This is a genomic window from Nitrososphaerales archaeon (genome assembly GCA_025058425.1).
Taxonomy (GTDB): domain Archaea; phylum Thermoproteota; class Nitrososphaeria; order Nitrososphaerales; family JANXEG01; genus JANXEG01.
Genome location: JANXEG010000001.1, coordinates 1 through 49,058, shown reverse-complemented (window position 1 = coordinate 49,058; position 49,058 = coordinate 1). Strand labels below are relative to the sequence as shown.

The 49,058-nt window shown below is 42.2% G+C and carries 49 protein-coding genes and 1 tRNA gene; 28 read left to right on the top strand and 22 right to left on the bottom strand.

Annotation, left to right across the window (positions count from 1 at the left end; genetic code table 11):
• Positions 1 to 1,069 (top strand): Glu/Leu/Phe/Val dehydrogenase (locus tag NZ896_00250; protein MCS7115887.1); only part of this gene is annotated, 1,069 nt, incomplete at its 5' end.
• Positions 1,070 to 1,169: 100 nt separating this feature from the next.
• Here NZ896_00250 and NZ896_00245 read toward each other — a convergent pair.
• Positions 1,170 to 1,589, bottom strand: coding sequence for a ferritin-like domain-containing protein (locus NZ896_00245; protein ID MCS7115886.1), 420 nt, complete (start codon positions 1,587 to 1,589; stop codon positions 1,170 to 1,172).
• Positions 1,590 to 1,919: 330 nt separating this feature from the next.
• Positions 1,920 to 2,888 carry an acetoin utilization protein AcuC gene (locus NZ896_00240; protein MCS7115885.1) on the bottom strand — a complete coding sequence of 323 codons (969 nt, stop codon included), beginning with the start codon at positions 2,886 to 2,888 and terminating at the stop codon, positions 1,920 to 1,922.
• Between the two features lie 157 nt (positions 2,889 to 3,045).
• Between NZ896_00240 and NZ896_00235 the strand changes: the two genes are divergently transcribed.
• The 3 genes from NZ896_00235 (at position 3,046) to NZ896_00225 (ending at position 5,652) form a co-directional block, all read left to right on the top strand.
• Positions 3,046 to 3,354, top strand: a complete 309-nt coding sequence (locus tag NZ896_00235) for a translation initiation factor (protein MCS7115884.1) — start codon at positions 3,046 to 3,048, stop codon at positions 3,352 to 3,354.
• Positions 3,355 to 3,583: 229 nt separating this feature from the next.
• Positions 3,584 to 4,585, top strand: coding sequence for a CPBP family intramembrane metalloprotease (locus NZ896_00230; GenBank protein ID MCS7115883.1), 1,002 nt, complete (start codon positions 3,584 to 3,586; stop codon positions 4,583 to 4,585).
• A 128-nt stretch (positions 4,586 to 4,713) separates the two neighbouring features.
• Positions 4,714 to 5,652, top strand: coding sequence for a transcription initiation factor IIB (locus NZ896_00225; GenBank protein MCS7115882.1), 939 nt, complete (start codon positions 4,714 to 4,716; stop codon positions 5,650 to 5,652).
• Between the two features lie 131 nt (positions 5,653 to 5,783).
• On the opposite strand, the gene NZ896_00220 is transcribed toward NZ896_00225, so the two are convergent.
• Both NZ896_00220 and NZ896_00215 read right to left on the bottom strand, forming a co-directional pair.
• A complete protein-coding gene (locus tag NZ896_00220; GenBank protein ID MCS7115881.1) occupies positions 5,784 to 6,320 on the bottom strand; it encodes a hypothetical protein in 537 nt (178 codons plus the stop codon).
• Between the two features lie 115 nt (positions 6,321 to 6,435).
• A complete protein-coding gene (locus tag NZ896_00215; GenBank protein MCS7115880.1) occupies positions 6,436 to 6,666 on the bottom strand; it encodes an Lrp/AsnC ligand binding domain-containing protein in 231 nt (76 codons plus the stop codon).
• 207 nt (positions 6,667 to 6,873) lie between these two features.
• On the opposite strand from NZ896_00215, the gene NZ896_00210 reads away from it, so the two are divergent.
• The 7 genes from NZ896_00210 to NZ896_00180 all read left to right on the top strand — a co-directional run bounded on the left by NZ896_00210 (position 6,874) and on the right by NZ896_00180 (position 13,385).
• Positions 6,874 to 7,902, top strand: coding sequence for a hypothetical protein (locus NZ896_00210; protein MCS7115879.1), 1,029 nt, complete (start codon positions 6,874 to 6,876; stop codon positions 7,900 to 7,902).
• 26 nt (positions 7,903 to 7,928) lie between these two features.
• Positions 7,929 to 8,438 carry an adenosine-specific kinase gene (locus NZ896_00205; GenBank protein MCS7115878.1) on the top strand — a complete coding sequence of 170 codons (510 nt, stop codon included), beginning with the start codon at positions 7,929 to 7,931 and terminating at the stop codon, positions 8,436 to 8,438.
• Positions 8,439 to 8,776: 338 nt separating this feature from the next.
• Positions 8,777 to 9,007 (top strand): hypothetical protein, encoded by a 231-nt coding sequence (locus tag NZ896_00200; protein MCS7115877.1) that lies wholly within the window; start codon positions 8,777 to 8,779, stop codon positions 9,005 to 9,007.
• A gap of 116 nt (positions 9,008 to 9,123) precedes the next feature.
• On the top strand, positions 9,124 to 10,377 hold the full coding sequence (locus tag NZ896_00195) for a molybdopterin molybdotransferase MoeA (GenBank protein ID MCS7115876.1): 1,254 nt from the start codon (positions 9,124 to 9,126) through the stop codon (positions 10,375 to 10,377).
• A gap of 6 nt (positions 10,378 to 10,383) precedes the next feature.
• On the top strand, positions 10,384 to 12,372 hold the full coding sequence (locus tag NZ896_00190) for a molybdopterin biosynthesis protein (GenBank protein ID MCS7115875.1): 1,989 nt from the start codon (positions 10,384 to 10,386) through the stop codon (positions 12,370 to 12,372).
• 100 nt (positions 12,373 to 12,472) lie between these two features.
• A complete protein-coding gene (locus NZ896_00185) occupies positions 12,473 to 13,096 on the top strand; it encodes a hypothetical protein (protein ID MCS7115874.1) in 624 nt (207 codons plus the stop codon).
• Position 13,097: 1 nt separating this feature from the next.
• Complete coding sequence (locus NZ896_00180) at positions 13,098 to 13,385, top strand: hypothetical protein (protein MCS7115873.1); 288 nt, start codon at positions 13,098 to 13,100, stop codon at positions 13,383 to 13,385.
• A 15-nt stretch (positions 13,386 to 13,400) separates the two neighbouring features.
• Here NZ896_00180 and NZ896_00175 read toward each other — a convergent pair whose 3' ends face one another.
• Genes NZ896_00175 through NZ896_00125 form a run of 11 tightly spaced genes read right to left on the bottom strand, consistent with a single transcriptional unit; the run spans position 13,401 to position 24,566 of the window.
• Positions 13,401 to 14,264: a prephenate dehydrogenase/arogenate dehydrogenase family protein gene (locus NZ896_00175; protein ID MCS7115872.1), complete on the bottom strand. Its 864-nt coding sequence runs from the start codon at positions 14,262 to 14,264 to the stop codon at positions 13,401 to 13,403.
• Positions 14,261 to 15,592 carry an aminotransferase class I/II-fold pyridoxal phosphate-dependent enzyme gene (locus NZ896_00170; protein MCS7115871.1) on the bottom strand — a complete coding sequence of 444 codons (1,332 nt, stop codon included), beginning with the start codon at positions 15,590 to 15,592 and terminating at the stop codon, positions 14,261 to 14,263. The genes NZ896_00175 and NZ896_00170 overlap by 4 nt, the downstream gene beginning before the upstream one ends.
• A gap of 43 nt (positions 15,593 to 15,635) precedes the next feature.
• The gene (aroC, locus tag NZ896_00165; GenBank protein MCS7115870.1) at positions 15,636 to 16,742 is read right to left on the bottom strand and encodes a chorismate synthase; all 1,107 of its coding nucleotides are present in this window, start codon (positions 16,740 to 16,742) and stop codon (positions 15,636 to 15,638) included.
• Entirely contained in the window at positions 16,739 to 18,022 is a 1,284-nt protein-coding gene (gene aroA / locus NZ896_00160) for a 3-phosphoshikimate 1-carboxyvinyltransferase (GenBank protein ID MCS7115869.1), read from the bottom strand. The genes aroC and aroA overlap by 4 nt, the downstream gene beginning before the upstream one ends.
• A gap of 5 nt (positions 18,023 to 18,027) precedes the next feature.
• On the bottom strand, positions 18,028 to 18,912 hold the full coding sequence (locus NZ896_00155; GenBank protein MCS7115868.1) for a shikimate kinase: 885 nt from the start codon (positions 18,910 to 18,912) through the stop codon (positions 18,028 to 18,030).
• Positions 18,881 to 19,771: a shikimate dehydrogenase gene (locus NZ896_00150; GenBank protein MCS7115867.1), complete on the bottom strand. Its 891-nt coding sequence runs from the start codon at positions 19,769 to 19,771 to the stop codon at positions 18,881 to 18,883. The genes NZ896_00155 and NZ896_00150 overlap by 32 nt, the downstream gene beginning before the upstream one ends.
• Complete coding sequence (gene aroD / locus NZ896_00145) at positions 19,752 to 20,447, bottom strand: type I 3-dehydroquinate dehydratase (GenBank protein ID MCS7115866.1); 696 nt, start codon at positions 20,445 to 20,447, stop codon at positions 19,752 to 19,754. Before aroD ends, NZ896_00150 begins: the two co-directional genes overlap by 20 nt.
• Complete coding sequence (locus NZ896_00140; protein ID MCS7115865.1) at positions 20,444 to 21,517, bottom strand: 3-dehydroquinate synthase II; 1,074 nt, start codon at positions 21,515 to 21,517, stop codon at positions 20,444 to 20,446. Before NZ896_00140 ends, aroD begins: the two co-directional genes overlap by 4 nt.
• Positions 21,501 to 22,298 (bottom strand): 2-amino-3,7-dideoxy-D-threo-hept-6-ulosonate synthase, encoded by a 798-nt coding sequence (locus NZ896_00135; protein ID MCS7115864.1) that lies wholly within the window; start codon positions 22,296 to 22,298, stop codon positions 21,501 to 21,503. Before NZ896_00135 ends, NZ896_00140 begins: the two co-directional genes overlap by 17 nt.
• A gap of 4 nt (positions 22,299 to 22,302) precedes the next feature.
• Positions 22,303 to 23,358, bottom strand: a complete 1,056-nt coding sequence (gene asd / locus NZ896_00130) for an aspartate-semialdehyde dehydrogenase (GenBank protein MCS7115863.1) — start codon at positions 23,356 to 23,358, stop codon at positions 22,303 to 22,305.
• Complete coding sequence (locus tag NZ896_00125; protein ID MCS7115862.1) at positions 23,355 to 24,566, bottom strand: aspartate kinase; 1,212 nt, start codon at positions 24,564 to 24,566, stop codon at positions 23,355 to 23,357. The genes asd and NZ896_00125 overlap by 4 nt, the downstream gene beginning before the upstream one ends.
• Positions 24,567 to 24,840: 274 nt before the next feature.
• Between NZ896_00125 and trpE the strand changes: the two genes are divergently transcribed.
• From trpE to trpA, 7 genes are read left to right on the top strand one after another with little or no spacing between them, the layout of a single operon-like run.
• Complete coding sequence (gene trpE / locus NZ896_00120) at positions 24,841 to 26,271, top strand: anthranilate synthase component I (protein ID MCS7115861.1); 1,431 nt, start codon at positions 24,841 to 24,843, stop codon at positions 26,269 to 26,271.
• Complete coding sequence (locus tag NZ896_00115) at positions 26,249 to 26,833, top strand: aminodeoxychorismate/anthranilate synthase component II (protein MCS7115860.1); 585 nt, start codon at positions 26,249 to 26,251, stop codon at positions 26,831 to 26,833. The genes trpE and NZ896_00115 overlap by 23 nt, the downstream gene beginning before the upstream one ends.
• 1 nt (position 26,834) lies before the next feature.
• The gene (gene trpD / locus NZ896_00110) at positions 26,835 to 27,899 is read left to right on the top strand and encodes an anthranilate phosphoribosyltransferase (protein MCS7115859.1); all 1,065 of its coding nucleotides are present in this window, start codon (positions 26,835 to 26,837) and stop codon (positions 27,897 to 27,899) included.
• On the top strand, positions 27,892 to 28,683 hold the full coding sequence (locus NZ896_00105; GenBank protein ID MCS7115858.1) for an indole-3-glycerol-phosphate synthase: 792 nt from the start codon (positions 27,892 to 27,894) through the stop codon (positions 28,681 to 28,683). The genes trpD and NZ896_00105 overlap by 8 nt, the downstream gene beginning before the upstream one ends.
• Positions 28,680 to 29,366, top strand: coding sequence for a phosphoribosylanthranilate isomerase (locus NZ896_00100; protein ID MCS7115857.1), 687 nt, complete (start codon positions 28,680 to 28,682; stop codon positions 29,364 to 29,366). The genes NZ896_00105 and NZ896_00100 overlap by 4 nt, the downstream gene beginning before the upstream one ends.
• Positions 29,367 to 29,372: 6 nt before the next feature.
• Positions 29,373 to 30,548: a tryptophan synthase subunit beta gene (trpB, locus tag NZ896_00095; GenBank protein ID MCS7115856.1), complete on the top strand. Its 1,176-nt coding sequence runs from the start codon at positions 29,373 to 29,375 to the stop codon at positions 30,546 to 30,548.
• Positions 30,535 to 31,377, top strand: coding sequence for a tryptophan synthase subunit alpha (gene trpA, locus NZ896_00090; GenBank protein MCS7115855.1), 843 nt, complete (start codon positions 30,535 to 30,537; stop codon positions 31,375 to 31,377). The genes trpB and trpA overlap by 14 nt, the downstream gene beginning before the upstream one ends.
• Positions 31,378 to 31,514: 137 nt before the next feature.
• Here the strand turns inward: trpA and NZ896_00085 are convergent, their stop codons facing one another.
• From NZ896_00085 to gatD, 3 genes are all read right to left on the bottom strand, one after another.
• The gene (locus NZ896_00085; protein ID MCS7115854.1) at positions 31,515 to 31,994 is read right to left on the bottom strand and encodes a hypothetical protein; all 480 of its coding nucleotides are present in this window, start codon (positions 31,992 to 31,994) and stop codon (positions 31,515 to 31,517) included.
• Between the two features lie 95 nt (positions 31,995 to 32,089).
• Positions 32,090 to 33,988, bottom strand: a complete 1,899-nt coding sequence (gatE, locus tag NZ896_00080) for a Glu-tRNA(Gln) amidotransferase subunit GatE (protein MCS7115853.1) — start codon at positions 33,986 to 33,988, stop codon at positions 32,090 to 32,092.
• Positions 33,978 to 35,315: a Glu-tRNA(Gln) amidotransferase subunit GatD gene (gatD, locus tag NZ896_00075; protein MCS7115852.1), complete on the bottom strand. Its 1,338-nt coding sequence runs from the start codon at positions 35,313 to 35,315 to the stop codon at positions 33,978 to 33,980. The genes gatE and gatD overlap by 11 nt, the downstream gene beginning before the upstream one ends.
• 188 nt (positions 35,316 to 35,503) lie before the next feature.
• On the opposite strand from gatD, the gene NZ896_00070 reads away from it, so the two are divergent.
• Positions 35,504 to 35,610, top strand: a tRNA-Ile gene (locus NZ896_00070).
• Positions 35,611 to 35,671: 61 nt separating this feature from the next.
• Here the strand turns inward: NZ896_00070 and NZ896_00065 are convergent.
• A complete protein-coding gene (locus NZ896_00065; GenBank protein MCS7115851.1) occupies positions 35,672 to 36,601 on the bottom strand; it encodes an MBL fold metallo-hydrolase in 930 nt (309 codons plus the stop codon).
• Between the two features lie 182 nt (positions 36,602 to 36,783).
• On the opposite strand from NZ896_00065, the gene NZ896_00060 reads away from it, so the two are divergent.
• From NZ896_00060 to glnA, 3 genes are all read left to right on the top strand, one after another.
• Positions 36,784 to 37,392 (top strand): superoxide dismutase, encoded by a 609-nt coding sequence (locus NZ896_00060; protein ID MCS7115850.1) that lies wholly within the window; start codon positions 36,784 to 36,786, stop codon positions 37,390 to 37,392.
• 147 nt (positions 37,393 to 37,539) lie between these two features.
• Positions 37,540 to 38,031 carry an Lrp/AsnC family transcriptional regulator gene (locus NZ896_00055; protein MCS7115849.1) on the top strand — a complete coding sequence of 164 codons (492 nt, stop codon included), beginning with the start codon at positions 37,540 to 37,542 and terminating at the stop codon, positions 38,029 to 38,031.
• Positions 38,032 to 38,146: 115 nt separating this feature from the next.
• Positions 38,147 to 39,616: a type I glutamate--ammonia ligase gene (gene glnA / locus NZ896_00050; GenBank protein ID MCS7115848.1), complete on the top strand. Its 1,470-nt coding sequence runs from the start codon at positions 38,147 to 38,149 to the stop codon at positions 39,614 to 39,616.
• Between the two features lie 149 nt (positions 39,617 to 39,765).
• Here the strand turns inward: glnA and NZ896_00045 are convergent, their stop codons facing one another.
• Both NZ896_00045 and NZ896_00040 read right to left on the bottom strand, forming a co-directional pair.
• Complete coding sequence (locus tag NZ896_00045) at positions 39,766 to 41,337, bottom strand: DNA topoisomerase I (GenBank protein ID MCS7115847.1); 1,572 nt, start codon at positions 41,335 to 41,337, stop codon at positions 39,766 to 39,768.
• Positions 41,338 to 41,492: 155 nt separating this feature from the next.
• Complete coding sequence (locus tag NZ896_00040; GenBank protein MCS7115846.1) at positions 41,493 to 42,665, bottom strand: restriction endonuclease; 1,173 nt, start codon at positions 42,663 to 42,665, stop codon at positions 41,493 to 41,495.
• 162 nt (positions 42,666 to 42,827) lie between these two features.
• On the opposite strand from NZ896_00040, the gene twy1 reads away from it, so the two are divergent.
• Positions 42,828 to 43,826, top strand: a complete 999-nt coding sequence (twy1, locus tag NZ896_00035) for a 4-demethylwyosine synthase TYW1 (GenBank protein MCS7115845.1) — start codon at positions 42,828 to 42,830, stop codon at positions 43,824 to 43,826.
• A gap of 128 nt (positions 43,827 to 43,954) precedes the next feature.
• Here twy1 and NZ896_00030 read toward each other — a convergent pair whose 3' ends face one another.
• The gene (locus tag NZ896_00030) at positions 43,955 to 45,082 is read right to left on the bottom strand and encodes a DUF763 domain-containing protein (GenBank protein MCS7115844.1); all 1,128 of its coding nucleotides are present in this window, start codon (positions 45,080 to 45,082) and stop codon (positions 43,955 to 43,957) included.
• 185 nt (positions 45,083 to 45,267) lie between these two features.
• Here NZ896_00030 and NZ896_00025 point away from each other — a divergent pair, with 185 nt between their 5' ends.
• The 5 genes from NZ896_00025 to NZ896_00005 form a co-directional block, all read left to right on the top strand.
• A complete protein-coding gene (locus NZ896_00025; GenBank protein ID MCS7115843.1) occupies positions 45,268 to 45,543 on the top strand; it encodes a UPF0147 family protein in 276 nt (91 codons plus the stop codon).
• Between the two features lie 92 nt (positions 45,544 to 45,635).
• On the top strand, positions 45,636 to 46,541 hold the full coding sequence (locus tag NZ896_00020) for a hypothetical protein (GenBank protein MCS7115842.1): 906 nt from the start codon (positions 45,636 to 45,638) through the stop codon (positions 46,539 to 46,541).
• Complete coding sequence (locus NZ896_00015) at positions 46,538 to 47,320, top strand: phosphopantothenate/pantothenate synthetase (GenBank protein MCS7115841.1); 783 nt, start codon at positions 46,538 to 46,540, stop codon at positions 47,318 to 47,320. Before NZ896_00020 ends, NZ896_00015 begins: the two co-directional genes overlap by 4 nt.
• 6 nt (positions 47,321 to 47,326) lie before the next feature.
• On the top strand, positions 47,327 to 48,187 hold the full coding sequence (gene panB, locus NZ896_00010) for a 3-methyl-2-oxobutanoate hydroxymethyltransferase (protein ID MCS7115840.1): 861 nt from the start codon (positions 47,327 to 47,329) through the stop codon (positions 48,185 to 48,187).
• A partial coding sequence (locus NZ896_00005) for a 2-dehydropantoate 2-reductase (GenBank protein MCS7115839.1) occupies positions 48,187 to 49,058 on the top strand: 872 nt, incomplete at its 3' end. The genes panB and NZ896_00005, both read left to right, overlap by 1 nt.

Genomic DNA, 49,058 nt, shown 5'->3' with positions numbered 1-49,058 from the left:
AGTTCAACACAATAGTGCACGAGGACCATACAAGGGCGGGATAAGGTATCATCCAGATGTAACATTGGAGGAAGTTACAGCGTTAGCTATGTGGATGACTTGGAAGTGTGCCGTCGTCGATATCCCTTACGGAGGTGGTAAAGGAGGTGTCGTCTGCAACCCTAAAGAAATGTCCTTGAGTGAAAAGGAGAGGTTAACGAGAGGGTATACTGTTGCAATCTCACCTATTATAGGCCCCTATCAAGATATACCAGCACCCGATGTATATACAGATGCCCAGACGATGGCCTGGATCATGGATGAGTACAGTAAGTTAAAGGGGTATAGGGTGCCAGAGATCGTTACAGGCAAGCCTGTCAATTGTGGGGGCTCTTTGGGAAGGGAGCAGGCTACAGGTAGGGGTGTGGCTTTCTGTGTCCGTGAAGCTATAAAGGCTTTGGGCATCAGATTTAAGAATGCAACGGTCGCGATTCAAGGCTACGGGAATGTTGGGAGCTACGCTGCATTGATATTAAAAGAAATGGGTGCAAAGATCGTCGCGATCAGCGACTCTAAAGGTGGAATCTACTCAAAGAATGGCATCAACCCTCAAATCGCCCTATCACATAAACAGAAGACTGGAAGTGTAGTAGGGCTTGAGGGTTGTGAATCGATCAGTAATGAGGAGTTACTTACGCTAGAGTGTGACGTCTTAATACCTGCAGCGCTGGAAAATGTAATAACGAAGAGCAATGCATCGAATATTAAAGCGAAGATCATCGTTGAAGGTGCCAATGGACCTACGACTACTGAAGCTGATGAGATTCTTAACGCTAACAAAGTACTTGTAGTCCCAGATATCCTCGCTAACGCAGGGGGTGTAACGGTAAGTTACTTTGAGTGGGTCCAAAACCTCAGCAGAGAATCCTGGAGTGAAGAGGTTGTGAATAGCAAACTCGAAGAGAAGATCGTTAAGGCCTTCCACCATGTATATAAATGGTCACAAGAACGTAAAGAATCGATGAGAAAAGCAGCGCTCGCGGTCGCTGTAAGTAGAGTTGCAGAAGCTATGAAGACATTCGGCTTCTGATTCGATAGTTGAATAATCCCATTACTTTTTTTATGAGAAATGAGTAAAAAAAGGTGGGGTTTAATCGATATCTTAGGTTTAGTGATTTACGTACATCGATTTAAATCTCTTCTAGCAGACTCGTAAAAGTATCATGGTGTTCTTCTTCATCTTCCAGAATTTCTCTGAAGATTCTTGCAGTCGTTATATCCCCTTCTGCTAAAGCCTTCTCATGTATCTTCCTATATAGCCTTATAGCACCTTCCTCATCCTTTACATCCTGCTCTATCATTTCTCTTAAATTCTCTCCTACGAAGATCGGTGTCGGTTGTGTGGTCGGTTTACCTCCAAGATAGAAGAGCCTCTCAGCGATCTTTTCTGCATGCTTCATTTCAGTTATCGCGATCCTCTTGAGCTCATCTTTCACAGCGAATCCCTTCACACCTCTCCATTGAACATGTTGCCACATATATTGAATCGATACCTGTAATTCACGTGCTATAGCATCATTTAACATCTCTAATAACTCTTTTGATGCCATATTCACACCTTTTGATTGGGTATACTCTTTATAACTTTTTAAGGGTTTCGCTCACCTTCTAAATTGAAGATTATTACATCGATTTTAACCGTTTAAAGGAGCTTAAAGTTATTAGGTTATAAACCATACTATTTATTTACTCGATCTGTTGATCGAGTTAGTAAGTTAATCGATTGGATTAGCAATTGAACACCAACCTCTACCATTGACATTCAACATCCATATTCTATGGTTTACGATTTGATCTACACATTAAAGCCAAAGAGGTGTGAACCGTGTTACAAGATGATAAAAGGTTTTCGAGTAAAGGCTAATGTGTGATATATAACTTCATAATCGAGTCGATTCAGGTTTGAGATAAAGAGACTTAACCACTTCGATCCACGCTTCCGCAGTCTTTTCAGCACGGTACCCTCCACCACCAAAAGCGATAAGCCTACCATCACAGAGATTGTGAGATAAAAGATGAAGCTTTCTTGTAGCGTACCTATGGGCTTCGACCGTGTAGTTTAGATGGGTGAGTGGGTCTTCCTTCAATCCATCAGCACCACACTGAAATAGTATGATCTCCGGCTCAGCCTTCAAGATAAACTCATCGATAGAATCGAAAGCGGCTTTAAACTCTTCATCACCAGATCCTGGATTCAATGGTAGATTGAGTTTGGTACCGGTGGCATCTTTAGAGCCAGTCTCATGGGGAAAGCCCGTTCCAGGGTATAGATAGCGACCATCTTCATGAATATCCATGATGTAAACCGATGGATCGTCGTAAAATTCGTAGAATACACCATCACCATGGTGGGCATCTATATCTACATAGAGAATCCTCTTCAACCCATACACCTTTTTAGCCTTCACAATGGTTACAGCGACATCATTAAATACACAGAAGCCCGCCGCTCTATCTCTCCGTGCATGGTGCAAACCACCTATCGGGATGAAAGAATGATCCACTTCTTTATTCATAACGATTTCGAGGGCTTTGAGGGCAGAGCCTACTACAAAACAGGAAGCTTCGTAAATCCCCTTGAATGCTGGTGTATCACCGTAATCGAGATAGCCATGGCCAGATCGTGAAGCATCCTCTACAAATCTCACATACTCTTCTGTGTGAAAGGAGAGCAGATCATCCCTGCTAGCTTTGATCGGTTCACAGATCTTAATACCATCGATTCTTGTTAACCCTTGCTTCACCATCGACTCCCAAAACAATTCTACACGTCTACGGTTTAATGGATGGCCCTTTGGGAAAGAGTATTCGGCGAGCTTTTCGCCATAGAATACACCTACTTTACACATCCTCCTTTAACATCAACTTGTAGACTTAAAGCATTTACCGTAACGATATGAGAATAAAGATTGGGCAGTACCATTAACCATGAATAGCCATTCAATATGCTCTAGAGTAGGAGGGTTAGCAAACTATTAATATTACAATCTACTTAAGGTATGGTGGATGGCTGAAGTCTGCAAAAGGTGTGGACTACCACGTGATCTCTGTGTTTGTGAAGAGCTAGAAAAGGATGAAACGAGAATCGTCGTTAGGCTCGAGATGAGGCGTTTTGGAAAGCCTACTACCATGATCGAAGGGTTGAATCCGAAGCGGACCGATCTGTATAAGATAGCCCAAAGATTAAAGAGTAAGTTGGCATGTGGTGGTACGGCAAAGGATGGTTACATCCTACTTCAAGGCGATCATAGAGAGGCTATAAAGAATGAGTTAATACAACTCGGTTTCAACCCATCATCCATAGAGGTTCAATAAATATAACCATGAGTAAACGACGACATAGATTTAGAATGAGTTAATCCTAAAGTATTTTTTGATCGATTATATCACAAATTCATTCCCACAGCAATCCCTTTAATCTATATATAAATTCCTTTTTATTCAGCTACTTCGATAACACCAAAGTTATACTTTTATGGTGCGCATGATCTATAGATGATGGTATTTGAAGGCGAAGGGCTTCTTAGCTCTTAGGAGAAGGTAATTGTCAAAATCCTTTAACTATACAAAAGAGGAGTATGATAAGCTTCCTATACTATTGGGCACCATCTTCGTATTTAGCGCCTTATTCGTCGTAATCCTGATGCTCTTCTCATTTATCATCGGAATCTATTTAATCTTCTTTACAAGAGAAGGGAGTATATCGGGCAGAAGTTTGATCAATATATTTCATATATTTATAGCGGGTTTACCCATCCCTATATCGATCCCCATTAGAGTATATATGCTCTTTACTCTTTCTTGGATTATCTATCTTATATTCTTCATCATCGCCCTTAATAACCCTATTAACCTCATCAAAGTCGTTAAGGAGGTCTATAGAGAGGGGCCTAAAAGGATTTTAAATAACGCGATCCTCACCATCACATCGATATTCACCGTACTTGTGGTGACTACGATCATTCTCCAATACCTTCAAGAACGTTCGGGCATACCCACGGGTACCATACCTGAAAGAGACCCCATAATGATGTTCGTTTCGATTTCTACAGCCCCACTCGTTGAAGAGATAGGTTTCAGATTGAGTTTCATAGGTTTAATAGCTGCTTACTTAGCATTCATGGCCGATGGAAGGTTAAGAAGTATACTTTACGCTCTGTGGCATCCTAAAGGTTGTCTCGATAAGTTAATCGTTAAGAAGAACAAAACATCTAAAGAGGTAGGAATATTAAACGTAATGGTAATCTTAAGTGGTATAATCTTCGGATTGGCCCATATAACTTATGGTGCAGGCTGGGAGGTTGGCAAGTTGAGCCAAGCGACGTTGGCAGGGATCGCGTTAGGTTGGTTATATATAAATTATGGATTCCATGCAGCGGTACTTTTACACTGGGCCTTTAATTACTTCACTAGTGCATACTATTATCTTAATAAGGTTTTGAAGATCCTATATGTTACAGATTTGGCGAATATCTCTGTGATCATCACAGGCTTCCTTGGATATCTAATTATAGTATTTATGATATTTAAAAGATTAAGGCGATGAGAACAAATATTTACATACTTAATCTTAAGGATGTAGATAAAATATTGACAAATAGCTTGCAAGGAAAAGCTTAAATATTTTTAAGCTCTATTTAAGCTTAACGGTAAAAAACTTTAATGGTGTTTAAGATGGATTTTGATAAAGATTCTCCAACGTTATCTAAACTACAGCGTTTTATCGAACGCTGCCCTCGATGTGGTAAAGGGCCGATGGTAGTAGATACAGCTGGAGGGGAGTTGCTGTGTAGCAACTGTGGCTACGTCCTTAAAGAGAAGATCGAAGAAGTGGGGCCCGAATGGAGGGCCTTCTCAAAAGAGGAGAAGGAGGATCGTAGCCGTACGGGTATACCATCATCATTGGCGATGCACGATATGGGCTTAGCAACGGTCATTGGACCGGAGGATCGTGATGCATCGGGCAAGTCGTTATCAGCATCCATGAGAACTACCATAGAGCGCCTCCGTACATGGGATGGTCGAAGCCAGGTTCATGAGCCGATGGATAGGAATTTAAGGCAAGCATTTAGCGAGTTGGATAGGCTCGCCGATAAGCTGAATGTGAGTGAAGCCGTTATAGAAAAGTCAGCGTACATCTATCGAAAGGCTCTAGAGAAAGGGCTCGTAAGGGGTAGATCGATCTCAGCTCTGATCGCAGCATCATTATATGCTGCATGTAGAGATACCGAAACACCGAGGACTCTGAAGGATATTTCAACCGTCAGTAATGTGAAGAAGAAGGATATTGCACGTTGCTATAGGCTTTTGATCAGAGAGTTAGATTTGAAGATGCCTGTAGTAAATCCCATCAGATGTATCGCCAGGATCGCGAGTAAAGCCGGCCTCTCCGAAAAGACGAAGAGAAGGGCGTTGGAGATTCTGAAGAAAGCTATGGAATCTCGAATCTCTGCTGGAAAGGATCCGATGGGCCTCGCCGCTGCAGCTCTTTATGTAGCATGTGTTCTCGAGGGTGAGAATAAGACTCAAAAGGATGTGGCAGAAGCGGCTGGTGTAACAGAGGTAACGATCAGAAATCGTTACAAAGGGCTCAAAGCTGCATTAAAACTTTAGAATTCTAAGATCACTAGGCTAAGATCAGATTCGATCCCTACTCGTAGTGGATCATTTCCTTAATTTCTTAATTTTATGAAGATTAAACCCTAAACCTTACACCCTTTTGAGGTGTGCAAATAACTTGGTCTTTAAGGAGCGATTTCTACCCCTACTCTCCTTTTCGACTTTTGAATGAGAAATTCTTCTGAAAAGATCCCTTTAAACTCTCTTAGAAGGAGGTTTATGTAGAGCGATACTTCTTCATCGGTCATATATTGGAAGAAGTATTCGCCTGTATATGGTGAATACTCCCCTGTACGAGTAAGAAATTCGATATGCATAAGAGGGTCACCACGCTTTATTGTAATCGGTTTACGATCGTTACTAAGGTTGACGAGCTCCAGAGCCAATCTACCCACAAATCCGCTATGAACCTTCGCAGCATTCAAGAATGATAGGCCCAGCCTCCCATACTTACTCTTCGCCGTTAAGTGCGCAACATAGCCCGGTGGTGTGAATACTATCTCATAAGAGATGAGGTTTTTATGCTCAAGGTAATGAAGTGTTGTCTCCTCTTTAACCGTCAATACGTAACCATCACCATCGAGCAACTGGTAATCGAATGGGAATATGCATTTATACTTCTCAATGAGCTTTATAAGATCGCTCTTCCCTACTATACACATATTAATTTCAGCCCCTCATTCGATCGATGGCAACCACGCGTATATTTATGATTTAATATTTAAGAGGATATAAACTGAGCGCCTCGATGGCGATTGGTATGATGCAATTATGTGATTATGTAATTACGATCATGGTAAGTGTCGATCTGACTTTATCGATGCGCCTTATCCTATTGATGACCGCTTCCTTCAACTTCTCCACATTTTCTGCCTCGATCTTCACGATAATATCATACACGCCATACACAAAATAAACCTCTTTAACACCATCTATCGCCTTTAACTCTTTCATCAATTCTGCTTCTTTTCCTAATTCTGCATTTATGAGCACATACGCCATGGCCATCTATTCAATCACATGTAAAATTAGTAAAAACTCCCTTTTAAATCTTAACCGTTATTAAGATTTAAAAAGTAATAAATCGATCAGTACTCAGCACGAGAGTAAATAATTGAATATTCCAATCCGGTATATCAGAATTTTTTACATTCGCCTTACCTACAATCCTTAAACATCTTAAAGCTTTATACTTTTGATTGGTAGATATGATCGATGTGCGATGCAGAAGGAGAACCTTTAAAGAAAATCGTAGATTACATGCAGATTAATTATCCGGAAGCTTCGATAGGGCTTATAGGATGCCGTGCTGTAAAGGTAAACCATCCTATCTGTGAATACGATCTTTTGATAGTAAATGGGTATGATGGGCATAATGAGCATGAAGCGTACCAGTCGAGGATTTCATTTCAAGAGCATACTTTAGATATAATCCATATAGCGAGGGGTATCGAGTTGGATAAGATCGATCCATGGTTAGGTATGGCTTTAAAGGATATTCAGATATTCGTAGATCATGATTGGAGGCTCCATTCATTAAAGTCGAACGTTAAGGAATACGTAAGCAGATTTAAATCAAGATTCGTTAATGAATGTCTATACCGAGCTTTGATGAAGCTCGCGAGGTCACACAATAGCTTTTTACAGAATGATCTGATGAGCGCCAACTTTTGGTTAAAATCTACAGCATACGATTATGTAAAGGCCTTAATCACCCACTCCTTGGATGTGCCCAGACCGAGCCATCTTTTCGATCAAATTCGGGCCATCTCGAACCCTACTCAATCTAATATGATAGAGATCATTATAGATGTAATGGGATTGGATTTTGCAAATGAGACCTCGATAAAGAGAATGGTCGAAGCCTTCGGTAAAATGGCTGAACTTTACACCGAGTTTAATGATCATGCATACCTATCGTACGATCTACCATTACATCTTGAATATCCTTTGGTCAAAGAGCGTGTGAAATACTTGGTCAGTATTGGCAGTATAGTCCAGGCGTACTGCTACTTGAGTTATATGATAGTTAGAGGTATAGAATCACTTTATGATGCTATCTCTCGAAGTATGAAGATCAATCCTAAGTATGACGTGGTGATCTCTGAGCTTATGAATTATCCTAACTTTAAGGCAGATGTTATAAATATGCTAGAGTTGATCGTCGATCGACAAAGGATCGATGGTCAGATTAAAGGTATGAAGATGCTGATCAAAGAGTTCGAGAATAAGTTCTTCCGATGAGTAAAAATACTTAATATTCGATATTTATGAATAATTCAGGGGTTGGTAGAGCTATGGAACTCTCGGTAGTAAAGTTAGAAATCCCTGCAGGGGTGAATATCATATTGGGCCAGAGCCATTTTATAAAGACTGTCGAAGATTTATACGAAGCTTTAATAACGAGTGGTAGTGCTATAAAGTTCGGAATCGCTTTTTGTGAATCGAGTGGACCAGCTTTAATTAGGCATGATGGGAATGATAAAGAGTTAGAAGATCTGGCCGTAAATTTCGCTTTAAAACTTTCAGCTGGCCATGTCTTTGTAATCACATTAAAGAATGCCTATCCGATAAATGTGTTGGAGAGAGTAAAGAGAGTCGATGAAGTGGTAAACATCTTCTGCGCCACGGCGAATCCCGTTGAAGTGATCATCGCAGAGACCGAACAGGGTAGGGGTGTTCTTGGTGTGATCGATGGTGTAAAGAGTAAAGGGGTGGAGACGGAGGAGGATAAAGCGAAGAGACGGGAATTCTTGAGAAAGATCGGTTACAAATTTTAAAGATGGTATCTAACGATAAAGATGTAAATATGTAAAGATTGCAGTTCATAAATCAAAAAATTATTTCGGCCTCGTATAGGAGTGAATATTAATGAGTGAAGGATCGAATGTGGATCTTTTGATAGATACTAGAAATACCTTCTGCTAAAGTTTTAACATTGGTATATAGCCAAAACCAGACTCTTTAATATCACTATGAATGAATCTTTGTTCTCTTATAAGGTTCAAGACATGTCATGATGTTGCTGGAAGTTAATATCATATCGTGAATCCTTCTCGTGGTAATTTAGAGCGGCTCGGAAAACCTAAAATAAATCTTTTCTTACCATTACTCTAGGATGTCTAACGGACTACAACTACTTTCGATATCGGGCATAATCCTGATCCTGATAGGGATTGTGCTATTCTTGATACCATTCGTAATCCGTGCCATCCCATCTTTAGAAATTCTGCAACGCATTCCTCCCATCATCCTTTATATCTATCGCAGTGATGGTTTCTTCTTCGCCACGTCACCGATCCTGATCATCTTGGGATTGATCTATCTGATCTGGAACCTCTTAAGGTGAGTGGATATAAATGTGTGAATGGGGATTATAGGGTATTTTAAAGAATAAATATAGATCTGTGGAGGTTCTCACAAGGGTTTACATATTAATAAGTCTTAGAATTATGGTGATTAAGGTTGAAGGAGTTTAAAGAGACTTTAAGTGTCGAAGAAGCGACTCGACTCTTGTACAAAAATATTCGAATGAAGGAGTTAGAGGTGGAAGAGGTGTATCTTAAGGATGGCTTGAATAGGATCCTGGGCAAGGATGTGATCGCACCTGTAAATCTGCCACCCTTCGATAAATCTGCCGTAGATGGCTATGCTGTAATAGCGGAGGATACGTTCGGCGCTTCCCAGACGAATCCGTGCATTCTTACCGTGATAGGATCGGTAAGAATAGGTGAAGTTCCAGACTTAAAGGTCGGGAGGTTGGAGGCTGTAGAAGTATCCACGGGCTCGATAATCCCTCACGGTGCGGACGCCGTAGTCATGGTGGAGAATACGAAGAGGATCGATGAGGGGAGAATCGAGGTATATTTATCCGTGGCTCCGGGTGAGAATGTGTCGAGGATGGGTGAAGATATTAAAAAGGGCGATACCGTATTGAGAAAGGGTACAAGGCTTAAACCACAACATCTGGGCGTTCTGGCGAGCCTCGGCTTCGTAAAGGTGAGTGTCTTTCGAATGCCGAAGGTAGCAGTTCTATCTACAGGGGATGAATTGGCAGAGCTCGGCACATCCGTTGCTACAGGTAAGACGATAGATGTGAATAGGTTGATAATATCATCGATGGTTGAGGAGTTGGGTGGTAAGGCCATCGATCTAGGTATCGCTCCAGACGATATAGATGCTATCGTATCGAAGCTGAGGATGGGCTTAAAAGAAGCAGATATCATCGTAGTCAGTGGAGGCACCTCGGTGGGAAAGTCAGATCTGGTACCCGAGGCTGTGAACCGCCTTGGTAAGCCAGGGGTTATAGCACATGGTATATCGATTCGGCCTGGGATGCCCACTGGTATAGGGGTTGTAGATGAAAGACCGATAGTGATGCTCTCCGGATACCCTATAGCTGCCATCGTGGGCTTCAACCTATTCGTCAAACCGCTCCTATTACGCCTCCTCTCTACACAGGAAGAACCAAAACCCACCATTAGGGGTAAAGTTATGCGTCGAATACCACACCCAACGGGCTTAAGGACGTTCGTCCGTGTCCTTGTAAAGAAGATGGGTGATGAATACTTCGTTGAACCGTTGAGGGCGAGTGGCTCCGGTATACTTACCAGTATGACGAGGGCGAATGGTATCCTCGTCATACCAGAGAATGTAGAGGGTTATGAAGTTGGAGATCTTGTGGAGGTTACTCTGATAGGGCCTGTAATGGAGGGGTAGAGTGAGATGGAGAAGAGGAAAATATTCAAGACCCTCATGAATATCGAAGAAGCAAAGGGTAAGCTCCTTCAATACTATACACCAAAGCCTCTGGGTGTTGAGAGTATCGGTCTTGAGTATGCTCATGGTAGAGTCTTGGCTGAGGATGTATTTTCATCGATCGATGTGCCGAACTTCGATAGAGCGGGTATGGATGGATTCGCGGTGAGGGCTGAGGATACATTCGGTGCTGATGAAGAGAGGCCCGTTGAGCTGAATATCGTGGGTAGGGTCGATACTGGTGATAGGCCGACGATGGTGGTGAATAGGGGTGAGGCTGTTGAGGTCGGGACTGGTGCCGCTATACCCAAAGGTGCGGATGCTGTAGTTATGGTAGAGTATACGGAGCAGATCGGTTCAAAGGTACGTATCTTTAAGGCTGTCACACCGAATGAGAATATAATCGCGGCAGGTTCGGATATCATGGTTGGCGAGCTCGTACTGAGAAGGGGACAATTGATCACGTCACGAGAGATCGGGGTCTTGGCCGCCCTAGGGTTGAAGAGTGTTAAGGTCTATCGAAGGCCCAAGGTATCGATTCTATCTACAGGTAACGAGCTAACACCCTTGGGCGAACCTCTCGAGTATGGGAAGATCTACGATATCAATACCTATTCTATAGCTGGAGCGGTGGTCGAGTGTGGGGGTGAACCGGTCTTGATAGGTGTCGCGAAGGATGAGTGGGCAGATATCGAGCTCAAATTGAGGGAGGCTTTGAAGAGTGGCGATTGTGTGATCACATCAGGTGGTACATCAGCCGGTCTTGGTGATCTGCTCTACAGGGTGATCGATTCGATAGGCAAGCCGGGTGTGATCGTACATGGTTTATCGGTAAAGCCCGGTAAACCGACGATCATCGGTGTAATCGATGGGAAACCGATCTTCGGTCTACCTGGTTATCCTACATCCGCGATGATCATCTTCCGATTGATCGTCCAACCGATAATTACTACATTATCGGGCCTCGGTGAGGGCTCCATCGAAGTGACCCTTGAAGCGAGGGTTGCCCAAAAGATCTTCTCGACCAAGGGTAGGAGGGAGTACCTGCCAGTCCATATAGTGAAGGGAGAAATGGGTGATTATTATGCATACCCCGTTCTCGGTGGGTCTGGAGCGATCACTACATTCGCATTGGCCGATGGATTCATCGAAATCCCTGAAGAGCGGGCGATTATAGATGAGGATGAGAGGGTCACCGTCAATTTGATTACACCGAGGTTAAAGTTGGCTGACCTGGTGATTATAGGGAGCCATTGTGTAGGTGTCGATATCCTCCTTAGCTGTTTAAGGATGGTGCGACCGGGCTTTACGGCAAAGGTGATCAATGTAGGCTCTTGGGGAGGTTTACATGCAGTAAAGCGTGGTGAAGCCGACCTTGCCGGTATACATTTGATCGATGAATCTTCTGGCGAATACAATCTACCCTTTATTAGAACCCCTGATCTATTAAACAAAGTGGTGTTGATTAGAGGTTATAGGAGAGAGCAGGGGCTCATTACAGCCCAAGGGAATCCGAAGAAGATCAGTGGTATAGGTGATCTGTTACGTGAAGATGTAACATTCATCAATCGAAATCCAGGATCTGGTACTCGTATACTGATAGATCGTTACCTTAAGATGTATAGTGAAGAGCATGGAATGAGCTTTGAGGAAGTCAAATCCAAGATATCTGGTTATAATACGATAGCAAAATCCCATTCGGCTGTAGCGGCAAGTATCGCGTATGGTAAAGCCGATGTAGGTGTGGGGATAAGGGCCGTCGCTGAATATTATAAACTACATTTTATACCACTGGTGGATGAAAGGTACGACTTTGTAACACTTAAGAGGAAGTTGCAGAAAGAATCTGTAAAGAGCTTTATCGATATGCTTTCATCAAGTATCTTTAAAGAGGAGTTGATGAAGAGGGCGCCCGGTCTGATCGTAGACTCTGAAACAGGTTCGATAATCGAATGATAAATAATGATAAATAAGATTGAAAGATTGGCAAAGTTGTCATCAATATATTTCTGCAGAATGATTTAATAATATGAATATCATCTTATTATCTTGATCGATGGGCTGGATAGGTCTAATCCCGCTTGAGAGTATTCTTCAGGTAGTGGGTGCATACATAGGTTATTCGGTAGCTAGGATTGCACATCGAGGCTATATAACTACACACAGCCCGACCCTATTAAGGCTCACCTTAGCCTTCACATTTCTCAGCGTAGGATTCGTAATCTCGAGCATATCGGGCTTAGTCGGTATAATACCTCACATCGTACCTTTGGCTGGTATCTTAATCACTATAGCTGCTGCACTTGAGATGGTGGGCTATTTCTTCTTAGCATTCTCCCACATCGTAGATGTAAGGATGATGTATAGAGTAGGATTGCCTTCTATTACTATGCCCGTCATTGTGGTGACGGCTGCGATAAAATCACTCTCACTATACTTCCTCTTCTATACGATCGCGGAGACTATCATATCATACAGGATGGTTAAGAAGCGTATAACGCTGATTATAGCGATAGGTTTGGCGTTGATCGCGTGTGGCGAATTGATACGTTGGATCAGCCTCCTCTACCCCGAATTGACCATCGTACTCCTCATATCGATACTTATGAAGGTGGGTGGATTATCCACATTCTACACACCCGTTGTAAAATTCTCATTAAAGAAGGGAGGAGGCTTATAGATTGGTCACTTACCGAACCCAGATAAAGATCATAGCAGATATCCTCACAACGGCTAGAGATTATGATAACAATAATGAAGGGGTTGGGGTAACTATCCTTTTGAGAAAAGCGAACCTATCCTATTCAAGGTTGATGAAGATACTGAAAGAGCTTGTAAAATCGGGCCTGATGGAGGAGGTTATAGGGGATAAAACGAGTAGGTATAGAATCAGTGATCGTGGGCGTGAATTTCTTGAAGTTTACTCACGTTTTGAAGAGTTCGCGCAATCCTTTGGATTGAGGCTTTAATACCAAATGTGTGATTTAATTCAAAAGGTCTAAGATTCGATAGATATCTTGATAAGATTGGCTATAACGCTCATCACTCATCAACTTCGCTTTTACTTCTCCTATCAAACTCTTGAATTTTGAGGTATCGTTCGAATAGAGCATTTGATAGATACTCTTCGCATTCTCTATAAATTTGCTTATACAATCTAGTGCGAATTTATTCTCCTTCATGAGTGATAAAATCAGATCGGGATCTTCACTCGTTATGGCTTCCATCAGTGTCAATTGGATTTTAAAGTTTGTGCCAGACATCCTTCGAAGTGTGGATGGGTTTTTATCCATAATCGTTGATGAGAATACTATATTGGTAAAGTAAGTGAGGGAGAGTATGATCGCCATAAGGTAATCGTGCTCTTCAGCTTCTAACTTCACCATCTTTACCGTAGGGAAGATCCTTTGAAACGTGGCGATTTCATTCGCTTCATCAAGGATGGGGATGAGTGCCATCACCTTCCCTCGTAGGTCTTTAGCCCCCGGCCCAAATAGTGGGTGTATCGATAGAGTCGTTACCCCTAAATCGGCGATCCTCTTCAAAACCTCTACTACGCCACACTTGAATGAGGCGATTTCCATCACTACCATACCTTTCTTTAAGAATCTTGAAGTCTCTTGTAGAACTTTCGGTGTGGTTTCGATCGGTACAGAGACACAGATCACATCGATATCCTTTAAAGCCTCATCCAGACTCCTCGCAAAATTTACAGAAAATCTATCTGCAACCTTCTTAACTTCAAGAGTCTTTACGTCGTAAAGTATGAGTGAATGCCCTTCTTTAACAAAGTACTCTGTAAATAACAGGCCCATCTTACCCGCCGCACCGATTACAGCAACCTTCAAGAGATTAACTCACCCATCCTTTCAATACCCTCTAGAATGATATTCTCCGGTTGGCATAGGGATATTCTTATGTGGTCACGGTAATTGCCAAATGCTACCCCTGGCATTACCGCTACGCCCTTCTTTTCCAATAGATCGTTCGTGAACCTTTCACCATCAAAATCGTTAATCCTAGCCTTGGCGAAGATGAATATGCCTCCATCGGGCCTTCTGAAATCGAAGGGTAATCTGAGCAGCGCCTTAACGGCAGCATCTCTCCTTCTCAAAATAATCTCAAGATCCTTCATAGTATAAGGTTTAAGATCGATCATCTTGAGGGCGATACGTTGGATGAATTCTGGCATATATGCTAGTATAGAATCTTGCAACGTGATCATTCTTTCGATCGTCTTCTGATCGGATATCACATAACATAATTCAAGGCCCATCAGATCGATTGGAAACGATTTTACCACCATCGATTTACAATTTGAAAACTGTAAAATACTCTGAAAATCTGTAAACGTATAATGTGAGTAAGATTCATCACTTAGAATAGGTAGATCGTTATCATGGGCTAAATCGACGATAGCTTTCAATGTATTTGAGTCGATGACCTTTCCAGTAGGGTTATTCGGATTATGGATGAGGATCATGGAAGTAGAATCGTTGATAGCTTCATTAAGATGATCGAGGTTGGGAGACCAACCATCCTTAAGGTATGTAGGAATTTTGATAACTCTTACACCCATAACTTCACTCCATGGTTGATAAGCCAAGTAAGATGGTTGGAATAAAATTATTTCATCACCGATCGTAACGTGCGAATAGGTAGCGAGGAAGATCGTGTATCTACGATTTAATGTGACGATTACATTTCTTGCCGATATATCCACTTTGAAAGATTCATTTATGTAATGGGCGATCGCTTCTCTTAACTCGTATAACCCACCAGCCTCCGTGTAGCTCGAATGGAATGACTTTAAAGCATTACATAAATCCTCTATCGATTGTGGAGTTAAAAGATTCGGACCCTCCAACTCAAGGTGTATAACCTTCATTCCTTGAGATTCCAAATACTTTGCCCTCTGAAAGGTATCGATACGTCGTGGTAGATCTTGTGTCTGCATACGTACAGATTCCTTTATCAAGAGGCTGAGGAGGTGTGAGCCGAACCGTCGATCTATACCAAGGCGTTCACACTCATCGAGGACCAAACCCCTTAACCTTGCCTCGACAGATCTATCCTCGATATCGAGCCCCTTCTCAAGCTTAATATTACCGATCGACCTTGCGATGGATAGCCTCTTCGATACTAGATCGAATATTTGTAGGGTGACCCTTGCCATTTCCTCCCTTAGAGAGCTCAATCCTTGGTTCATATACTAAACACTAAGATCTACGGGGGAGTACGTTGGGTATGAATCCAGACCTCAAAGCCTGATCTGCCAAGACTATGCCCGTTATACCCTCAACGACCGGAACGGCCCTTGGCACTATACAAGGATCGTGCCTTCCAGATATTGTAATCTCCACCTCTTCCATCCTCTCTAAATCTACCGTCCTTTGTGGTTTAGATATCGATGGGGTCGGCTTGAATGCGACTCTAAAGACGATCGGCATACCATTGCTCATACCACCTAAAACTCCTCCCGCATTGTTCGTGATTGCAACGATCCTTCCATCGACTATCCTATAGGGATCGTTATTCTCTGAACCCAACCTTCTCGCAGCATCGAAACCGATACCGAACTCCACACCCTTTACACCCGGTATGGAGAATAGAGCTTTACTGAGTTCTGAATCTAAGGATGAAAAGATGGGTTCACCGAGGCCGATGGGCACATTATTTACTACACATTCAATAATCCCTCCTACACTATCGTTGGCCCTTTGAGCCTCCAGTATCCTATCCTTCATCCGTGAAGCTACCGTTAGATCCGGGCACCTCACTTCATTCGAGTATCTTAATCTGCGCGCTTCATCAAAATCGATCCTACCCGCTTTTATACCACCGATCTCTATCGTATAGGCTACTATCTCTAAACCCAGAGTATAGTTGAGTAGCTTTTTGGCCACAGCGCCAGCCATCACAAAGCTTGCAGTAACTCTACCCGAAAATCTACCACCACCTCGGTAATCGTTGAACCCACCGTACTTCACGTAGGCTGGAAGGTCCTCACGCCCAGGCCTCGGGGTCTTTGCGATAATGTCGTAAGGCTTTGAATCCACATCCCTATTCCAGACGATCATGCAGATCGGTGCACCCGTCGTGAATCCATTGAATACACCCGAAAGTATCTCCACCTTATCCTCTTCTCTACGAGCTGTTGTAATCGAGGATAGGCCGGGCTTTCTTAAATCCAATTCCTCCTGTACATCATTTTCACTCAAAGGTAGCCCAGCTGGGCACCCATCGATCACTACACCTATACACTTACCATGGCTTTCACCAAAAGTGACGATTACAAAACGCTCTCCCAGAATATTACCCGTCAATCGTTAATGACCTCTAACCTACCATTTAATGACGTTATATCTTTAATAAAATTTGGGTAGGAAACACTTACAGTCTCGGCACCATCCACTATACAACCATTCTGTGAAGTTAAACCGGCGATGCAGAATGCCATAAATAACCTATGGTCTCCATGCGCATCGAGAATCGCAAACTTCAAATCTCTACTCTCTTCTATTATCAATCCATCGGGAAGCTCCTTCACATTCACACCCAACTTCGTGAGCTCTAAGGCGAGGTTGGCGATGCGATCACTCTCTTTGAACCTCGCATGTGCTACACTATGCACTCTCACACCACCTTTTGCCTTCAATCCAAGGATCGCGACTACTGGCAGAAGGTCGGGTGAATCGGAGAGGTCGAATTCTCCACCTATAAGCTCCCCTCCTTCGATGACCACATAGCCACGTTGCTCATCAGCATCGATATTTGCACCCATACGCTTGAGAATATCGATGATCTTCATATCTGCCTGTGGTAGTGAAAAATCGAGGCCCTCTACGACCACTCTACCACCAGAGAGAGCACCTGCAGCAAGTATAAATGAGATGGAGCTAAAGTCACCCGGGACTCTAAAGTCGTATGGAGCGTATTCTTGATTTGGTGGGATGCGATAACTATCACCCTCTTCGATGACTCTACCACCGTAACGCCTGATCATCTCCAATGTCGCTTTAACGTAAGGTTGTGAAACGCGCTTACCTGTGACCCTGATAAATGTCTCTTTCTTCGCTTTCGGCGATGATATAAGAAGGGCCGAAATGAATTGGGATGATACATCACCCCTAACCTCCGCATAACCACCCTGCATACCACCACCCTTCACTATGATAGGTGGCAGGCCGTTCAACCTTGAAGACCAGCACTCCACACCCAGTTGATTCAACGCATCGAGAAGTGGCTGCATCGGGCGCCTTCGAATGCTGGCATCACCCGTAATCACCGTATATCCACTCGATGTTAATGAAGAAACGGCTGTAATGATCCTCAAAGTAGTGCCCGAATTCTCTACATTGATGATATCGTCTGGTGGATTAAGGATAGATCTACCCTTTACCACCACTCTTTCTCCTTCTTCGAAGATCTCTGCACCGAGGCTTTTACATGCATTGATGGTGGCGCAGGTATCTTGAGAGTAGAGCGGGTTGGTGATTACGGATCTGCCATCTGAAAGCATCGAGAGGATCAGAGCCCTATGTGTATAGCTCTTGCTCGGTGGTGCTATTATAGTCCCTGAAAGCTCAGATCGAAAGACTCGCACTCTGCTCAAATTCGAACCCCGTACGCTTTACTATTGTTCACCGTAGTTTTTATTACTTTGCCCTGCAACTTGGACCAAGATGAAGCGACGATTTCAGCAGTACCTTCTTCACATACGGCTGCGATCGCCGGACCCTTGCCCGATAGACCGGCTGCTAAAGCACCATTCATCAATGCATCTATGGCAGGCTGTGGGGAGAAGCCCAGTGCAGCAGAATAAATAAGGCCATTTAAAGTGAGGGCCTTCCAGTATTCGCCCTTCTCAGCCAACTTAAAGACCTCATCGACCAGATGGCTTAACTTCTCCAGATTCGATCTATTCACATCCTTCGTATAGAGCTTCATTTCAGGGACGTAGATCACTACCTGTAGATGCTCTGGGGATGGTTCGAGCTTTATAATGCGCCTTGAATAATTCTCCGTTAAGACGAAACCACCAAAGTAGCTAGCACTCGCATCATCGAAAGCGCCCGTGATACTCACTCCAGCTTCTATCGAAGCATCTACACCCAATCTTATTAAATCGAGATCATCGAGATCTTTACCCAACGCAGCACATGTAGCGAGGACGGTCGCATTCGATATAGCACTTGAACTCTTCAGACCCTTTGCGATCGGGATCTCAGATTTTGTAATTACTCTAGCACCGAGGTGATTTATAGAAAATTTTTGTAAGACCTTCTCTACACATTTCTTGACCAAATTTGGGTTTTCACCATCGGCATCTAAGATCTTTACCGAGATTCCCCTGCCTTCAAAGAGTTCGACATCGACCTCTACCTTTAGCCTTATTCCTAAAGCCCCACCCTTCCCCGATGCTATCGCATTCACGATCGAAATCGCTCCATGTGCTATGCCTTTACCTCTCAACCTTATACCCTCCCAATTCATTCATCACGACTTTTACCATTATATCCTTTGGAGGTTCTACACCAGTCCACAACCGAAAAGAAGCAGCACCCTGCTCTACAAACATCTCATAACCAAGTACTGTAGCCGCACCGATCGATTCGGCATCTCTAATGAGCTTCGTCTTCAATGGATTGTAAACTATATCGTATACGATCATACTCGGCTTTATCATATGTGGAGGAAGGGGGCTTTCATCCACCTTTGGGTACATACCGATCGGTGTAGTATTCACAATGATATCCGCACCACTGATGATCCCAGAAATCTTCTCATACTCCAATGGTAGAATGGAGCATTTAACACGTGTCCTCTTATAAATATGATCGTTGAGTGCTTCAGCCTTGCTCATCGTCCTTGCCAGTATGGTAATATCTTTACAACCTTCACGGATCAGAGCAGAGATACAGGCCCTCGCAGCACCACCCGAACCGATGATGATCACCTTCATATCTCGGATATTCGAAATATTTGAAATTCTCTTCCTTAAAGGCTCTATAAAACCTCTCACATCGGTATTATAGCCTATAAGCTTCCCATCATCATTCACGACGGTATTTACCGCACCTGCATCTAGAGCTGTCTCATCGAGTGAATCGATGTAAGGTATGATACTGACTTTGTGTGGTATCGTCACATTGAAACCTCTTATATTGATGGCCTTGAAACCCTCGATGGCCCTTTGAAGGCCTTCTGGCTTTACATTGAAGGCTAGGTAGACGTAATTTAAGCCCTTCGCTTTAAATGCTTCATTATGCATGATCGGTGAGAGAGAATGCTCGATAGGATCGCCTATAACACATATTAGGCGTGTCGATGAATCAATTCTCGAGTATCTCATATAAATCTAATAGATCGTTAAGTTTTGGCTGTCCTGCTACTATTGGTGTATCAAGGCTGGCGTACGTAAAAGGGCTACCTAGGTATGGGCATAGAATTCTAGAAATGATACCCTCTTCACCCATACAGAAGGCGATCAACTTCTCTTCTCTTACTCGATTGTAGAGTGAGAGAATTTTAACATTATCAGAAAAGTTCGATGCCATGGTGACTATCTTGATGTAATCTGAATATAGACTAGCCTCCTGAAGTACATGTAAGAGTTCATCTGTGGAGGGAGTCCTGTTAAAGTCGTGCCACGAGACGATTACATCCACATTTCCATTGAGGATGTGAAGTGAATACTCATCCTTCCGTTTAATACTCGAGAGCTCCAGATCTACATAGGCGGGTTTGAGTAGGCTGAGCTCCCATAAAATCTTCAATCGCCCTTTCTCATCACCATCGAAGTAACCCCCTTCATCCTTACAACGCATAGTGAATATACACCTATCGATAAACCCATTCAAAGAATTATGCACCATCTTTGTATCGATATGATCCATAAAATCGAACCTTATCTCTACCAGATCGCTCCCTAACTCAAGGGCCCTCAAAATAGATGCTTTCAAACTATTCAAATCTCTGGAGAAGACCGTCGTACAGATTTTGGGCCTTCTAAATGATTTGGCCTTCATTTCTCCAACAGAAACTCTTCTACACTCAGACCGAAGTGCCTACCGGCTTTGTTAGATTTATGGACCAAAACTTCATCCCCTCTTTTTAAGCTCGTTACGGCGAGAAGTTTACCATCACGACCTACAAATCTGATCGTCTCTGCATTTTGTACGATTACAGAGCCGACTTCACCATCACACTCGGCCTTTACGAGTATGAGGGGCCTTCGTTCAATCTTCACCCTTCCCACGGTAACCCTCTTCTGTGAACCATCTCGATTCACGATGAGTACTTCATCACCAGACTCTACTTCAGATAGATACTTGGTCTTATCATCGGGGAGTTGAACGTAGCTGTGAATCGCCCCTGCATTTACCCGGAATGGTCTCGGTGATGTAAACTCCGAACCTATCGATTCATTATGAATCAAGAAAAAGAAGTTCGATCGATTACCCACGAGCAGACCATCACCGAAGCTGAGTATAGAAGTGGTATCGATACATGCTCTATCGCCCATGCCAACATCTCTCACATCGATAACCTTGGCCAACTTTAATTCGATAGTGTTGAGTGGTGAAAGGACCGATCTTGCCCTTTTCACCTCATCGATACCCTTTGCTACAAGTACTACTCCATCCACACCCTTCTCCAACACTCCAAATAGGGTCTTAAGTTCGTTAAGATCGGATGCTCGTGTGTATAATTTACTTTGAAGCTTTTGAAATTCGGCCACTAAATTTTCTAATGGTATGATCCTCCAATCACTAGTCTCGACCAACGTTGCATAAGCACCACTCTTTGCTACATCTATCGCAACCTTCACATCTTCTTTACTATCGATCCTTATCGAAAATAGGAAAGGTTTCTTTAACGATCTTGCCCTTTCAATATCTTCAATCCTATCGATCAGGATTATATCCGCAAACTCCGAATTATGAATAAATGAAAGATTCGGCCTCTCTACCTTTACCCTTCGTGGATCACATATGAAGAGCCTTATACCTTCGTTAATACATGATTTGATAAAGGTTGAAGGGTCTTCAACATTATCATCGATCTGAACGATGATCTCTTTAGACCTTCGAGACATTCTCTAACTCCTTCATTGCCCTCTCAACAGATGCATTCTCCATGACTATCAAATGTAAAGCCCTTACGATCGCTGTAGGATCTCTATGTTGAAATACGTTCCTTCCAAATGTAACACCTATAGCACCAGCTTCTAATGCACCCTTCGCCATCTCTAAAACTTCACGATCGTTCTCCGCCTTAGGACCTCCTGCGATCACCACAGGTACTGGACAGCCCTTCACCACCTTCTTAAACGATTCTGGATCGCCAGTATAAGGAGTTTTAACGATATCGGCACCCAATTCGGCACCCACCCGCGCTACATGTGCGATGATATCGGGATTGCGAGGGTCTTTGATATAACTTCCACGTGGGTACATCATCGCTATGAGTGGAATATTCCATGCATCACACTCATCAGCAACGCTACCCAACTTTACCAGCATCTCCGGCTCCTCTTCACAACCGATATTTACATGGACAGAAACGGCATCGGCACCGAGCCTTATCGCTTCTTCTACAGAGGATACCCACATCTTTCGATTTGGGGAAGGTCCTAGATCTGTGCTTCCTGAGAGGTGCATGATCAGACCACAATTTACCGGCTTCTTTAAGGATCGAATAATACCTTTATGGATAAGTATGGCGGTAGCGCCTCCCTTCTCTATCTTTTCGATGGTACTATGAATTTCATCGAGGCCCTTAACCGGCCCTATACTGACCCCATGATCCATGGGTATACAAAGCATCCTGCCATTACGTGTTATCCTATTGATGCGGACTTCTTTACCCGATACCATAACCTTACACTAACCCTTGAGCTACAAGTAATTCGGCTGTGAGTATCGCGGTCCCAGCCGCCCCTCGAATGGTATTGTGGCTAAGAAGTGTGAGTTGTAAAGAGTGCTCATCGATACCCCTCCTTACCCTACCCACAACTACACTCATACCCGCTACCGAACCGGCCATTCGATCCAGCCTCGGTTGAGGCCTATCGGGTTCTTCTCTCACTATTATAGGTTGAACAGGTGCGGTTGGTAGCTTGAGTCTTTGAGGCTCGCCTCGGAAGGATCTTAAAGTCTCTATCGCATCATCCACATCGATTTTATCTGACGATTCGATGTACACACTTTCTAAATGTCCATCGAGTGTAGGAACACGGTTACAGGATGCTGCGATCTTTAAGTTCGCGTCCAGTATCTTCTCGCCATCGAACTTGCCTAAGAGCTTTAATGTCTCGATCCTAACCTTCTCCTCCTCATCCTTAATATATGGAATTACATTCTCTATGATCAATAGAGATGGTACTCCGGGGAATCCGGCTCCCGATACCGCCTGCATAGTAGTAACGATCACTTTATTTATTGAGTATTTATCGTAAAGTGGCTTTAATACGAGGGCCAACCCTACTGTGGTACAGTTTGGTGTAGTCACTATAAAGCCATCCCAACCTCTATTCTTCCTTTGAACCTTGATCAATGCCGTATGGTCAGGATTCACCTCCGGTATTATCAAAGGTACATCCTTCTCCATTCTATGTGCACTCGCATCACTTATCAATGGAAAGCCCGCCTTTGCGAATAGAGGCTCGGTAGTTCTGGCGATATCTGTTGGGAGGGGTGAAAAGACCAGATCCGCATCGACCACCTTCGGATCGGTCGGCAATACTTCTAAATCGGCGTACTTTGGAGGGATTTCTTGTGCTCCCTTCCAAGTGGCAGCTTCACCGTAGCGCTTACCGACAGACTCCTTCCCTGTTACACACTTCACTCTGAAATAAGGATGATCGGCGAGCATATGTATATAATCCTGCCCGACCATCCCCGTAGCTCCTAATATTGCAACATCTATAGTCTTCATGCTCCAACCACCATCAATGCAGATCTGAGCATCGACATTACCTTATCAGATTCCTCCCTCTTAATAAAAAGTTTTATCGATGAACTGATCGTTACGACACCGAAGATATTTATACCCTCTCTTGCTAAAGGCTGTGTAACTCTTTGTACCATCCCTGGTACCGTTTCGATCGCTGGCCCCCTTACAGTAATCATCGCCAGATCTCCAAAGGCACTTAAAGCCTTACCCAGACCTCTAGTAACCATCGTATTGTGCAATCGGTTCGGTACATTTTCACCACCTGCTACGTAGAGTATGATGGATTTGGGCTCAGAGCTCATCGCTACCAAGCTCCCTCCCGCCCTCTTCACTTCTTCTACGAGTAAGCGGATAGATTCAGGTTCGGATGCTTCAGAGCCTATTATAGTAACCATGGTGATCGGTTCATTCATTCGTTCGATCTTCAATTCGATGGCACCACCATCGATCACGGTACCTCCAAGGCTACCATTTGTCAAACTCGCTATCCTCAATCTCACATTGGCACGCTTGTATGCCAGAGCTTTTGGATGGAGGAACTTCGCCCCACCTAGAGTTAGGGCATAGGCTTCTTCTGCATCGAGTTGAGTAATAGGGATTGGGTTCTCTACCAGATCTGGATCGCTGGAAAAGACCGTATCTACATCCTTCACCAGTACGACCTCTTTCGCATCCAAGCAACTACCTAAGAGTATCGCTGTAGTGTCACTACCACCTCTACCTAAAGTAGTAATCTTACCACTTTTGCTCTTTCCTAAGAATCCGCAGACCACGGGTATCTTACCAGCTTCCAGCATAGGTATCAACTTCTCCTTCACCAGATTCGATGTCTCATTATAATCTGGGTTGGCATCTGTAAAGTTCTCATCGGTGATTATGGGCCAGTTCTCCAGGCTGGGATCCACTATGACAGGGTCTAAACCTTTGGCGATGAGCGCATTCGCAAAGAGCCTCGCACTCGTCCTCTCACCCATCGAGAGGATCTCGTCCATCAAATCCTTCGGTGTATTCGGATTCACCTTCTTCGCCAGGTTGATCAGACTATCCGTAACACCCTTTAATGCCGATATCACGATCACCATTCGGAGCCCCTTTTCTACACCATCCTTTACAGCGTTGGCAGCGCGCTCGATCATCTTTTCATTTGAAAGTACGGAGCCGCCGAATTTTATAACTACTATATCACCCATATTAATCACCTCCAAAACTCATACAAGATTCTGTGGGGTATTTTGAGAAGACTCATCGATGAGTACCTTAAGTGAGAAGATTATGATCGTTCTACAAGGTATAAAGGTGATCGCCTCTCAACCCCACCACTACACACATCTTTGCTAAATCAATAGTATATAAACTTTAAGGTTTAAATAAGAGAACCAAATCTTTTTCCTTTAATGTACATTTTTGTTCATTAAAGTTTAAATATGATACTATTAGTAATTTATAGAGCTGGATGGTTATAAAATGGATATTCGACCACAAATACCGTCACATATAGATTCGGAGATAAAATTGGTCAAACTCGATTATGAAGGATCTCCACTAGACCTCTTCACAAAATTTTATGAACACTTTGAATATGTGTATATTCTAGAATCTGTAGAAGGTCCTGAGAAGCTAGCAGAGTATTCCTTCATAGGTTTTGACCCTCGATTTGTCATTAATGTGAAAGAAAAAAGGGCTGAAGTTTATGACATGAATAAAAATGAATGTATGAAGAAGGTCGTCAGTGATCCCTTGCCACTTGTGAAGAGTATCGTTGAGAAGATTTGTACCACCCAAAATAATTCTATTAGGTTTATAGGTGGTGCTGTAGGATACATCTCCTACGATGCGATCAGATATTGGGAGAAGTTACCAAAGATCGCTAACGATGACCTTAAACTTCCAGATCTAGAGCTAGCAATCTATAACGATGGTATAGTCTTCGATCATAAGACTCGAGAGGTCTTCTATTACTATCTCGATAAAAGCCGGCTGAAAGAAATCGAATGTATCGTTAATGGCGATCGTGATTTTGAAGCTCTTTCTCATTCGGAGTTAAGAACGAATATCAAGAAGGAAGATTTTGAGAATATGGTCATCAAAGTTAAAGATTATATAAATTTTGGCGATATATTTCAAGTTGTACTCTCAAGGCGTTATGAGTTCAATTTTAAAGGATCTCTCATTCCTTTTTATAAGGTGCTACGCACGATCAATCCATCTCCGTACATGTACTTTTTGAAGATGGGGAGTTGTCAGATCGTGGGCTCAAGCCCTGAGATGCTCGTTAGGGTTGAAAATGGTATTATTGAGACTTTTCCGATAGCGGGGACGAAGCCACGAGTTAAGAACGATGCGAAGAAGGACGAAGCATTGGCTCAAGAGTTGATTCAAGATCCAAAGGAGCGGGCTGAGCATGTGATGCTCGTAGACCTTGCTAGGAACGATATCGGTCGAATTTCGGAGTTCGGTTCGGTTCATGTACCAGAATTTATGAAGGTCTACAAGTACAGCCATGTTCAGCACATAGTTTCCCACGTTGTAGGAAGGCTCAGGCGGGGTTGTTCTTGCTACGACGTTTTGAGGGTTGTTTTTCCCGCTGGTACCGTTTCGGGTGCTCCGAAGGTGAGAGCTATGGAGATCATTGAAGAATGTGAGCCTGTGAGGAGGGGGCCCTACGCAGGGGCTGTGGGCTATTTTTCTTATAATGGTAATGCCGACTTTGCTATAACGATAAGAACGTTGATTGCGAAGGGCGATAAGGCTTACATTCAAGTCGGAGCTGGGATCGTTGCAGATTCGATACCTGAGAATGAATGGCTTGAAACAGAGTATAAAGCATCAGCCCTTATCAAAGCCCTCCAATTTGCATCTGAGTGTAATGGATATGATAGTCCTTATCATCGATAATTACGATTCATTCGTTTACAATTTAGCTCAATATTTCGGAGAGTTAGGAGCGAAGCCCATCGTATACCGAAATGACCAGATAACTCTAGAAAGAGCTTTGAAACTTAAACCCGATAGAATTGTAATCTCTCCAGGCCCAGGCAATCCAGAGAAACCTCGTTACTTTGGTATTTGTACTCAAATTCTACAGCACATGAGTATCAAAATCCCGACTTTAGGGGTTTGCTTAGGCCATCAAGGTATCGTTCATTCGTTTGGTGGTAGAGTTATACGTGCTAAAAGAGTAATGCACGGTAAAACGAGCCTTATAAAGCATGATGGAGAAGGTATATTTCAAGGTATAAAGAACCCTATTCAGGCTATACGTTATCACTCACTCGTAGTCGATAAAAACACACTTCCTGAATGCTTTAAGTTGACTGCCATAGCACTCGATGATGGCGAAATTATGGGCGTTCGCCACAAAATATACCCAATCGAGGGTGTACAATTTCACCCAGAATCGATACTCACCGAACAAGGCAAGGATATTTTAAAGAACTTTCTCGACGGGTGTGGATAAAATGATTCGAGAGTCGATCGGGAAGTTAGTAAATGGGTGTAACCTATCTTACGATGAGGCCTGTAATGTTATGAAGGAGATAATGTCAGGCAAGGCTACATCGGCCCAGATAGCCTCTTTCCTAACGGCATTAAGGATGAAGGGCGAAACTATTGAAGAGATTATAGCTTTCGCTACGGTGATGAGGGATTTCTGTTGTAGAATTCATCCAAAGGTTAGAGGGAGGCTCGTGGATACGTGTGGAACTGGAGGGGATAAGATTAAGACATTTAACGTTAGTACAACAGCGGCCTTTGTAGTTGCAGGTGCTGGTATTTCTGTAGCGAAGCATGGGAATCGCTCAGTCACGAGTAAGAGCGGGAGTGCAGATGTCTTAAGATGCCTGGGACTTAACCTTAATGTAGAGCCAAAGATTGTAGAAAAGGCCATTGAAAATATCAATATAGGGTTTATCTTCGCACCCATCTTTCACCCGGCTATCAAGTATACGATCGATGCAAGAGTTGAGATTGGTATTAGAACGGTCTTCAATATCCTTGGGCCATTGACCAACCCGGCCTTTGTAGATGCCCAACTGTTAGGTGTATATGATATCAATCTTGTAGAAAAGATCGCCCATGTGCTTAAAGGTTTAGGTTTAAAGGAGGCGATGGTCGTCCATGGGTTAGATGGACTTGATGAAATATCGACAGTAGGTAAGACTTTGATAGCTTGGCTTAAGAATGGAGAAGTCAAAACCTTCGAAGTCGAACCTGAAGATTTGGGTGTTAAAAAGACTACAATAGAGAATATACTTGAGACAGGTCCAGAAGGAAGTGTTGAGACGACTTTTAAGATACTTTATGGCTGTGTGAAAGCGGGAGATCCTAAAAGAGATCTTGTAGTTGTGAATGCTGCTGCAGGTATCATCGTTGGCGGAATGGCTGACGATTTTTCTTATGGGGTAGAATTAGCAAATAGATCTATTGAAAGTGGAGCTGCTTATAAGAAATTGAAGGAGTTAATCAAGTTCTATGATGGGAGCAACCCTGAAAAGCTTGAGGAGCTCGAATCTAAGTATGGTTGACTTCTTAGACGTTTTGGTAGATGATGCTATAAAGACTGTAGAAAGCGGATATTACAATTTTAGAGTCAGTGGTTTTATTAAGCGTAAGGTTAGCTTAAAAGAAGCTATAACCAATTGTAAACGTGCACCGATAATCACCGAAATCAAGCCTGCATCTCCATCTTGTGGTAGTTTAAGGGTGATAACGGGCATAAAGGACTTAAAAGGTATTGCTCGAGATATGGAGGATGGTGGAGCCATTGGAATATCCGTTTTAACCGAGCCAAAACACTTTGGTGGCTCTATTACAAATTTGGTTGAAGTGAAAAGGTGCGTAAATCTGCCGGTTTTGATGAAGGATATCATCGTTGACCCTATTCAAATCGAAGCTGCAGCTGAATTGGGTGCCGATGCAATTCTACTCATCTATTCAGTCTTTAAGAAAGGGTATTTAGATTATTCGGTCGAGGATCTGATCCACCTCGCCCAATCGATGGGTTTAGAGGTCCTCCTTGAGACTCATAATAAAGAAGAATTCTTGGCAGCGCTTGAAACTGACGCAGATCTTGTAGGTATAAATAACAGAGATTTAAGAACACTTAAGGTGAATTTATACATCACTAAAGAAATTTTATCGAATATCGATGGATGTAAGAAAATCATAGTAAGTGAGAGTGGGATTCGAAAGCCAGAAGATATTCGCTTTTTATGGAGTTGCGGTGCTAAAGCGTTTCTAATCGGCTCAGCAATTATGAGTGCCCAAAATATTAAGGAGAAGGTTAGAGAGCTCGTGATGGCTATATGAGCACCGTGAAGGTTAAGATTTGTGGCATAACACAAGATGAAGATGTAAGAATGGTTTGTGAATTGGGTGCCGATGCAATCGGTTTTGTCGTGGGAGTACCGTCTTCACCTCGAAACCTTAGTGTAGAAAGGGCCAAAAGTCTCTTTAAACTCGTCTCTACACATATAAAAAGAGTCCTCGTTACTGTGCCACAAAGATCGGGCGAGGTTTTAAAGTTTTACGAATATCTTAAACCTGACGCCATTCAGATACATGGTGAAGAAATTGAAGATCTTCATGAATTGAAGAAAGAGTTGTCAGAAGTTATTTTGATTCGAGCTTTATCTATGAAGTCCAAGGATACGATCCTGGAGGTAGCTATACAAGAGGCAAAGTCTTTTGATGCGATTCTTGTGGACTCTTTTGCCTTTGGTAAGTATGGCGGATCGGGCAAAATTCACGATTGGAGTATAAGTAAGCGTATAAGGGATGCTATTTATCCAAAGCCTTTGATACTAGCTGGAGGATTGACACCAGAAAATGTTAGAGAAGCTATCCAAACGGTTATGCCTTATGCGGTCGATGTGTCTACAGGGGTGGAGTTAAGACCAGGGGTTAAAGACTACCAAAAAGTGAAGAGTTTTATTAATAATGCAAAAGGAGTGGTGCTGAACGGTTATTCGAACTATCCAGAGTTATGGTGAAAAATAATGGAGGAAAGATGGTTTGGAAGGTATGGAGGAATGTTTGTAAACGAAATTCTGATGAGCGCACTCCTAGAGCTTGCTGAATCTTTCAAACATATCTACCCAACAAAAGAGTTTCAAGAAGAGTTTCATGGGCTGCTTAGAGATTATGGCGGTAGGCCAACACCACTTTATTATGCACGAAACTTCAGCAAACTTGTAGGTTTTAAGGTTTATCTTAAGCGTGAGGATCTCCTTTGCGGAGGTTCTCATAAACTCAATAACTCTTTAGGCCAAGCGTTACTCGCTAAAAAGATGGGGAAGAAGCGTTTAATTACGGAGACGGCTGCAGGTCAGCATGGATTGGCTACGGTCATGGCTGGGAATATTTGTGGATTGAAGACTGAAATTTTTATGGGGATTAAAGATATCGAGCGCCAGGCTTTAAACGTTAAGAAGATGGAGCTTTTGGGTGCAAAGGTGAAGCCTGTAAAGACTGGTGCTGGAGTTTTAAAGGATGCTGTTTCAGAGACCCTTCGTGAGTGGGCTAGATGCTCACGAACAACTCACTATGTTATGGGCTCTGCCGTAGGCCCTTATCCCTTTCCAATGATTGTGGCAACCTTTCAAAGTGTCATAGGTAACGAGATTAAACAACAAATCCTTAAGAAAGAAGAGAGGCTTCCGGATGCTATTGTGTGTTGTGGGAGTGGTGGTAGCAATGCACTAGGTGCTTTCAAACCCTTTATAGAAGAGCGTAATGTGAGGTTGTACTTCGTTGAAGGTGGGGGCGAGAATCTTGAAGCTGATGATAGCGCTGCGACCTTTCAACTCGGTAGCCCGGGTGTACTTCATGGCAGTATTATGTATATCATTCAAGATAGATGGGGCCAGATCAAACCTTCGAAGACAAGGGCTGCGGGCTTGAATTATCCTGGAAGAGGTCCAGAAATCTCTTATTTATGTGAAATTGGGAGAGTTAAGCCCTGCTATGCTTTTGATCATGAAGTCTTTGAAGCTGTTAAGATCATGTGTAAAAGCGAAGGGCTTATACCAGCTTTGGAGACGGCCCACGCTATCGCTTATACTTTAAACCATCCTGAAGAGTTTAACTCTGATGATATTGTAGTCATCAATTATTCAGGTAGAGGAGATAAGGATATAGAGGTTATTATGAGGCATTTTTATGGATCGAATTAGTGAAAAGTTTCTGGAATTGAAAGAGCGAGGAGAAGGTGCCCACATGGCCCACATTTACTATGGTGATCCCAACGAAGAATTCTCTATAAAGTTGATAGAAACGCTTGTTGTGAATGGTACTGATATAATAGAGCTCGGTATCCCTTTCTCCGATCCTATAGCTGATGGACCAGTCTTTCAAGCAGCGTGTGAGCGGGCGTTAAACGCTGGTATAACACCTATTAAATGTATCGATGGGATTAAAAAGCTTAGGAGTAGAGGTCTAAAGGTACCTATCATCGTAACTACATACTTTAATATTCCATTCGTCATGGGTTTTGAGAAATTTTTAGAGAAAATAAGAGACGCGGGGGCTCAAGGTATCTTAATTCCAGATTTACCTTTAGAAGAAGCGGAACCGTATCTAAGAATGGTCAGAGAAAAAGGGTTGCATTTGATTTTCCAAATCGCTCCAACAACCTCCAATGAGAGGCTTAAGAGGATTTTAACAAATGCCTCGGGCTTTGTATATTTAATAAGTCTCGAAGGGGTCACAGGTAGTAAATTGAAGATAGTTAATTCAACATTTAAGCTCATTAAGGATGTTAAAGCCTATAGCCCCGTCCCAATAATGGTTGGTTTTGGAATATCGAGAAAAGAGCATGCAGAGGTTATGATCGCTAATGGAGCCGATGGTGTGGTAGTTGGGAGTGCTTACACAAGAATATACTCAAAAAACTTAAAGAATCCTTTTCAGAAGCTTGACAAAATCGCTAAACTTGTAAGAGAGATAAAGAGTGGTTGTATAAATGGATATAAGAATAGGTCTTCATCAGAAATGAAAAATTAAAGCGAATATTTATGTGAATGGTGACATAATAAGGAGAGGACTCTTCATAATAGATTCTGCTTTTTCTTCCATCTCGTAATTTTCTTTAACCTTGTTATGATTCTAGTATGGTTGAGTAAATGGTCCGATTGAAAGATTTAGGTCGTAGGTGCCGAATCTGCCTCATCTACCGCAAGACCTGTAGAAGCAGTATAAACATACTCTCCCCCTTCTCCCTTAAACCTCCTTAACTTACCGGCCTGTGCCAATCTCAATAGAGCGACCGCCACAGACTGCTTAGGGTAGATTAGTCCGTAAGAATCTAACACAGCACGGACATCACTCAATTTACGAGGTGTACGCCCCCACGGATCCTTAAAGATCCTTATGATTATATCGGTCAACGAATCGTCCTTCTCTACCTTTATTTCAGGTATGGGTGAGCCCATGGTCACGGTAGGTGAGGGGGTCTGTTGTGGAGCGGGCTCTCTAAAGACATGGTGCGGTTGAGACTCAGGTAATTTCTGTAACATTTCTGGGATTAAATTTACAGCATCCTTTAGGATTGAGGACGGTGCTTCTATTTCAATTTCATTTGCACCAGTTCTAATTCTAATCTTCACACGACTTTCAGACATATGTAAATAAATATGTAAAAAATAACTTATATAGTTTATGGAGAAACTTGTTGGTGTGTAGTTGTGTAACTTGAAAATAAAACTGTTTACATAAATTAAATACGCATGGCCTCTTTAATCTTCTCTTTCAATACCATACTCACTTTCTGACCATCTACTCTCCCTCTCACAATCTTCATAACTCTTCCCATTAGAATGCTGAATGAATGTTCACCCCTTTCCTTCACTAAATTCAAATTATCCTGGATGGTTTTATCGATGATACTCTTTAATTCATCATCAGAAATTGGGTAGAGCTTTAACCTTTCGATAGCTGACTCTACACTATCGACCTCTCCCTTCGCTATAACTTCTAAAATCTCTTGAACAGCCTCCTTCGAGATCCTTCCTTCATCCAAAGCTTTGAATAAACTCCTTAAGATTCTTTCATCGATCCGAGAGGTATCAAAGCCCGAGCGAGAGAGATTGACCAAAATCTCCAGTAGGACGGTAGCGATAAAGCTGGGCGAAATCCTTGTCATCGATACCAATTCATTAAAGATATCTACGTAATCGGAGTCATAGAGCTGTAGCGCGAGTTTATAACTTAATCCATACTTCACTCTGTACTCCTCCACCTGTTCTTGCCAGGGCTTGGGGATCTGAAGGGATAATCTTTTTATGAGTTCTTCAGATACTTGGAATGGAGGGATATCGGTTTCAGGGTACATCCTTGCCGCTCCGGGTCTAGGTCGGGTAAATCTTGTTTTACCATCGGGTGTAGGGCCTCTAGTCTCTGATGGCACACCTTTTATTACTTCACGAAGGTAATTCACTACAGCCTTTAACGCTTCTTGAACACTATACTCTGAACCGATCAGGATGATGAATGCATCTTCATCATCTAGCCTTAACCTTTCTCTAACTCGATTTATCTCATCTTCACTTATACCATAGTTGGGCAATTCGTCTGAATGTATTATGCCACCTAAACCATAGAATCGAACAAGATCGGCCAATTCTTTACCGAGCCTGACATCCGGATATGGTTCATACTTTAACAAACCTTTACAATTCTTAAGCTTTGAAGCGATTATTAGATCCCTTCGCTCTAAAGCTCTCTTTAATATCAAAGAGCCCGTACCTTTGAAGATATCGCTCACATCTACAAAATCCTCATTAAAATCGTTCGGTGTCAACCCACTATCTCTCAATCTCTTACCAACTTCGATCAGTGCCAATTGCCTATGGACCTCAAACTCGACGATCTTTCCCAAAAGATCGAGCTTCTGTACACCCTTGACCTCTACGATACCCCCGCCCTTGATCGAGATATTAAGATCTTGCCTTATGGTACCGAGCCCCCTAGCCACTCTTTTTGTAGATCTCAGCAACCTCCCTAAAGCTAGGGCGACTTCTTGTACTTCTTGAGGTGTGCCAGTGAAAGGGGCTAGGGCGACTTCTATCAAAGGTACGCCCAATCGATCTAAACTATATTCACGACTCTTATCCCCTTCATTTAAAAGTCTGCACGCATCTTCTTCAAGACATATCGTTTGTACAGGTATCGTTTTATTACCTACTTGTAATGCACCACCTAAAGCTACGATGAAGGTTCTCTGAAAGCCTGTAGTGTTGGAACCATCGATCACAATCTTTCTCATAACATGTATTTCATCCACCACATTCGATTTTAGCATCAGAGCGATCAAGATCGCAGATTCTATAGCTTCTTTATTGATATCGTGGGGAGGCTCTTCATCAGCCTCGACCAAGCATGCACTTTTACTCCCCGCCAAATATTTGATAGACATACCTTTCTTGAATTCAAAGAGTGCTGCAGGATCTATCTGGCCCAATTCACTCTGTGTCGGTCGAAGCCGTCTGATAAAATTAAATTGGAAATCTGACTCGGGGAGGTTACTACATTCACAGAAGAGTTTACTTTTGGTGGCCAATTGTTGATGGATCTCTAACCCTACCTTTAAACCGATTTCTTCAGGATCAAAGGCCATCGTTAAACCTCCTCTTTAATGGTGAACGACTTATAAACTCTCCTGCAAGGTTTGTCAACATAAGTCGTTTCGCATCCTCCTCATTGCTCGTATGGGCTAAAACCCACATCATCTTTACCAACGCTGTTTCGGGGAGCATACCTTCCAATGGTATCACGCCTATGTTGAGAAGGTCACGCCCAGTTTCATAAACCGTCATCCTCACTCTACCCCAGATACACTGTGAAGTCATCATCACCAATACTCCTCTATCTATGGCTTTTCTTAAAGCTGGGAAGCATTTATTGCTCACATGGCCCAGTCCAGTACCTTCAAGTACGATACCTCTATAACCTCGATCGGTTAAATATTCGATGATCGATGGATCGAATCCCGGGTGGAATTTTAACAGGGCGACCCTATGATCGAACTTCGCTCTCGGATTAAACTCACGATCATCCCTTCTTAAAGGTAAATTATTCAAGACCATCTCCAACGACCCATCTTTGATATATGCAACGGGTGGGGTATCGATAGATTCGAAAGCATCCCTTCTACTTGTATGGTTCTTCCTCACTCTGGTGCCCAGATGAACCGCTAAGGTATCATCATTCATACTCGAGTGCATCACCACATAAACCCCTGAAAATGGCGCCCTTGCAGCCAAAACTACGCTACCTATTAAGTTCAAGGCGGCATCTGAAGATGGTCTATCGGACGATCTTTGTGAACCTACGATAGCTACTGGTATAGGCACATTTAGAAGGGCGAAGCTCAATGCAGCCGATGTATAGCCCATCGTATCGGTACCATGTGTTATAACTACGCCGTGAAAACCCTCTCTCACCTTCTCCGCAACCTTCATCGCCATCGCTTCCCAATGCGTAACTTCGATATTTTCGCTGTAGATATTGAATAAGACTTCTGCGTCTATTTGGGCATATTGAGAAAGCTCGGGTACCGATGTGTATAGATCACTCGCTGAAAGTGCCGGATACACACCACCCGTTCTATAATCGACTCTACTCGCAATCGTCCCTCCAGTACTCACTATAGATACCTTTGGTAAATTCTGATTCACAGATACAGGGATGGGAGTAACGGTATGTAGATCCTCCTTCTTAGCCCTTCTAACGATATTCTTTATTCTCTTAATGTGAATGCCTATGTTGTAACCATTCTTCAACTTTATCACAATATGCCGATCATCAGCGAATTCGTAGCGTGGCATCAGAACCCCTTCATAAATGGCATCATCGGTCTCTACTACAATCGAGTCTCCTACAGATACTTGGGATCTGTGAAGGAGTTCTAACGAGGGCCCCCTATACCCTTGCAGATCTACCATCTATCATCACTCATCACTTATGACAAACCGTACTTTGGAATTAAACCTTGCCTTATTCTTAGGATCTTAAACGGAAATCTTCTTCTATAACACTTCTAAAACATCTCATATAGATGGTGCATAATTTTTATAGAGGTCCAAAGGTAAAAATATAGAATGGAGGATGGAGAGGTTCTGGATTTATCGGTGGGACTGTAGCTCAGCTTGGTTATCCTTAATGGGCCGAGGAGCGTTCGGCTGATAATCGAAAGCAGAAACCGAAAGGTCCCCGGTTCAAATCCGGGCAGTCCCACCATTATTATTATTTAAATCTGAAATCTGGACAAAACGATCAAATTTCAAGTTTAAACTGAATCTCAATGCCGAATTATACTTCTAACACTATAGGTAACTCCATCTGTAGATATGATGATCGTACCATCGAGATCGGTCCGATACACCCTTACACCTCTAGCTACCAACCTATTTATAATCTCTTTATGTGGATGTCCATAAGGATTATCTTTGCCCACGCTGATGATCGCGACTTCTGGCTTCACAGCATCTAGAAATTCTAAGGATGTGGATGTTCTACTACCGTGATGCCCGACCTTTAAAATATTACTCTTCACTTCTAACTGAGCGTCAAGGATGCTTCGCTCAGCATCCTTCTCCGCATCTCCGGTGAATAGAAAGCTTACCAAGTTGACCTGAAGTCTAACTACAATGCTGTTATCATTCGGATCTTTAAATGGTGGGGGTTGGGTTGGATTTAAAATCGTGATACAACTCATGTTGTCCAGCTCTATCCTCTGGCCCCTCTCAGCCTTTACAAAATTTCGTTTCTTAGCTAAGGCTATATACTCTTCATAAATCTTGGTATCTACTTTAAATCCAGAATCGTAAACCGTTATGATCGGATAGCCACGTAGATCGAACTCCTGCATAACTACGATCAACCCTCCGATATGATCTGCGTGTGGATGAGTAGCTATTATAATATCTATGCGGGTTATATTAAGGTGCAAGAGGTATCTTACAACATTCTCACCAGCAGACTTTGGGCCACCATCTATAAGCACATCCTTTCCTTGTGTGTCTATGAAGATCGAATCTCCTTGACCGACATCGATAAAATGAACGGTTACTTTACCGACTTGTAGCGAACTCGTAGAATTAGGTAGCGGCGTGGGTGTGATTGTAGAAGTTGAATCTGGTGAAGAAGGCTTTGTAGGGGTTAATAAATTAACGATAACGACGATCGTAAGGATCGTCACGATCGTACCCGCGATCACCTTCTTATTCATAAACCATCTTGTAAAACTATGATATCGAATCTTATAATTCCTTTTCTTTGGCCTTGTAAATTCGAATCTTTAGGGATATTTATACGGATGGTAACTTGATAACTGATAACCTTACTCTTTTAGCGCTATTGTAGAAAAACCAGTAAACTATATATGGTATGATTCTACAGAGAGATTGTCGTATGGAGAAATTTTATACCCTACCTAAACTGCCGTACGGGTACGGTGATTTAGCGCCTTACATGTCTGAGGAGCAATTAAGGATCCATCATACAAAGCATCATCAGGCTTATGTGAATGGTGCAAATACACTACTACAAAGGTTGGATAATGCGCGTAAAGAAAATATCGATATCGATATTAAAGCGACATTGAAGGAACTCTCATGGAATATAGGTGGACATGTTCTTCATTCGCTCTTCTGGGAGAATCTGGCCCCTCCGGGCAAGGGTGGCGGAAGGCCTGGTGGAGTACTTGGTGATTCCTTGGAAAGGGAGTTCGGAAGTTTTGAAAGGTTCAAGAAGGAGTTTACTCAAGCGGCTATTAGTGTTGAAGGCTCCGGTTGGGCTGCACTTACATACTGTATGCAAACCCAAAGACCGTTGATAATGCAGATCGAAAAGCACAATACCAATGTATATCCAATGTTCAGAATAGTGATGGTTCTAGATGTATTCGAGCATGCGTACTACATCGATTACAAGAATGATAGGGCAAAGTTCGTCGAAACCTTCTGGAATATCGTCAACTTCGATGAAGTTAATAGAAGACTTGAAAAGTTACTGAAATAATCACAACATCAATCATATTTTTATCCCATCTTTCTTTCTTTTTTGTTTTTTTAATTAATGCAATTCTCTTAATCATCGATGATGAAATTTTGGGTTTTTACAAATAAGTTCTAACGGCTCTTAAATCTTTTATGTTTATATATCTAGATGATATTCAAATATCTGGATACGTACATGCAAAGATCGGAATGTGATGAAATCGATATAAAGATTTTAAAAGAGTATCTGCGTGATGCCCGACAATCTTTTCGAGAGATCGCAAAAAAGCTCGGTCTCTCCGTAGGAACCGTTCTCAAAAGGACGAAGAAGCTGGAGGCGTTAGGCATTATAAAAGGGTACTCGGTGATCATCGATTATGAAAAGTTAGGTTACGAACTTACCGCCATAACGGAAGTTACAGTATCTAAAGGTAAGTTATTAGAGATGGAGGCTGAATTAGCTAAATTACCACATGCATGTGCAGTATATGATGTGACCGGTCTATCTGATGCAATGGTGATAGCCAAGTTCAAAAGTAGGCAAGAGTTAAGCGCATTTACCAAAAAGATCTTATCTATGCCATTTGTAGAGCGGACGAATACAAAAGTAGTTTTAACGATCATTAAAGAAGATTTTCGACTACCGTTGATCCATGAATAAATGTTATTTTCTTTTTACCATTCTTTAACATATGTTCAAAAAATTACGTAAAATATATATACATGTCCTCTTAAAGGATATGGTATAGTGATCCTCGCTATAGTTGGTGTATGGTATGCCATACGTAAGAAATCCGGAGGGTAGGTTGGTTCAAATAAAGAGAACCGCTCAAGAAGTAATGGATATCATCAAAAGAGAAGGTGTGAGATTCATCGATCTACAATTTACCGATCTGATTGGAAGATTTCATCACGTAACGGTACCATCATCGACATTTAAGATCGAGGTCTTTCGTTCCGGAATACCGAAGCTCGATGGTTCAGCGGTTAAAGGATTTACAGAAATTTACGAATCGGATATGGTTCTACTCCCAGATCCAACGACATTCGCTTTGATACCTTGGTCCTCTGAGAATTTAAAGGTTGCGAGGTTCATCTGTGATGTTTATTGGGGCTCCGATCGAGGTAGATTCTCCAGAGATCCAAGGCTCATCGCCCAGAGGGCTGAGCAGGCTATTCTCGAGCTAGGTTATGATTACTCTTATTGGGGTCCTGAGATCGAATTTTTCGTCTTCGATCGTGTTACTTGGGATACATTATCACCATATCGTGGCCAAACCTATGCGATCGAGTCTAAAGAAGGTGCGTGGAGTAGTGGAGGGGCTAATTATTTAACGAGATTTAGAGAGGGTTACTACTCTACACCCCCTCAAGATACACTCATGGATTTCCGGAATGAATGTACCAGATTGATGGAAGAGTACTTCGGTATGGCGGTTGAAGCGCACCATCACGAAGTAGCCACTGCAGGTCAGTGTGAGATCAACCTATGCTTCGATAACCTTGTAAATATGGCAGATAATGTCATGAGCTTTAAGTATGTGGTGAAGAATGTTGCACATTCGATAGGTAAGGTAGCGACATTTATGCCTAAACCTATCTATGGTGATAACGCTTCGGGTATGCATACTCATGTAAGTTTATGGAAGGGTAACGAAAATGTCTTTTACGATCCTAATGACGAATATGCCGAGCTCAGTCAGACTGCAAGGTACTTTGGAGGAGGGTTGATGGAGCATAGCAGAGCGTTGGCAGCGATCGTCGCACCCACGACAAACTCATATAAGAGGCTTGTACCGGGTTATGAAGCCCCCGTATACATCGCTTGGAGTATCGGGAATCGATCGGCGAGTATTAGGATCCCAATATATCGCAAAGGCGAAAGATTCGTAGATGAAAAGAGAATCGAATATAGACCTCCAGACCCATCTACCAACCCGTACCTCTGCTTCTCCGCTATAGTCGCTGCGGGTATAGATGGTATAAAGAAGAAGATCGATATGGGTGGTCCTATCGATGAGGATATATACAAGCTCACACCCGAGCGGAGAAAGCAGCTGGGTATCAAAGAGCTGCCTGGGAGCTTGAGAGAGGCGATAGAGTGTTTAGAGTGTGACCATGAGTTCTTAAGACCGATCTTTAGTAAAGATGCTATAGAGACGTACATCGAATTAAAGAAGAAAGAAGCCATGGAGGTGGATATGAGACCTCATCCTCACGAATTTTACTTATACTTTGATATTTAGGTTAGAATTTAACCCTATGATCAGACTTACAGCCTAATGAACCGCGTACTTAATCCAGATCTACTTAAGAATAAGGTAGCCCATAAACTTGAATTCTGATAAGAGATTCGCAGATTCAGCTAATTATAACACCAATCTTATATTAAAGGTCATTTAACTCTGATCAAAGGTACTTCGCTTTCAACCCACATGAACTTTCTTTGTAAAGACTTCGGATATATGCGCCTCCAATCCAATCCGACCTGTTTTGCCCAGTTATAATAAACTCTTGGATCGATGTAATTCTTAAGTGATGTATTTAGATTATACTCTCTAATCGCCTTTGCAAGTTCTAATTGAAGCCTGAGTTTTTCAATCCTTTGCTTCAATCTTTGTTTAGCTTTCTCAGTTTTAGGATTCGTTGATAAGAGTTTTGCGAGCCTCTCCTCTTTCTTTCTTATACTCTCTTCCCAATTCTTCGGTGGTGTCCGTTTATGATTACATTTTATAGCAGCTTCTAAATTGGCCAACTTTGCATAGTATAGTTTCACATATTCATCCTCATTCTTAATTTTATCATTTACTTTCTCAAGAAAGTCTTTAACGACCTTTGTTGCCAAATATGTACGAAAGACCTTTGCTGTGAGCCCTTTATCAAACCTTTTGAGAAAGTTATTAACTTTCTCAGATGTAATACCATCAAATATTAGATCCTGTGGTTTCTTATTCTTCATAAATTCTTTAAGATTCTCTACAAGTTGAGGATCGGGATTCTCTATAACTTTCTGCCATCTCACACAATCCTTTCCCAAAAAGTCAAACTCTATACTGTTGTTATGATTTAACTTTACATGCTCTACCCTTAATGTTGTAGCACCGACCGTATCGGCTTCATCTTTATCCTTCTCATCACCAACCCTCAAAGCCAACGTATCTATTAGGTAGCAAACGGTAGCTACTTTTCTTACACTCTTCTTCTTCGAATAGAGCATCTTCTTGATCGTACTCCTAATCTTATCGATCTTTTTATCCAACTTCGCTGCTGTGTCATACTTAAGATAATCTTGGTATTGTCTTAAAAACGATGATTCAGATAACCAGACATACTTGTTCTTACTCGGATTGATCTTATCGACCCACTTTGCCAACCACATACTCGTATGGTCATGCACTATACCGCCCCAATTCCCCTCTGGTATAGGTGCATCTTCTCCAAGATTTAGTATGATATCTTCTGGTTTGACCCTTTCTTTCCATCTGCCACGAAGAGGATGGTTGCCCCGACCCATAAATATACCGGGAGGTTCGACCATCCAATTCGAAACCTCCACCTTTATCCCATCGACTATAGCATAACCATACTTCGTCTTGAGCTCTTCACGCCTCCTCTTTCGCTCCTGAGTTAAACGCTTCTTCTCCTCCTTACTTAGAGACTCTTTCGCCCTCTTCTCTTCTTCGATCACTCTATAAAATTCAGACAGATCTATCTCATCTAACGTTACATCTCTATAAGCTGGTGGTAGATATGGTCTTAAAGATTCGAGAAAATTCTTCCGAAAAACCTCATCTTTCACGTAAGGCGTATCCTTCTTCTTCGCCCAAGCATATAGCATCTCCTCTGCCACTCGATCGAGCGTTAACCATTCGCCTCTTAAACCGACCTTTATACCCTTCGCTTCATACTCGGGTGGAAACGCTACTCCGTTATGTACAAGTGTCGTCCACCGTTTCTTCCTTGACATCACTTCTCACTGTACGAAATTGTTTCCTTCAGCATCGTGCTAAAAATTTTTCTTAAAAAACCTTTATACGAAAAGGTTTTGAAATAATTATTAATTGGCTAATACCGATGAAATAAGTAAAAGATTGCATATTTTATGGAAAAGTTGCGCAGATATTAAGGGTTTTTGCAAGTTTTACAATAATATTTCTTAAGGATCAAACCCTTTAGAATCACACACTCGCTACAAAGGTTCTTACCACATGATTCACAACGCCTCCAATGCTTTCTGCAGACGATACTTCCACAACCTTCACAGACTGCCATAGATGGGAGTTTACAGATCGAACAAAATTTCGATTCATCCAGCACCTCTTTTTTACTAGCTCCTTGAACGATCCTTCGATAGATCCTTTCTTTGGCTCTAAATGATGCTGAAATCATCGGGATATTGATGATCCTACAATCTAAGATTTGGGTATCTTTTACTAATGGTGTCAATACCTTAACCCCTCTAGCATGCTTATATTCAAAACGTAGGTTTTTAACAAGTTCTCGTTGGGCCAACCTTCTAGCATCGAATGGTGTAAGTTTAGGCCGATCGATGATCACATGATCAAAATCGTACTCTTTCTTTAGATCTGTCACACTTAACGATCTGGGCTCCAACTTTGAAAGATCGGCGATCCCTATACCCCTCGGTAGGAATGGTTGCACACCTTCGGCGATCGAATCGACGATATTTGAAAATATGGCATCGATCACCACGATACCCCTACTCTCTATATTCACTATATTCCCACTCAATTTATGTTGTGAGAAACAGTCATAACTCACAAAGTAGTACGGATAAAATTCTAACTTTAACTCTGCCAAATGAAGCTCCTTAGGATTTAAAAGGTGTTGAAGATTACTTATCTCATGCTTTGAAATTTTGATTTCTAATGCGTTATCAACTTTATCGCCTTGAATCCTGACCTCTTCGAGTTTGCGTTGTAGAGTTTCTAGGTCCCATAATTCGATCCCTAGAGCTTTCGCATGTGATTTGGCCTCGGATGTGAACCCTCCCGTAGAGACGAATATACCTTTCGTCAGCCCCAATGATCGGAGTTTATCATGAAAGTTTCTTAACTCCTTGATATCGATGGGTGATTTGACGTTTTTACATTCAATAGCGATCTTGATGGTACCGAAGACTTCAGTCTTCGATGCCAATACATCGATCTCATGTGATACATCGAATCTATCCTTAAGTCTACATCTAACCTCCGTATCAAAACCCCAATTGCGAAAGAGGTTCGCTACAGCATCCTCCAAAAGGGTGCCCTTTATCGATGCTGCACCGTTCAAATCTACTTTATCTTTACAAAGGTCGGTAATAAGTCTTTAAAGCTGAAACATGATGAAATTATGAAAGTAGAATGAAGTATGAGGAAGAAAGATTGATAAATGGTGAAGGTCTGATTTTAAATCGGATTTTGGCGAATATGGAGTAGGGAGTAAAACGCTGCCATGTTATCAAGATTAATAACTCTAGAGCCTGAAATTGAAGAGAGGTTAAGGAGAGCACACTATGGTATTTATAAGCATGGTGCTGTGGAGATCTGTAAATGGACAAAAGACTCTATAAAGGATAGAGGAGAGTGTTACAAGGGTAAATTTTATGGTATAGATACTCATCGTTGTATGCAATTTACACCTATGGCGGTATGGTGCCAACACAACTGCATCTTCTGTTGGCGCCCGATCAACTTCTTCAAGATGGAAGAGGTCAATGAAGATATGGTTTTGGAGCCGAAGGAACTTATCGATGGTTTGATGAAAGAGAGGTTAAGATTGCTTTCAGGCTTTGGTGGTGATGAATCTGTGAATAAAATGAAGTTGAAAGAGGCGCTTGTACCCACTCACTACGCGATTTCGCTTTCTGGTGAACCTACCATCTATCCAAAATTGCCCGAACTCATTCAATACCTGCATCGATCAAGGCAGACAAAATCGATATTTTTAGTTACGAATGGACAGGAACCAAGTATGCTTCGAAGGTTACAAAAAGAGAATTCTTTACCGACACAACTTTATCTATCGATGAATGCTTCAGATAAGAGGCAGTTCATAAAGATCCATCTACCTAAGTATAAGGATTGTTGGGAAAGGTTTCTTGAAAGTTTGAATGTAATTCGAGAGATCGATACCCGTACCGTGATTCGATTGACTTTGATTAGAGGTTACAATACCGATGAAGATTGCATCCTTAAGTTCTCAAAACTCATAGAAGCTGGCAATCCTCACTTTTTAGAGGTAAAGTCATATATGCATATAGGTTCATCCATACAGCGCCTTGACCATAATCATATGCTCAGCTTTAACGAAGTCTATGAATATAGTAAGAGGTTCACCTCCCTCTTATCTAACTTTAAGATCATTGATGAGGATAGAGCTTCACGTATAGTGTTATTACAAAACATGGAGCGTTATGTCGATGCCAAAATAATTAAGGATAAGAAAAATTAGAATCTTCTAAGAACCTTTGAATCACTCACAATAGCATCTATAAGCCGATGCTGCTAAGCTTCTTAAAACTGAACACGAAACAATCTAAAAGATATCGAGGACGATCTTCCGTAGTTGCATGGTCGAATTCATTGTAAAGCCCATCGTTCTACCAAGAGGTTGAGCCTTTTAAAGGCAGAAATCTTCTCTTCTCTCTTTATCTCCGAAGAATCTATCAGATCTTTAAGAAACCTAATACTTTCATCCATAATCTTCCTATTTACGGGAAATGGAACACCATCCTTACCACCGTGGGCGAAGCTGAATTTTACTGGATCACGCCAACTCGCCTTCTTTCCATAGATCAATTCAGATACTAAGGCTAGAGCCCTTACAGTCGCTGGACCCACGCCTCTAAATGCGATGAACTCTTCGTAATCGGTCGGTTGGTAATCGTACAATCTTTTAAATAGATCCCAGTTGAGATTTCTAGGCATCATGAAAGCCTCGTATTCTTCAGATAGAAAGGATTCACTGCTATTTAGCCATCGATCGAGGCTCGATCTACCGGCACTCAGCCTTCTAATAGATGATATGAGATTATGCGGATTCCCTCTTACCAGATCTACACATAACTTACGATTATCTTCAGCCTCTCTAGCGGTCATATTTAAAACTCTAGGCCTTACACAATCGCCTACGATTGCATCGTGAGGTTCGACGACAAAGTTATCGACATTCTTCGAATGCCAATGGTACCTCCTCGCTGTCTTATCAGCTTCACACAACCCCTGTTGAACCACAGCCCAGTCTCCAGTCTCAGATATGAAGAATGCGTGGTGATAGATCGGATAGCCCGCCTGTATAGCGGCTGTATCGACTTTGGCACACATTCTACTCGCATACTTCAATCGCTCTATCTTATCTGTAGTGAGCCCAAGAACTTCACCGATCTTATCGATCTCATTTGGAGTATTCTTAGAAGCACGGCCTTTACCACCAGCCATCATCACACCATGTCTTTCAAAGTTTAACACATCTCTTAATACCCCAGTCACCACGGTAGTCAAGCCTGAAGAATGCCAATCAAAACCGAGTACACAACCAAAGGCCTGAAACCAATATGGATCTGAAATGCGTAGAAGAATCTCATTCGGCCCATATTCTTCATTTATTATTCGCATGATTTCATCGGCCAAACGTTTCATACGTGAAATGAGCCATTGTGGTGCATGGCCGTAATGTAAAGGTAGAATGACATAACCGCTCTTCTTCAAACCGATCCTCTAAAATAAAAGGTCACATTTAACTTAAAGCTTTTTGGTATCGATGCAATATTCAACTTACTATTCGAACACTTTACATTATGCGACTCTTTGTTACTATAATATCTCGAGTTTTGGAAAAATTTTAAAATTGGTAATGTTGATGATTATGTTATTGGAGAAGAGGTGTATCGAGATTGTCTTCAAAGAAGCGGAAGGAAAATTTAGAAAAACTTGCGCGCGCCATTAGCACCCTTCAAACTATTACGGATAATGTTAATGTACCGAGAAATATTAGAAAGATCGTTAAAGAGTCTATTATGGTATTACAGGATGAAAAGTTGAGCCCCGCCGTTCGTGCAGCGAATGCTATTAGCATGCTCGATGAAATCGCTCAGGATCCAAATATGCCTTCATTTACACGTGTCACCCTCTGGTCTGCCGTATCGACATTAGAAGGTATTAAAGAGTAACTTTAAAGTAACTTTAAACTTGATTATTTTTCTTTATAGAACTATTAATTTTTCATAGAATATTTTAATAAAGTGTTAATTCTATAAACTTTATGATGAGAGTTGAGGCCTTCTCGCCAGCGCATATAACCGGATTCTTCGAAATTCATGATGAGCATAAAGATCCATTATATATGGGGTCTAAAGGTGCTGGCTTCAGCATCACTCAAGGTGTTACTACAAGAGTAAGTATTGAGAATTACCATAAACCTTCTTATGAGATAAGAATCAATGGATATCCAGTAAAATCGGCATGTGTATCGGAGCAGGTGTTACGGTCATTCTTAAAATTCGTTAAAGAGAATTATCGAATAATTGTAGATCATAGGATTGATGTACCGATTGGAGGGGGTTTCGGCTCGAGTGGCGCTGGTGGTCTGAGCCTCGCTCTTGCTTTGAATGAAGCTTTAGGTTTAGGGTTATCGAAGGTCGAAGCTGCGCAGATCGCACACATAGTTGAAGTAAAGTGTAAGACTGGTTTGGGTACTGTAATTGCAGAGTTGTACGGTGGATTGGAAGCAAGGTTGAAGCCAGGCGCTCCAGGTATTGGAGAGTTAAGAAAGATATCTGTAAATGGTGATTACTCCGTCGTATGCCTCAATTTTGGCTCGATTTCCACAAAAAAGATTCTAAGTGATCCTATATATCGAGCGAAGATCAACGGAATGGGCGGTCGACTCCTTCATGAATTCTTAGCACACCAATCGATCGAAAACTTTCTTAAACTCTCTCGAAAATTTACCGACCATGTAGATATGGTGACAGATAAAGTAAGGCGTGTGTTACAAGATGCGGATAGTAGAGGTTTCACTTGTGGTATGATGATGTTTGGTGAAGGGGTCTTTTCGATCGTGAATAATGATGTAAAGGATTTACTAAAGATATTTCATAAGTACTTGGATGCGAATGGTAGAGTGATCGTAACGAAGATCGATCATGAGGGTGCTAGACTCCTATGAACGAATCGTACGTTCCAGAGGGCCATCCGAGGGCAGAATCTTTAAAGATCCGTGAAAGGTTGGTCAAATATTTTAAGATCGGTGTGGTCGTGCCCGAAGGATTGATCGCACATGGGCGTGGAGAAGCCTTCGATTACATACTCGGTGAGAAGACGATACCCCCAGCCCTCGATGCGATCAGGGTAGCCGCAGCTACCCTTTTACTTGCGAAGTATCCAGTAATTTCGGTGAATGGTAATGTAGCTGCGTTGGTGGCTGAAGGAGTGGTGAAGTTGGCCAGAATTATAAATGGGAAGATCGAAGTAAATCTTTTCCATCGCACACTTGAAAGAGAGGTCATGATTCAGAAGATTTTGAAAGAAGCCGGGGCCGATGATGTTTTGGGTGTTGGTAGTAGAGCATCGGTAACGATACCGGAGTTAAGTAGTGAACGGAGGAGGGTAGATCCTGATGGTATCTTAAAGGCCGATGCCGTCCTTGTCCCTCTAGAGGATGGTGATCGCACCGAAGCTCTCGTGAAGATGGGAAAGGTCGTGATAGCGATCGATCTAAACCCCCTCTCACGCACCTCTAAAAGTGCTTCCATCACCATCGTTGACAACGTGGTTAGAGCCATACCAAAGCTGGTAGAGGAGGCTTCCAAACTTCGATCTGAGAGTAGAGAGAATCTTCAACGGATCGTCGAAGGGTTCGATAATAGAAAGAATCTTAGCTTATGTGTTGAAATAATAATCCAATATCTCTCAAAATTTTATGAAAGGGATACTTCTCAGAGATGATACGAAATGTCGATCGTAAAGAAGGTTACCACTTTAGAATTACTGAAGATGAAGGAGGAGAAGAAGAAGATCGTCGTGATCACCGCCTACGATTATCCTACTGGATTACTGGCAGATAGAGCGGGTGTAGATATTATTTTAGTGGGAGACTCTGCAGGCATGGTGGTCCTAGGTTATGAAAATACATTGCCGGTAACGATGGATGAGATGTTAACCTTTTGTAAAGCGGCCTCTAGAGGTGTGAAAAGAGCGTTCATCGTAGCCGATATGCCCTTCATGTCTTATCAGGTCAGTAAGGAGAAAGCGGTACGAAATGCGGGTCGTTTTATAAAGGAAGGTGGTGCCGATGGGGTGAAGTTGGAGGGAGGGGTTGAAATTAAGGATACGGTAGAGGCGATCGTTAAAGCGGGCATACCTGTAATGGGCCATATAGGCTTCACACCACAGAGCGTACATAAACTGGGTGGTTACAGGGCGCAGGGGAGGAGTTGTGAAGAAGCATTAAAGATTGTGAGAGATGCCTACGCATTGGTGGATGCTGGAGTATTTTCGATAGTGTTGGAGTTTATGATGAGCGAAGTCGCAGAATTTATCACCCGTGAAGTTAAAGTACCTACGATCGGTATCGGAGCAGGGCCTTACTGTGATGGTCAAGTCTTGGTCTTTCATGATGCTCTGGGGCTCTATGAACGGTTCACACCGAGATTTGTGAAGCAGTACGTTAAGCTCTCTGAAATTATATTGGATGCTCTGCAAAGGTATAGTGATGAAGTAAGGCTTGGAACCTTCCCTGAAGATAAACATACGTTTCATATGAGTGATGAAGAGTATAAAAAGTTCCTCGAGGCCCTGGCAAGGGTGAAGTGATGAGAATTGCGATTCTCGGTGCTGGCGCTATAGGATGTCTATTTGCAGCACTCCTTACCGAAGGTGGCGAGCATGTAACTCTTATAGATAGAAGATTTGAAAGGGCTAAGTTGATCAGTGAGGAAGGTTTGAAGATTTATGGAGTGAGTGGTGAAAGGATCATTAGAGTAGATGTAGTAACCGATCCTCGGATGGTGAAAGGGCCAGATTTGGTGATTGTAGCAGTTAAATCTTACGATACAGATACGGCTATAGAGCGTATATTACCTATAATCCATGAGAAGACTGTTATTTTAACTTTACAAAATGGTTTGGGGAATGTGGAGAAGATTGTGAGTAAAGTTGGTATAGAGCATGTGTTAGCTGGTGTTACTACTGAAGCATCTACTGTGATTAACTATGGTGAAATTTATCACGCAGCCAAAGGGATAACGATAATTGGTGAATTAAATGGTAACATTACAGAGAGGGTTCAAAATATCGTGAATATATTCAATCGATCTAATATTGAAGCGAAAGTAAGTTTTAATATTCAAAGCGCTATATGGGAGAAGGTATTGATAAATGTAGGGATTAATGCTCTATCAGCTATTACTGGTATGAGAAATGGTGAGTTATTAAATGTGCCAGAGATTAAAGAGATAATGATCGAAGCTGTAAAGGAAGGATTAAGAGTAACGAAAGTTATTGGAGTTAAATTAGAGAATGATGTTATAAAATCTATGTTAAGTGTAGCAGAGAGGACAAGATTGAATAAATCATCGATGCTTCAAGATATTGAAAGAGGTTCTAAAACAGAGATCGATTCGCTCAATGGGGCAATTGTAAGATTAGGACATATTTATGGTATACCTACTCCCATTAACGATGC

Bases quoted from the DNA above. Each gene is read 5' to 3' on its own strand.
- NZ896_00215 (MCS7115880.1), bottom strand. From the start codon at position 6,666: ATGGCCATGGCGTATGTGCTCATAAATGCAGAATTAGGAAAAGAAGCA.
- NZ896_00235 (MCS7115884.1), top strand. From the start codon at position 3,046: ATGGCTGAAGTCTGCAAAAGGTGTGGACTACCACGTGATCTCTGTGTT.
- NZ896_00210 (MCS7115879.1), top strand. From the start codon at position 6,874: ATGTGCGATGCAGAAGGAGAACCTTTAAAGAAAATCGTAGATTACATG.
- NZ896_00100 (MCS7115857.1), top strand. From the start codon at position 28,680: ATGAGCACCGTGAAGGTTAAGATTTGTGGCATAACACAAGATGAAGAT.
- glnA (MCS7115848.1), top strand. From the start codon at position 38,147: ATGCCATACGTAAGAAATCCGGAGGGTAGGTTGGTTCAAATAAAGAGA.
- NZ896_00200 (MCS7115877.1), top strand. From the start codon at position 8,777: ATGTCTAACGGACTACAACTACTTTCGATATCGGGCATAATCCTGATC.
- twy1 (MCS7115845.1), top strand. From the start codon at position 42,828: ATGTTATCAAGATTAATAACTCTAGAGCCTGAAATTGAAGAGAGGTTA.
- NZ896_00220 (MCS7115881.1), bottom strand. From the start codon at position 6,320: ATGTGTATAGTAGGGAAGAGCGATCTTATAAAGCTCATTGAGAAGTAT.
- trpE (MCS7115861.1), top strand. From the start codon at position 24,841: ATGGATATTCGACCACAAATACCGTCACATATAGATTCGGAGATAAAA.
- NZ896_00060 (MCS7115850.1), top strand. From the start codon at position 36,784: ATGGAGAAATTTTATACCCTACCTAAACTGCCGTACGGGTACGGTGAT.
- panB (MCS7115840.1), top strand. From the start codon at position 47,327: ATGTCGATCGTAAAGAAGGTTACCACTTTAGAATTACTGAAGATGAAG.
- NZ896_00125 (MCS7115862.1), bottom strand. From the start codon at position 24,566: ATGGGTGATATAGTAGTTATAAAATTCGGCGGCTCCGTACTTTCAAAT.
- NZ896_00045 (MCS7115847.1), bottom strand. From the start codon at position 41,337: ATGTCAAGGAAGAAACGGTGGACGACACTTGTACATAACGGAGTAGCG.
- NZ896_00055 (MCS7115849.1), top strand. From the start codon at position 37,540: ATGATATTCAAATATCTGGATACGTACATGCAAAGATCGGAATGTGAT.
- asd (MCS7115863.1), bottom strand. From the start codon at position 23,358: ATGAAGACTATAGATGTTGCAATATTAGGAGCTACGGGGATGGTCGGG.
- gatD (MCS7115852.1), bottom strand. From the start codon at position 35,315: ATGGTAGATCTGCAAGGGTATAGGGGGCCCTCGTTAGAACTCCTTCAC.
- NZ896_00150 (MCS7115867.1), bottom strand. From the start codon at position 19,771: ATGAGATACTCGAGAATTGATTCATCGACACGCCTAATATGTGTTATA.
- NZ896_00155 (MCS7115868.1), bottom strand. From the start codon at position 18,912: ATGAATTGGGAGGGTATAAGGTTGAGAGGTAAAGGCATAGCACATGGA.
- NZ896_00140 (MCS7115865.1), bottom strand. From the start codon at position 21,517: ATGTCTCGAAGGTCTAAAGAGATCATCGTTCAGATCGATGATAATGTT.
- NZ896_00015 (MCS7115841.1), top strand. From the start codon at position 46,538: ATGAACGAATCGTACGTTCCAGAGGGCCATCCGAGGGCAGAATCTTTA.
- trpB (MCS7115856.1), top strand. From the start codon at position 29,373: ATGGAGGAAAGATGGTTTGGAAGGTATGGAGGAATGTTTGTAAACGAA.
- trpA (MCS7115855.1), top strand. From the start codon at position 30,535: ATGGATCGAATTAGTGAAAAGTTTCTGGAATTGAAAGAGCGAGGAGAA.
- NZ896_00020 (MCS7115842.1), top strand. From the start codon at position 45,636: ATGATGAGAGTTGAGGCCTTCTCGCCAGCGCATATAACCGGATTCTTC.
- NZ896_00170 (MCS7115871.1), bottom strand. From the start codon at position 15,592: ATGGCAAGGGTCACCCTACAAATATTCGATCTAGTATCGAAGAGGCTA.
- NZ896_00245 (MCS7115886.1), bottom strand. From the start codon at position 1,589: ATGGCATCAAAAGAGTTATTAGAGATGTTAAATGATGCTATAGCACGT.
- gatE (MCS7115853.1), bottom strand. From the start codon at position 33,988: ATGGCCTTTGATCCTGAAGAAATCGGTTTAAAGGTAGGGTTAGAGATC.
- NZ896_00240 (MCS7115885.1), bottom strand. From the start codon at position 2,888: ATGTGTAAAGTAGGTGTATTCTATGGCGAAAAGCTCGCCGAATACTCT.
- NZ896_00135 (MCS7115864.1), bottom strand. From the start codon at position 22,298: ATGGTATCGGGTAAAGAAGTCCGCATCAATAGGATAACACGTAATGGC.
- NZ896_00185 (MCS7115874.1), top strand. From the start codon at position 12,473: ATGGGCTGGATAGGTCTAATCCCGCTTGAGAGTATTCTTCAGGTAGTG.
- NZ896_00105 (MCS7115858.1), top strand. From the start codon at position 27,892: ATGGTTGACTTCTTAGACGTTTTGGTAGATGATGCTATAAAGACTGTA.
- NZ896_00190 (MCS7115875.1), top strand. From the start codon at position 10,384: ATGGAGAAGAGGAAAATATTCAAGACCCTCATGAATATCGAAGAAGCA.
- NZ896_00225 (MCS7115882.1), top strand. From the start codon at position 4,714: ATGGATTTTGATAAAGATTCTCCAACGTTATCTAAACTACAGCGTTTT.
- NZ896_00065 (MCS7115851.1), bottom strand. From the start codon at position 36,601: ATGAATAAGAAGGTGATCGCGGGTACGATCGTGACGATCCTTACGATC.
- aroD (MCS7115866.1), bottom strand. From the start codon at position 20,447: ATGAAGGCCAAATCATTTAGAAGGCCCAAAATCTGTACGACGGTCTTC.
- trpD (MCS7115859.1), top strand. From the start codon at position 26,835: ATGATTCGAGAGTCGATCGGGAAGTTAGTAAATGGGTGTAACCTATCT.
- NZ896_00115 (MCS7115860.1), top strand. From the start codon at position 26,249: ATGATAGTCCTTATCATCGATAATTACGATTCATTCGTTTACAATTTA.
- NZ896_00205 (MCS7115878.1), top strand. From the start codon at position 7,929: ATGAATAATTCAGGGGTTGGTAGAGCTATGGAACTCTCGGTAGTAAAG.
- NZ896_00085 (MCS7115854.1), bottom strand. From the start codon at position 31,994: ATGTCTGAAAGTCGTGTGAAGATTAGAATTAGAACTGGTGCAAATGAA.